50 protein-coding genes (2 of these 50 only partly in view) are annotated in these 56,893 nt (G+C 65.5%); 21 read left to right on the top strand and 29 right to left on the bottom strand.

The annotated features are described in order from the left end of the window. Both QX108_RS10245 and QX108_RS10235 read left to right on the top strand, forming a co-directional pair. On the top strand, positions 1-561 hold the 3' portion of the coding sequence (locus tag QX108_RS10245) for an enoyl-CoA hydratase/isomerase family protein (protein WP_315721222.1). It extends 219 nt beyond the left edge of the window; the window shows 561 of its 780 coding nt (coding positions 220-780); the start codon falls outside the window, past its left edge; its stop codon occupies positions 559-561. Between the two features lie 418 nt (positions 562-979). Continuing rightward, positions 980-1,852 (top strand): GNAT family N-acetyltransferase, encoded by an 873-nt coding sequence (locus QX108_RS10235; RefSeq protein ID WP_315781643.1) that lies wholly within the window; start codon positions 980-982, stop codon positions 1,850-1,852. A gap of 1 nt (position 1,853) precedes the next feature. Here the strand turns inward: QX108_RS10235 and QX108_RS10230 are convergent, their stop codons facing one another. The 5 genes from QX108_RS10230 to QX108_RS10210 all read right to left on the bottom strand — a co-directional run bounded on the left by QX108_RS10230 (position 1,854) and on the right by QX108_RS10210 (position 7,844). Next, a complete protein-coding gene (locus tag QX108_RS10230; protein ID WP_315781641.1) occupies positions 1,854-2,216 on the bottom strand; it encodes a VOC family protein in 363 nt (120 codons plus the stop codon). Between the two features lie 75 nt (positions 2,217-2,291). Further along, positions 2,292-3,296, bottom strand: coding sequence for an SDR family oxidoreductase (locus QX108_RS10225; protein ID WP_315781638.1), 1,005 nt, complete (start codon positions 3,294-3,296; stop codon positions 2,292-2,294). 154 nt (positions 3,297-3,450) lie between these two features. Next, the gene (locus tag QX108_RS10220; RefSeq protein ID WP_315721219.1) at positions 3,451-3,879 is read right to left on the bottom strand and encodes a GlcG/HbpS family heme-binding protein; all 429 of its coding nucleotides are present in this window, start codon (positions 3,877-3,879) and stop codon (positions 3,451-3,453) included. A gap of 125 nt (positions 3,880-4,004) precedes the next feature. Continuing rightward, positions 4,005-6,959: an FAD-binding and (Fe-S)-binding domain-containing protein gene (locus QX108_RS10215; RefSeq protein WP_315781634.1), complete on the bottom strand. Its 2,955-nt coding sequence runs from the start codon at positions 6,957-6,959 to the stop codon at positions 4,005-4,007. 117 nt (positions 6,960-7,076) lie between these two features. Then, on the bottom strand, positions 7,077-7,844 hold the full coding sequence (locus QX108_RS10210) for a GntR family transcriptional regulator (RefSeq protein ID WP_315726298.1): 768 nt from the start codon (positions 7,842-7,844) through the stop codon (positions 7,077-7,079). 126 nt (positions 7,845-7,970) lie between these two features. On the opposite strand from QX108_RS10210, the gene QX108_RS10205 reads away from it, so the two are divergent. From QX108_RS10205 to QX108_RS10180, 6 genes are all read left to right on the top strand, one after another. After that, positions 7,971-9,176 carry an alanine--glyoxylate aminotransferase family protein gene (locus QX108_RS10205; protein ID WP_315721217.1) on the top strand — a complete coding sequence of 402 codons (1,206 nt, stop codon included), beginning with the start codon at positions 7,971-7,973 and terminating at the stop codon, positions 9,174-9,176. A gap of 208 nt (positions 9,177-9,384) precedes the next feature. Next, complete coding sequence (locus QX108_RS10200) at positions 9,385-10,578, top strand: pyridoxal-phosphate-dependent aminotransferase family protein (protein WP_315781631.1); 1,194 nt, start codon at positions 9,385-9,387, stop codon at positions 10,576-10,578. Further along, positions 10,578-11,375 (top strand): enoyl-CoA hydratase/isomerase family protein, encoded by a 798-nt coding sequence (locus QX108_RS10195; protein ID WP_315781628.1) that lies wholly within the window; start codon positions 10,578-10,580, stop codon positions 11,373-11,375. The genes QX108_RS10200 and QX108_RS10195 overlap by 1 nt, the downstream gene beginning before the upstream one ends. A gap of 132 nt (positions 11,376-11,507) precedes the next feature. Beyond that, on the top strand, positions 11,508-12,494 hold the full coding sequence (locus QX108_RS10190; RefSeq protein ID WP_315721214.1) for a tripartite tricarboxylate transporter substrate binding protein: 987 nt from the start codon (positions 11,508-11,510) through the stop codon (positions 12,492-12,494). A 32-nt stretch (positions 12,495-12,526) separates the two neighbouring features. Continuing rightward, on the top strand, positions 12,527-13,069 hold the full coding sequence (locus tag QX108_RS10185; RefSeq protein ID WP_315721213.1) for a tripartite tricarboxylate transporter TctB family protein: 543 nt from the start codon (positions 12,527-12,529) through the stop codon (positions 13,067-13,069). 135 nt (positions 13,070-13,204) lie between these two features. Continuing rightward, a complete protein-coding gene (locus QX108_RS10180) occupies positions 13,205-14,725 on the top strand; it encodes a tripartite tricarboxylate transporter permease (protein WP_315781624.1) in 1,521 nt (506 codons plus the stop codon). A 222-nt stretch (positions 14,726-14,947) separates the two neighbouring features. On the opposite strand, the gene QX108_RS10175 is transcribed toward QX108_RS10180, so the two are convergent. From QX108_RS10175 to QX108_RS10130, 10 genes are all read right to left on the bottom strand, one after another. After that, the gene (locus tag QX108_RS10175; RefSeq protein ID WP_315781621.1) at positions 14,948-18,913 is read right to left on the bottom strand and encodes an autotransporter domain-containing protein; all 3,966 of its coding nucleotides are present in this window, start codon (positions 18,911-18,913) and stop codon (positions 14,948-14,950) included. Positions 18,914-19,437: 524 nt separating this feature from the next. Further along, entirely contained in the window at positions 19,438-19,599 is a 162-nt protein-coding gene (locus QX108_RS10170; RefSeq protein WP_172112654.1) for a hypothetical protein, read from the bottom strand. Between the two features lie 168 nt (positions 19,600-19,767). After that, complete coding sequence (locus tag QX108_RS10165) at positions 19,768-20,958, bottom strand: CaiB/BaiF CoA-transferase family protein (protein ID WP_315781618.1); 1,191 nt, start codon at positions 20,956-20,958, stop codon at positions 19,768-19,770. Between the two features lie 129 nt (positions 20,959-21,087). Next, positions 21,088-22,311: a phenylacetate--CoA ligase family protein gene (locus QX108_RS10160; protein WP_315781615.1), complete on the bottom strand. Its 1,224-nt coding sequence runs from the start codon at positions 22,309-22,311 to the stop codon at positions 21,088-21,090. Positions 22,312-22,434: 123 nt separating this feature from the next. Beyond that, complete coding sequence (locus QX108_RS10155; protein ID WP_315721208.1) at positions 22,435-23,274, bottom strand: ABC transporter ATP-binding protein; 840 nt, start codon at positions 23,272-23,274, stop codon at positions 22,435-22,437. 164 nt (positions 23,275-23,438) lie between these two features. Continuing rightward, entirely contained in the window at positions 23,439-24,725 is a 1,287-nt protein-coding gene (locus QX108_RS10150) for an ABC transporter substrate-binding protein (protein ID WP_315721207.1), read from the bottom strand. Between the two features lie 59 nt (positions 24,726-24,784). Beyond that, on the bottom strand, positions 24,785-25,858 hold the full coding sequence (locus tag QX108_RS10145; RefSeq protein WP_315721206.1) for a branched-chain amino acid ABC transporter permease: 1,074 nt from the start codon (positions 25,856-25,858) through the stop codon (positions 24,785-24,787). A gap of 3 nt (positions 25,859-25,861) precedes the next feature. Then, a complete protein-coding gene (locus QX108_RS10140; RefSeq protein WP_315781610.1) occupies positions 25,862-26,755 on the bottom strand; it encodes a branched-chain amino acid ABC transporter permease in 894 nt (297 codons plus the stop codon). Between the two features lie 202 nt (positions 26,756-26,957). Then, positions 26,958-28,889, bottom strand: a complete 1,932-nt coding sequence (locus QX108_RS10135) for a long-chain fatty acid--CoA ligase (protein WP_315721204.1) — start codon at positions 28,887-28,889, stop codon at positions 26,958-26,960. Further along, positions 28,886-29,707 carry an ABC transporter ATP-binding protein gene (locus QX108_RS10130; RefSeq protein WP_172112661.1) on the bottom strand — a complete coding sequence of 274 codons (822 nt, stop codon included), beginning with the start codon at positions 29,705-29,707 and terminating at the stop codon, positions 28,886-28,888. Before QX108_RS10130 ends, QX108_RS10135 begins: the two co-directional genes overlap by 4 nt. Before the next feature lie 339 nt (positions 29,708-30,046). Between QX108_RS10130 and QX108_RS10125 the strand changes: the two genes are divergently transcribed. Further along, the gene (locus QX108_RS10125) at positions 30,047-30,721 is read left to right on the top strand and encodes a Crp/Fnr family transcriptional regulator (RefSeq protein WP_315721203.1); all 675 of its coding nucleotides are present in this window, start codon (positions 30,047-30,049) and stop codon (positions 30,719-30,721) included. A 24-nt stretch (positions 30,722-30,745) separates the two neighbouring features. Beyond that, on the top strand, positions 30,746-31,720 hold the full coding sequence (locus tag QX108_RS10120; protein WP_315781605.1) for a GDP-L-fucose synthase: 975 nt from the start codon (positions 30,746-30,748) through the stop codon (positions 31,718-31,720). Between the two features lie 39 nt (positions 31,721-31,759). Here QX108_RS10120 and QX108_RS10115 read toward each other — a convergent pair whose 3' ends face one another. Beyond that, the gene (locus QX108_RS10115; RefSeq protein WP_315721201.1) at positions 31,760-32,602 is read right to left on the bottom strand and encodes a uroporphyrinogen-III synthase; all 843 of its coding nucleotides are present in this window, start codon (positions 32,600-32,602) and stop codon (positions 31,760-31,762) included. A gap of 156 nt (positions 32,603-32,758) precedes the next feature. On the opposite strand from QX108_RS10115, the gene purU reads away from it, so the two are divergent. After that, positions 32,759-33,622, top strand: coding sequence for a formyltetrahydrofolate deformylase (purU, locus tag QX108_RS10110; protein WP_315721200.1), 864 nt, complete (start codon positions 32,759-32,761; stop codon positions 33,620-33,622). A gap of 12 nt (positions 33,623-33,634) precedes the next feature. On the opposite strand, the gene QX108_RS33495 is transcribed toward purU, so the two are convergent. Beyond that, the gene (locus QX108_RS33495; RefSeq protein WP_409998491.1) at positions 33,635-34,084 is read right to left on the bottom strand and encodes a hypothetical protein; all 450 of its coding nucleotides are present in this window, start codon (positions 34,082-34,084) and stop codon (positions 33,635-33,637) included. 117 nt (positions 34,085-34,201) lie between these two features. Here QX108_RS33495 and QX108_RS10100 point away from each other — a divergent pair, with 117 nt between their 5' ends. The 6 genes from QX108_RS10100 to QX108_RS10075 all read left to right on the top strand — a co-directional run bounded on the left by QX108_RS10100 (position 34,202) and on the right by QX108_RS10075 (position 40,597). After that, positions 34,202-35,383: an ABC transporter substrate-binding protein gene (locus QX108_RS10100; RefSeq protein WP_172182421.1), complete on the top strand. Its 1,182-nt coding sequence runs from the start codon at positions 34,202-34,204 to the stop codon at positions 35,381-35,383. 246 nt (positions 35,384-35,629) lie between these two features. Then, positions 35,630-36,499 carry a branched-chain amino acid ABC transporter permease gene (locus QX108_RS10095; protein WP_315721199.1) on the top strand — a complete coding sequence of 290 codons (870 nt, stop codon included), beginning with the start codon at positions 35,630-35,632 and terminating at the stop codon, positions 36,497-36,499. A 7-nt stretch (positions 36,500-36,506) separates the two neighbouring features. Next, positions 36,507-37,544, top strand: a complete 1,038-nt coding sequence (locus QX108_RS10090; RefSeq protein WP_315781599.1) for a branched-chain amino acid ABC transporter permease — start codon at positions 36,507-36,509, stop codon at positions 37,542-37,544. Then, positions 37,541-38,287, top strand: a complete 747-nt coding sequence (locus QX108_RS10085; protein WP_315781596.1) for an ABC transporter ATP-binding protein — start codon at positions 37,541-37,543, stop codon at positions 38,285-38,287. Before QX108_RS10090 ends, QX108_RS10085 begins: the two co-directional genes overlap by 4 nt. Continuing rightward, on the top strand, positions 38,287-39,003 hold the full coding sequence (locus QX108_RS10080; RefSeq protein WP_315781593.1) for an ABC transporter ATP-binding protein: 717 nt from the start codon (positions 38,287-38,289) through the stop codon (positions 39,001-39,003). Before QX108_RS10085 ends, QX108_RS10080 begins: the two co-directional genes overlap by 1 nt. Before the next feature lie 475 nt (positions 39,004-39,478). Next, on the top strand, positions 39,479-40,597 hold the full coding sequence (locus QX108_RS10075; RefSeq protein ID WP_315721195.1) for a cobalamin-independent methionine synthase II family protein: 1,119 nt from the start codon (positions 39,479-39,481) through the stop codon (positions 40,595-40,597). 51 nt (positions 40,598-40,648) lie between these two features. Here QX108_RS10075 and QX108_RS10070 read toward each other — a convergent pair whose 3' ends face one another. The 5 genes from QX108_RS10070 to QX108_RS10050 all read right to left on the bottom strand — a co-directional run bounded on the left by QX108_RS10070 (position 40,649) and on the right by QX108_RS10050 (position 46,095). Beyond that, positions 40,649-41,779 carry an acyltransferase gene (locus QX108_RS10070; RefSeq protein ID WP_315781590.1) on the bottom strand — a complete coding sequence of 377 codons (1,131 nt, stop codon included), beginning with the start codon at positions 41,777-41,779 and terminating at the stop codon, positions 40,649-40,651. Positions 41,780-41,885: 106 nt separating this feature from the next. Beyond that, on the bottom strand, positions 41,886-42,578 hold the full coding sequence (locus tag QX108_RS10065; RefSeq protein ID WP_315781587.1) for an SGNH/GDSL hydrolase family protein: 693 nt from the start codon (positions 42,576-42,578) through the stop codon (positions 41,886-41,888). A gap of 56 nt (positions 42,579-42,634) precedes the next feature. Beyond that, positions 42,635-43,012 (bottom strand): DUF2147 domain-containing protein, encoded by a 378-nt coding sequence (locus tag QX108_RS10060; RefSeq protein WP_172112673.1) that lies wholly within the window; start codon positions 43,010-43,012, stop codon positions 42,635-42,637. Between the two features lie 186 nt (positions 43,013-43,198). Further along, on the bottom strand, positions 43,199-44,857 hold the full coding sequence (locus QX108_RS10055) for a caspase family protein (protein WP_315781584.1): 1,659 nt from the start codon (positions 44,855-44,857) through the stop codon (positions 43,199-43,201). A gap of 137 nt (positions 44,858-44,994) precedes the next feature. Next, entirely contained in the window at positions 44,995-46,095 is a 1,101-nt protein-coding gene (locus tag QX108_RS10050) for an aspartyl protease family protein (RefSeq protein WP_315781580.1), read from the bottom strand. A 152-nt stretch (positions 46,096-46,247) separates the two neighbouring features. Here QX108_RS10050 and QX108_RS10045 point away from each other — a divergent pair, with 152 nt between their 5' ends. The 3 genes from QX108_RS10045 to ahcY all read left to right on the top strand — a co-directional run bounded on the left by QX108_RS10045 (position 46,248) and on the right by ahcY (position 50,486). Next, positions 46,248-47,597, top strand: coding sequence for a hypothetical protein (locus QX108_RS10045; RefSeq protein WP_315721190.1), 1,350 nt, complete (start codon positions 46,248-46,250; stop codon positions 47,595-47,597). 69 nt (positions 47,598-47,666) lie between these two features. Then, a complete protein-coding gene (metK, locus tag QX108_RS10040) occupies positions 47,667-48,863 on the top strand; it encodes a methionine adenosyltransferase (RefSeq protein WP_315721189.1) in 1,197 nt (398 codons plus the stop codon). A 201-nt stretch (positions 48,864-49,064) separates the two neighbouring features. Further along, positions 49,065-50,486: an adenosylhomocysteinase gene (gene ahcY / locus QX108_RS10035; RefSeq protein WP_315781576.1), complete on the top strand. Its 1,422-nt coding sequence runs from the start codon at positions 49,065-49,067 to the stop codon at positions 50,484-50,486. 73 nt (positions 50,487-50,559) lie between these two features. Here the strand turns inward: ahcY and QX108_RS10030 are convergent, their stop codons facing one another. The 5 genes from QX108_RS10030 to QX108_RS10010 form a co-directional block, all read right to left on the bottom strand. Next, positions 50,560-51,432 (bottom strand): urea carboxylase-associated family protein, encoded by an 873-nt coding sequence (locus QX108_RS10030; protein ID WP_315721187.1) that lies wholly within the window; start codon positions 51,430-51,432, stop codon positions 50,560-50,562. 102 nt (positions 51,433-51,534) lie between these two features. After that, entirely contained in the window at positions 51,535-52,575 is a 1,041-nt protein-coding gene (locus tag QX108_RS10025) for a hypothetical protein (protein WP_315781571.1), read from the bottom strand. A gap of 145 nt (positions 52,576-52,720) precedes the next feature. Continuing rightward, positions 52,721-53,350: a cytochrome b/b6 domain-containing protein gene (locus tag QX108_RS10020; RefSeq protein ID WP_315781569.1), complete on the bottom strand. Its 630-nt coding sequence runs from the start codon at positions 53,348-53,350 to the stop codon at positions 52,721-52,723. A gap of 44 nt (positions 53,351-53,394) precedes the next feature. Further along, a complete protein-coding gene (locus QX108_RS10015) occupies positions 53,395-53,673 on the bottom strand; it encodes a PepSY domain-containing protein (protein ID WP_315781567.1) in 279 nt (92 codons plus the stop codon). 185 nt (positions 53,674-53,858) lie between these two features. Beyond that, positions 53,859-54,560, bottom strand: coding sequence for a DUF6881 domain-containing protein (locus QX108_RS10010; RefSeq protein WP_315799402.1), 702 nt, complete (start codon positions 54,558-54,560; stop codon positions 53,859-53,861). Positions 54,561-54,874: 314 nt separating this feature from the next. On the opposite strand from QX108_RS10010, the gene QX108_RS10005 reads away from it, so the two are divergent. Continuing rightward, entirely contained in the window at positions 54,875-55,366 is a 492-nt protein-coding gene (locus QX108_RS10005; RefSeq protein WP_315781561.1) for an ATP-binding protein, read from the top strand. 52 nt (positions 55,367-55,418) lie between these two features. Here QX108_RS10005 and QX108_RS10000 read toward each other — a convergent pair whose 3' ends face one another. Beyond that, entirely contained in the window at positions 55,419-56,150 is a 732-nt protein-coding gene (locus QX108_RS10000; RefSeq protein ID WP_315781558.1) for an alanyl-tRNA editing protein, read from the bottom strand. A 158-nt stretch (positions 56,151-56,308) separates the two neighbouring features. Then, a protein-coding gene (locus QX108_RS09995; protein WP_315721181.1) for a hypothetical protein crosses the window boundary here: on the bottom strand, positions 56,309-56,893 show its 3' portion. It continues 141 nt past the right edge of the window; the window shows 585 of its 726 coding nt (coding positions 142-726); the start codon falls outside the window, past its right edge; its stop codon occupies positions 56,309-56,311.

Raw genomic sequence — 56,893 nt, 5'->3', positions numbered from 1 at the left:
GCCTTCGCGATGGATTTCTCGCGCCCCAATGTCGACTATGCCGATCTGCTGAGGTTATCGCAGAATGCCACCAAGCCCGCCATCGCGCGTGTTGGCGGCGTCTGCATGGCCGGCGGCATGGGGCTGCTGTGCATGACCGACATGGCGGTTGCCGCCGATCATGTCGTCTTCGGGCTGCCCGAGGTGAAGGTCGGCGTGTTCCCGATGCAGGTGCTGAGCCTGCTGCAGAACATCGCGCCGCCGCGGCTCGTCAACGAATGGGCGCTGACGGGCGAGCCGTTCGATGCCAGGGCCGCGCAGGCCGCGGGCCTGCTCAACCATGTCGTGCCGGCGGCTGAACTCGACGCCAAGGTCGACTGGCTGATCGGCCGCATCGTCGACAAGTCGCCGACGGCGATCCGGCGCGGCAAATATGCCATGCGCGCGATTTCCTCGATGTCGTTCGACGAAGCCATCGCCTATCTCGAAAGCCAGATCGCCCTGCTGGCGATGACCGAGGATGCCAAGGAAGGCCTGAAGGCGTTTGCCGAGAAACGCAAGCCGGTGTGGCCGGGGAAGTAGGGAGCTGATTGCGGGCAGTCGCTGGAGACCACGCCACTCCAATGACAGCCTTCGGGGCAAGCCCGGCTCTCGCAACCTCCGACCGCGATGATATCCGTATCGGCGGGGTGTGTGCCAAACATCGGGCTGCGCCACAGCATTCGAACCGGGCCAAAGCAAAAATGCGCCAGCAACCACCGGCGCGTGATGGCCGGCAGACTGTAGACGATGAGGCCAAGCGCGAGCGAGACACTGAGGCCGCCAAACAGGCCGAAGCTACAACTGTAGAACACGAGCTGAAGATCACGTCTCGGCGGGTACGAACTTTTATTGCAGCCGCGAGAACCGGCGCGAAGTGGAAATGTGAAGCAGTGGAGATTCCGTCAATCAAGGTTTCGTTGTTGATGCGCGACCGCGCTCGAGATTCTAGAATAGTGACATGACGCCGCCAGGCACCCATGCAACCGATGGTCTCATCATCCGGACGCTGCGTCGGGACGAGATTGCGCTGGCCGTGGACTGGGCGGCGTCCGAGGGGTGGAATCCCGGCCTGTCCGACGCCGCGTGTTTTGCCGTGGTCGATCCCCACGGCTTCCTCGTGGCCGAGCGTGATGGCGTACCAGTGGCCACGGTGTCCTGCGTGAACTACGACGACCGCTTCGCCTTTCTCGGCTTCTACATCGTGCGGCCTGACATGCGCGGACAGGGGTACGGCCTCCGGCTCTGGCAGGCGGCTATGGGACATGCGGGATCGCGCGTCATCGGGCTCGACGGCGTGGTTGCGCAGCGGGACAACTACCGCAGATCCGGCTTTAGCTACGCCTACGCCAATGTCCGTTACGGCGGGATGCCTGCGGGGGCGCTGCCGGCGCCGGCGGGCGGCGATATCGTCCCCCTGGTCGACGTGCCGCTGGGCGACATCGAAGCGTCCGACGCGGCAGTTTTTCCTGCCGCGCGCCCGGCATTCTTGCAGGCCTGGATCGCCAGCCCGGGACATGTCGGCCGCGCGCTCATCCGCGACGGCGCGCTGGCTGCCTGGGGAGTGATCCGCCCATGCCGCACGGGCTACAAGATCGGCCCGTTGATTGCGGATCTGCGTCGTGACGCCGAGGCCGTGCTCTCGGCCCTCCTGACCGTTTCCGGCGCAGCCGAGGTTTTCATCGACGCCCCCGCGATTAATCCGGATGCGGTGGGTCTAGCCGAAAGCCTCGGCTTGAAGCCCGTGTTCGAGACCGCGCGCATGTACACCGGGCCGGTCGCCCCACTGCGGATCGAGCGGGTGTTCGGCGTTACGACCTTCGAGCTCGGCTAGCTTAGCGCCGAAGCGGTCGGGCGAAGCTCAGCTCGTGGCCGTCGGGATCGGTGAGATGGAAATAGCGTTCGCCCCATTCGGCGTCGCGCGGCGTGGTCGAGGGCGAGAATCCCGCGGCGAGCGCCTTGGCGTAAACGGCGTCGACATCGCCGACATGGAAGATGATGCGACCCCACCAACTCCATTGCTTGTCTGTAGGGGTGGCGATCAGGTTGAGAAAGCCAGTGCCGACGCGGAAGGTCGTGAACGGCGACTCCGCGCCGCCGTAGGGAATATCGTCGAAGCCGAGCGCGCGATAGAAGGCGACCGCGCGGGCCATGTCGTGGGTGGCGATGGTGATCGCGCTGATGCTCTCGATCGTCATGGAAGCGCTCCGGACCGCAATAAATGCCGCGGAACAGAGAAGCGCAGCTCGACGGTGTCGCGCAAGGCCCGCGCGCTAGCGCCGGCGTCGCCGGCTCATCGTCGCTCCCAGCGCAAAGAAGATCGCCGCTCCGATCGCGACGGTCGCGGCGCGGGCGACATCGCCGGGCAGCAGCACAGCCTGTTGCGCTGCGCCTTGGCTGAAGGAGCCGCGCGTGCGGTGCAGGCGGGTGATCGGATGGTCGAGATTGTCGGTACGGTCGGGCACCAGCGGAACATCCGTCTGCTGGCCGGCGAAGGCCTTGGCGGCGAGATAGCGGTCGAGCACCGTCGGCGCGACGGCGTTGCCGAGGATGGTGAGCAGCGTCGGCCAGCCGATCCAATATTCCCGGAAGCCGCCGGCGGCGACGCGATAGACCGCGTCGGCGATCACCTCGGGCTGGACCGGCCGGCCCATCGGGCGGGGCGTGTGCGCCAGGTGGGCACGTGCCCAGTCGAATTGCGGCGTGTTCACGGCCGGAAGGTCGACCATGCAAAGCGTGATGCGCGAGCGCTCGTGCATCAGCTCGGCGCGCAGCGAGTCGGTGAAGCCGCGAATGGCGTGCTTGGCGCCGCAATAGGCTGCCTGCAAGGGAATGCCGCGATAGGCGAGCGCCGAGCCGATCTGGATGATCCTGCCTTCGTTGCGCCGACGCATCGAGCGCAGCGCCGCCATCGTGCCGTGGACGAAGCCGAGATAGGTGACCTCGGTGACCCGGCGGAATTCGTCGGCGGTGATGTCGGCGACGGTCGAGAACACCGTCTCCATGGCATCGTTGATCCAGATGTCGACCGGGCCCAGCCGCTGCTCGAGCCGCTCGGCGGCATCGGACAGGGCCTGCGCATCGGCGACATCGACCGCCTCGTATTCGGCATGGGCAAATCGCGCCTGCAACTCGCGCTGTACTTCGCGCAGCGCCTCCCCGTCGCGCGCGATCAGGCCGACGCGATCGCCGGCTTCGGCAAAGCGTTTGGCGATGGCGCGACCGACGCCGGCCGAGGCGCCGGTGATGATGATGGTGCGGGCTGGTCTGCGAGGCATGTCCGGGTTCTCCACGCGCCCCGAGGGACAAACGTGCAGCGCCCGGCAATGTTTCGGGCGCGGAGAGCCGCACCGATGAAACCTTGGTAAGCTCCCGGGGAGATCTCACCAAGGAAGCCGCCGAGTGTCGAAAGCTCCCTCAGGTCCGGGCGGCTCAGCCCGGATTTGCCTTGAGGCCGGCGGCCTCGATGCCGGCGACGGCGCAGATCTCGTCGTTGTCGGACGTGTCGCCGGAGACGCCGACGGCGCCGAGCAGCGTGGCGCCGTCCATGATCAGCACGCCGCCGGGCACCGGCACCATTCGGCCTTGCGCCAGCGTATTCACAGCGTCGATGAAATAGGCCTGTTCCTGGGCACGCTGGAACAGTGCGCGCGAGCCGAGGCCGAGCGCTAGCGCACCATAGGCCTTGCCATGCGCAACCTCGGCCCGCATCAGGCTGGTGCCGTCCTGTGCGACAGCTGCCTTCAGGCAGCCGCGGGCGTCGAGCACCATGACGGCGAGCGGCTTGAGCTTCTTTTCGACGCCCTTGGCGAGCGTGGCGTCGAGGATCTTGCGGGCAGTGTCGAGCGTGAGATCGGCCATGTCGATGAGTTCCCTATGTCGTTAAGTCAAGCGAGCTGCGTCTGGTAGGCAAAGCGAAGCGTGCACGCCATCTAGCGAAGAAGGAGGTCTGCGGCGGGCATGCTTCGCTTTGCTCACCCGATGAACTATGTCGATGCGCGCCCTCGCTCGAGGCTCATCGCCAGAAGCTGCGCGGCGTGGACGGCGCCGCGGGCGGCGCCGTCCTGGATCTGGTGGCGGCAAGAGGTGCCGTCGGCGACGATGAACGTCGAAGCGTCGGCCTTACGGACTGCAGGTAACAGTGATGCCTCAGCCATCTGCAAGGAGACATCGTAGGTCTCGGCGCCATAGCCGAACGCGCCGGCCATGCCGCAGCACGAGGACTCGATGGTCTCGATCGTGAGCTCTGGAATGAGGCGCAGGACCTGCTCAACGGGCTTGAACGCGGCGAAGGATTTTTGGTGGCAATGGCCGTGCAGCAGCGCCTTGCCGGGCAGAGGGCCTAGCGGCAGCGCCAGTCGGCCGCTTTCGGCTTCGCGGGCCAGAAACTCCTCCAGCAGCAGCGCGTGGGCGCTGATTGTCCTCGCAACGGTGTCGTTGCGCAGCGACAGCAGCTCGTCGCGCAGCGTCAGCAGGCAGCTTGGTTCGATGCCGATGATCGGCACGCCGCGCGAGGCGAACGGTGCGTAAGTCTCGACCAGGCGCTGCAGCTCGGACTTTGCTTCGTCGACGAGGCCGGCGGAGAGAAAGGTCCGGCCGCAGCAGAGCGCGCGGCCGCCATCGGCCGGCCTGGGCACGTAGACGCGATAGCCGCCGGCGATCAGCACGCGCAGCGCGGCGTCGAGATTCTCACGTTCATAGATGCGGTTGAAGGTATCGCCGAACAGCACAACCTCGCGGCCATCAGTCGGACCGAATGCGTCGGCATCGACGCGGAAGGTGTCGGTGCGGAACGCCGGCAGCTCGCGTCTGGCGCTGATGCCGGTGACACGCTCCATCAGCGCGCGCAACGGCGCAACATGATTGCGCAGGTTCATGAACGGCGCAAAGCGGGCGGCCATATCGGCGTAGCGCGGCAGATAGGCCACGAGCCGGTCACGCAGCGTGAGGCCATGCGTGGTCGCGCGCGCCGCCAGCACCTCGATCTTCATCTTGGCCATGTCGACGCCGGTCGGGCATTCGCGCCGGCAGGCCTTGCAGGACACGCAGAGCTTCAGCGTCTCCATCATCTCGTCAGAAGACAGCGCGCCCGGACCGAGTTGGCCTGAGATCGCGAGCCGCAGCGTGTTGGCGCGCCCGCGCGTGACATCCTTCTCGTCCCGGGTGGCGCGGTAGGATGGGCACATTACTCCGCCGTCGAGCTTGCGGCAGGCGCCGTTGTTGTTGCACATCTCGACCGCGCCCTGGAAACCGCCGGCTGCGCCGGGATAGGCCGACCAGTCGAGCACGGGCTTGATGTCGTCGATGCGATAGTCCGGCGGATAGCGGAAGAGCGAGCGGTCGTCCATTTTCGGCGGATCGACGATGCGGCCGGGATTGAGCACGTTGCCGGGGTCGAAGCGCTGCTTGACCTCCTTGAAGTCCGCGACAATGCGGCTGCCGAACATCTGCTCGTGAAACTCCGAGCGGACGATGCCATCGCCATGCTCGCCGGAATGCGAGCCCTTGTATTCGCGCACCATCGCGAACGCTTCTTCGGCGATGGCGCGCATCGCCTTGACGTCCTTCTCCAGCTTCAGGTTCAGCACCGGGCGCACATGCAGGCAGCCTTCCGAGGCGTGCGCATACATCGTGCCGCGGGTGCCGTGCTTGGCGAAGACGTCGTTGAGCCTCGCCGTGTAGTCGGCGAGATGCGGCAGCGGCACGGCACAGTCCTCGACGAAGGACACCGGCTTGCCGGCCTCCTTCATCGACATCATCACGTTGAGCCCGGCGGCGCGGAAATCGGCGACGGCGGTCTGCAGCGCGGGCTCGGTGATCTCGACAACGCCGCCCCATTTGCGAGGCTCGTTCGTCCAGGCAAAGCCGAGGTCGCCCATCAGTTCGCCGAGCTGCTTCAGCTTAGCGAGGTTTTCGTCTGTCGTCTCCTCGGCGAACTCCACCACGAGGATGGCGTCGGGATCGCCGCGGACGGCCGCCGCGATCACCGGCTGGAACATCGCGATATCCCGGCCGAGTCCGATCATGGTGCGGTCGACCAGCTCGACGGCGATCGGCTTCAGTTTGACCAGATGCTGGGCCGCATCCATCGCCTCGTAGAAGCTGCCGAAATGGCAGACGCCGAGCACCTTGGTGCGGATCAACGGCCACAGCTTCAGCTCTATGCGGGTCGAGAAGGCCAGCGTGCCTTCGGAGCCGACCAGGAGGTGCGCGAGATTATTGGTGGAGTTGCGCGGAGTCAGCGCATCGAGATTATAGCCGCCGACGCGGCGCTGCACTTTGGGAAACTTGTCGGCGACCTCCGCAGCCTCGCGCTCGCCGAGCGCCAGCATGTCGCGGAACAGCGCGCGGGCCTCGTCGGGCGCGTTGACGTCTTTGAGGTCGCGCGGCACCTCTCCGAAGCGGGCCAGCGTGCCGTCGGCCAGCGCGGCGTCGATCGCAATGGTATTGTCGCGCATCGTGCCGTAGCGCAGCGAGCGGCCGCCGCAGGAATTGTTGCCCGCCATGCCGCCGATCGTGGCGCGCGAGGCGGTGGAGACGTCGACCGGAAACCACAACCCGTGCTTCTTGAGCTGGCGGTTGAGGTCATCGAGCACGATGCCCGGCTCGACCACACACGTCCGCCCCTCGACGTCGAGCGAGACGATCCGGCTCAAATGCTTGGAGAAGTCGACCACGAGGCCTTCGTTGACGGTCTGACCGCATTGCGAGGTGCCGCCGCCGCGCGGGGTGACGATGTGGCCGTCGTCGCGGGCGACGGCGAGCGCCCGCAGCGCCTCGTCCATGGTGCGCGGCACGACCACGCCGGCCGGGATGACCTGGTAGAACGAGGCATCGGTGGCGTAGCGGCCCCGGTTGAACCGATCGAAGAAGACATCGCCCGTGATCTCGGCACGGAGCTTCTGTTCGAGCCTGGACGGACCGGCTTTGGCGTTCGGCATGATGATCCCTGGTCGGGCCTGGTGGCGTCGCAGTTCCACGGGCCTCGGCCCGGTGTCAATCATTTATGAGACAGCGTCAACCAGATTGCATGCAATTTTGAGGGAGCGATCTCGACCTTAGTCTACTCTGGCCGGCTTTCCCTCGGTCGCCGGTGCGGCGGTCGTCTGCTCCTCGCCGAAATAGGCGATCGCCGCGGCGCCCTTGTTGCGCAGGTGTTGGAATAGGATGTCCGACAGCTCGCTGCCGGCGCGCCGGCGCAGCGCGTCGAGGATCAATTCGTGCTCGCGCATGGCCTCGCTCCAACGCTCGCGCTTGCGGGCGAAGTTCGCCGAGAAGCGGACCCGCCGGATACGGCCTGCGAGGCTCTCATACGTCGCGTGAAGCGTGGCATTGGCGGCGGCATCGACGATCGCACGGTGGATGAGCTGGTTCATGCGGAAATAGCCCTGCATGTCCTGTCGCATGTAAAAACCGTACATATCGTGATGATACTGCGCGATTTTTTCGACGCCTTCATCCGAGATCTTCTCGCAGGCGAGGCGGCCGGCGAGGCCCTCCAGGCCGCCCATCAGATCGAACAATTCCTGAATGTCGGCAGCGCTCAAGGGGCGCACCCGGGCGCCGCGATTGGGCAGCAGCTCCACCAGCCCTTCAGCCGCGAGGACCTTGAGAGCTTCACGCAAGGGCGTGCGCGAGACGCCCAGCATCTCGCACAATTGCCGCTCAGACAGCCGGCCGCCATCTGCGACATGACCCTCGACAATGTAGTCGCGCAGCCGCGCCAGGATCTCCTCGTGCAGCGAGGTCTCGTCGCGCGCAGGGGAAGGGCGGCCTGTCGGCTCGGCCAAAGGGACGGTTTCGATATGTGGAATCGTGGAACTCATCGGTGCGATTGTAGCGGGTGTTACAGATATGGTCGACCGCAGAAATGCATGCGTATGACACTTGTAAAGCAAAAAATTGCATGCAATCATGGGTGTCAGAATGCCGCTATTCTCTGGAGTTGCGCTGTGACCCGTCACCAAGGCCGCCATTTCCTGCACATTCCGGGCCCGAGTCCGGTGCCCGAGCGGGTGTTGCGAGCCATGGATATGCCGGTGATCGATCACCGCAGTGCCGAGTTCGCCGAACTCGGCAAGGCCGTTCTCGACGGCTCACAGAAGATCTTCAAGACCACGAGCCCCGTCGTCATCTATCCGTCCTCCGGTACCGGAGCCTGGGAGGCCGCAATCGTCAACACGCTGTCGTCTGGCGACAAGGTGCTGATGGTTGAGACCGGCCACTTCGCGACGTTGTGGCGGCAGATGGCGGCGCGCTGGGGCATTGAGGTCGATTTCATTCCCGGCGATTGGCGCCGGGGCGTCGATCCCTCGGTCATCGAGGAGAAGCTGACGGCCGATACCGCGCATCAGCTGAAGGCGGTCATGGTCGTGCACAACGAGACCTCGACCGGCGCGACCAGCCGGATCGCCGAGGTGCGCGCGGCGATGGATCGCGCCAAGCATCCGGCGCTGCTGATGGTCGACACCATTTCCGGTCTCGCCTCGGCCGACTTCCGCTTTGACGAGTGGAAGGTCGACGTCGCCGTGTCCTGCTCCCAGAAGGGCTTCATGCTGCCGCCGGGGCTCGGCTTCAACGCCGTCTCGGACAAGGCGCGCGCGGTGGCCAAGACCAACAAGATGCCGCGCTCGTTCTGGGACTGGGAGGACATGCTGAAGCTGAATGCGAACGGCTTCTTCCCCTATACGCCGGCGACGAATCTGCTTTACGGCCTGCGTGAAGCGATCGCGATGCTGCTCGAGGAGGGGCTCGATCAGGTGTTCGCGCGTCACCAGCGCCTCGCGGCAGCGACCCGGGCGGCAGTGGAGCATTGGGGTCTTGAAGTGCTGTGCCAGGAGTCGAAGGACTACTCTCCGGTACTGACCGCGGTGCTGATGCCGCCGGGCCATAATGCCGACGAGTTCCGCCAGGTCGTGCTGGACAATTTCAACATGTCGCTCGGCTCGGGCTTGTCCAAGGTCGCCGGCAAGGTGTTCCGCATCGGCCATCTCGGTGAGTGCAACGAGCTGACCCTGATGGCGGCGCTGAGCGGTGTCGAGATGGGGATGCGTGTCGCCGGTGTGCCGCATCGTGGCGGTGGCGTCGATGCGGCCATGGCGCTCCTGGAGCAGCCGCTGCCCGGCAATGCGCCGCGGCATCTCGCGGTTGTGAAATGAGGCGAAATCGCGTGCGGCTCCGGGGCACAACGGCTCGTGCCGCACTGCACAGAAAAAGGGGAATCGTGTGCATCTGAGGGATGTCAGCCCGAAGCGCTCGGTGCTCGCGTCTTCTTTATTGACGCCAGCGGTCTGGCGGGAGAAAAGCGCGGCGAACGCGTGGGATGCCACGTCCGCGCGCCAACCAAATGACCGGGGATGGACGCCAATGACTGTGCACACAGGACGGCATTTTCTTCAGATTCCGGGGCCGACCAACGTGCCCGACCGCGTGCTCCGCGCGATGGATATGCCGACGCTCGACCATCGCGGTCCGGAGTTCGCTGAACTCGGTTTCGCGGTGCTGGCCGCCTCGCAACGGATCTTCCGAACCAAGCAGCCGGTGATCATCTATCCGTCGTCCGGCACCGGCGCATGGGAAGCCGCAATCGTCAACACGCTCGCGCCCGGCGACAAGGTGCTGATGGCCGAGACCGGCCAGTTCGCGGTGCTGTGGCGGGGCATCGCCGACAAGTTCAAGCTCGACGTCGATTTCATCCCCGGCGATTGGCGTCACGGCGCCGATATCGCGGCGATCGAGCAGCGCCTCGTCGACGACAAGGCGCACAAGATCAAGGCCGTCTGCGTCGTTCACAACGAGACCTCAACGGGCTGCCTGACACCGCCGCTCGAGGTGCGCAAGGCGCTCGATCGCGCCGGCCATCCGGCGCTGTTGATGGTCGACACCATCTCGGGCCTCGGCTCGATGGAGTATGAGCACGACGCCTGGGGCATCGACGTCTCCGTCGCCGGCTCGCAGAAGGGGCTGATGCTGCCGCCGGGCCTCGGCTTCAACGCCGTCTCCGAGAAGGCGCTTGCCGTCGCCAAGGCCAATCCCGGCATGCGCTCCTATTGGGACTGGCAGGAGATCATCACCTTCAACAAGCTCGGCACCTTCCCCTATACGCCTGCATGCAATCTCTTGATGGGCCTCAACGAGGCGCTGAAGATGCTGGAGGAGGAAGGCCACGAGAACGTGTTCGCACGCCACCGCCGCCACAGCCTCGCGACGCGCGCGGCGGTGAAGGCCTGGGGCCTCGACACGCAATGCGCCGATCCGCAGGCGCATTCGCCGGCGCTGACCGGCGTCGTCATGCCCGAGGGCCACGACGCCGATGCGTTCCGCAAGACCGTGCTCGAGAACTTCGACATGTCGCTCGGCACCGGCCTGAACAAGATCAAGGGCAAGGTGTTCCGCATCGGCCATATCGGCCACTTCAACGACCTGATGCTGATGGGCACGCTGTCTGGCGTCGAGATGGGCCTCGCGCTCGCCAATGTCCCGCATCGCGCCGGTGGCGTGCTCGCCGCAATGGACGTCCTGAAGGCGCGCGAGGCTGCGCCGATTCCGAAGGTGGCCTGATGAGCGCTCCTGCGACCGGCTCCGACGATCTCATCTATGCCGTCGACGACGGCATCGCCAAGATCACCTTCAACCGGCCGCAGGCGCGCAACGCGATGACGTTCGCGATGTACGACCGGATGGCCTCGATCTGCGAGGCCATCAACGCCGACCGCTCGATCAAGGCGCTGATCCTGACCGGGGCGGGCGACAAGGCCTTCGCCTCCGGCACCGACATCTCCCAATTCCGCGCCTTCAAGATCGCGCAGGACGCGCTCGACTATGAGGCGCGTATCGACCGCGTGCTCGGAACTCTCGAACTTTGCCGCGTGCCGGTCATCGCGGCGATCGCGGGCGCCTGCACAGGCGGTGGCGCGGGCATCGCCGCCTGCTGCGACATCCGCATCGGCACCGAGAGCACGCGCATCGGTTTTCCGATCGCGCGCACGCTCGGCAATTGTCTGTCGATGTCGAATATTTCGCGCGTGGTCTCGCTGATCGGACCGGCGCGGACCAAGGACCTGATCTTCAAGGCGCGCCTTGTCGAGGCGCCGGAGGCGCTCGCGCTCGGCCTGCTCAGCGAGATCGTGCCCGACGTCGACACCCTGCAGGCGCGAGCGTTGGAGACGGCAAGACTGGTTGCCTCGCATGCACCGATCACGCTCGAAGTCACGAAAGAGGCCGTGCGCCGCATCCGCCGCACGCTGTCCCGCGACGAGGGCGAAGACCTGATCCTGCGCGCCTATATGAGCGAGGATTTCCGCGAGGGCATGGACGCGTTCCTGAACAAGCGGACGCCGAACTGGAAGGGCAAGTAGTCCGATGCTGATCGTGCGACCTTATGCTGATGTCATGAGGCCGCATCTCGCTTGTGTTCTTGAAGTGACCACAATAAGCCGGCAGTATCCTGGTAGGACACAAGCTGGTGCTTTGAACGGGGGATGAAACACGTGCGTAATCTGATCACGATCGCAGCCGCTGCGGCTGCCATTTTCGCAAGCGCGCCGGCCTCTGCCGGTTGGGAGCCGACCAAGCCGGTCGAGATCGTCGTCGCCGCCGGCGCCGGCGGTGCTTCCGATCAGATGGCGCGGATGATGCAGGCCGCGATCCAGAAGAACAATCTTCTGAAGCAGCCGGTGGTCGTGTCGCTGAAGGGCGGCGCATCCGGGGCCGAAGCGCTGATGTACATGAAATCCAGCGACGGCGATCCGAACAAGGTCCTGATCGCCTATTCGCTGATCTACATGCTGCCGCTGTCGGCCAAGCTGCCGTTCGACTGGCGTGAGCTGTCGCCCATTGCCGTGATCGCGCTCGACCAGTTCGTGCTGTGGGACAATGTCAACGGCCCGAAGACGGTGAAGGAGTTCATCGACGCCGCCAAGGCATCGAGCTCGCCGTTCAAGATGGGCGGCACCGGATCCAAGCGCGAGGACCATGTGCTGACCGTTTTCATGGAGAAGAAGACCGGCGCGAAGTTCTCCTATCTGCCCTACAAGTCGGGCGGTGAGGCTGCGACCCAACTGGTCGGCGGGCACACCGAGGCCAACGTGAACAATCCTTCCGAGAACCTTGAAGTCTGGCGCGCCGGCCAGGTGCGTCCGCTCTGCGTGTTCGACAAGGAGCGCATCTCCTACACCACCAAGGTCACGGAAACGCAGTCCTGGAACGATATTCCGACCTGCAAGGAGCAGGGGCTGGACGTGCAGTACCTGATGCTGCGTGGCATGTTCCTGCCGGGCAAGGTGACGCAGGAGCAGCAGGAGTTCTATGTCGACCTGTTCAGCAAGCTGGTTCAGACGCCGGAATACAAGGATTATATGGAGAAGCAGGCGCTCAAGCCGATCTTCCTCACCGGCAAAGACATGCTGCAGTTCCTCGAAGAGGACGGCTCGCTCAACAAGCAACTGATGACGGAAGCCGGCTTCGTAGCCAAGTAAGGCCGGCGAAGCCGAGGGGATGAGGAAGATCGATGTCCAACGCTGAGCTCGAGATCGCGGTCGACGATCCGACGGCGCCGGAGGAGAATTCTCCGGCCGTCACCTCCAACCGGACCGTCGACGTCGGAGTGTCGCTGCTGCTGCTCGGGCTCGCTGTCCTGCTCGCCTGGGACAATTGGCGGACCGGCGCGTCCTGGGACTCGACCGGTCCCGAGCCCGGCTACTTCCCGTTCTATCTGTCGGTGATCCTCGGCGGCGCCAGCCTCTACGGAATCGGCGCCGCCTTCCTGTCGAGCAAGGAAGCGCGCGAGACCTTCGTGACGCGGGCGCAGCTGCGACGCGTGATGGCGGTATTCGTGCCGACGCTGCTCTTCTGCATCGCCATGCAGTTTCTCGGCATCTACGTGGCGAGCTTTCTCCTGATCGCCGGCTTCATGCGGATCGTCGGCAAGATCGCGATCTGGAAATCGCTGCTCACGGCGTTCCTGTTCAGCGCCGTGATGTTCGTGACCTTCGATGTCGTGTTCGACGTGATCATGCCCAAGGGACCGCTCGAAGCGGCGTTCGGGTACTAACCAATTCTCTCACCAGTCGTCATTGCGAGCGAAGCGAAGCAATCCAGACTCGAGCCTGACAACTCCTGGATCGCGTCGTCGCTTCGCTCCTCGCGATGACGGAGGAAGTGGAACTGCACCAATGGAAGCCAAGTAATGGAAGCTCTGGGTCTGCTGCTGCACGGGTTCGCGGTCCTCCTGACCTGGAAGACGCTGCTCTTGATGATGGTCGGGCTGGTGCTCGGCGTGTTCGTCGGTGTGCTGCCGGGGCTCGGCGGTCCCAACGGCGTCGCCATCCTGTTGCCGCTCACCTTCTCGATGGACCCGACCTCGGCCATCGTGATGCTGTCCTGCATCTACTGGGGCGCGCTGTTCGGCGGCGCCATCACCTCGATCCTGTTCAATATTCCCGGAGAGGCCTGGTCCGTCGCGACCACCTTCGACGGTTATCCGATGGCACAGCAGGGCAAGGCGGCGGAGGCGCTGACCGCGGCCTTCACCTCGTCCTTCATCGGCTCGCTGGTCGCGGTGCTGCTGATCACCTTCCTGGCACCATGGATATCGTCCTTCGCGCTGAAGTTCGGGCCGCCGGAGTTCTTCGCCGTCTATCTGCTGACCTTCTGCTCCTTCGTCGGCTTGGGACGTGAGGACAAGCACAAGACCGTTATCGCGATGGCGATCGGCCTGCTGCTCGCCGGCGTCGGCATGGACACCGTCTCCGGCCAGCTGCGCATGACCTTCGGCTCGACCGACCTCTTGCGTGGCATCAACTTCCTGGTCGCCGTGATCGGCCTGTTCGGCATCAGCGAGATCCTGCTGACGATGGAAGAGCGTCTGGCGCTGCGCGGCCACGCCGCATCGATCTCGCTGCGCACGGTGCTCGCCGTCTGGAAGGACCTGCCGAAGTACTGGATGACGCTTTTCCGCTCCTCGGTGATCGGCTGCTGGCTCGGCATCACGCCGGGCGGCGCCATCGCGGCCTCCTTCATGGGCTATAACCTCGCCAAGCGCTTCTCCAAGGACCAGGACAGTTTTGGCAAGGGCCGCATCGAGGGCGTGTTCGCGCCTGAGACCGCGGCGCACGCCTCGGGCACCGCGGCGCTGCTGCCGATGCTCGCGCTCGGCATTCCCGGCTCGGGCACCGCGGCGATCCTGCTCGGCGGTCTGATGGTGTGGGGCCTCAATCCCGGCCCGCTGCTGTTCGTGGAGCACAAGGATTTCGTCTGGGGCCTGATCGCCTCGATGTATCTCGGCAACGTGGTCGGCCTGGTGCTGGTGCTCTCGACCGTGCCGATCTTCGCCTCGATCCTGCGCGTGCCGTTCGCGGCGGTGGCGCCGATGATCGTGGTGTCCTGCGCGATCGGCGCCTATGCGATCCAGAACGCGATGTTCGACGTCTGGCTGATGCTCGGCTTCGGCGTCGTCGGCTACGTCTTCAAGAAGATCAAGATCCCGCTGGCGCCGTTCACGCTGGCGCTGGTGCTCGGCAGCCGCGCCGAGGACGCCTTCCGGCAGTCGATGATCATCTCCGGCGGCAACATGAAGGTGTTCTGGGCGAACGGCCTGGTCGGCACCATCACGACGCTGGCGATCGTGCTGCTGTTCTGGCCGCTGATCGACCGGCTGGTGGCGAGCGTCAGCAAGTCGACCCCGCCAGCAGCGAAGGCTGAGGCGTAGGCGCGGTCTTCCACCCACGGTCATTCCGGGGCAAGGCCGCAGGCCTTGAACCCGGAATCTCGAGATTGGGTGGCGTTCTTTTCGACAGCTCGGGATTCCGGGTTCAATCGCCAACGCGTAGCCGCTGCGCGGCTTCGCGCTGTCGATTGCCCCGGAATGACGTTGGAGGCGCGATGGGCCACGCGCCTATCAACTCGGCGGTGTCAATCGCCACACCGGCTCTCACCACGCGTAGCGCACTGTCCCCTTGCCGGCATACGACCGCGTCACGTTCGAGATTTCGCTCTCGAACGTCGCCATCGCGCTCCAGCCGTTCAGCCAGTTCATCTCGATTGAGGTCGTGGTCAATGCAGAGTCGCGCGCCTGCGCTGCGCCGTTGACGACGAAGCTCGCGCCGGGCAGCGTCTGGAACGTCGCGGCTACGGAGCGATCGGGATTGAAGTCGTGAGCCCAGGCGAGGCGGCCGCGCAAGGTGAGATTGCCGTCTGCCAGTGCATAGGATTTGTCGGAGCGCAGGCCGAGCTCGGTGCGCGTGTCGGTGACGGTCTTCCCGGCGTAGGTCAGGGCGAAGGTCGCGGCGCCGGCTGTGGCCTGTTCGATATAAGTGGGCAGGCGCAAGCTGGTCACCTGCGCTGCCGCATAGGGTGTGACTCCGACGCCGCCAAGCGGCGCGACGAAACGCGTGCCGCCCTCGATGCGGCCGGTCCACGCATTGGCCTGATAGCTCGCGCGTAAGCGATCGGTGCCGGAGATGGTGACGGTGCGGTCGGTGGTGACGTCCTGCCAACCGTAAGCCAGCGCGGCCCTCAGATAGCTCGGACCAATGTGATGATGCAGATAGGCGCCGGCCTGGAACAGGTCGGAGCGGCCGGAGCCGAGACCGTTGACACTGAAGCTGGTGCCGCCTCCGGCGAGGGCAAAGCCTGCGATGGTGCGCGGCGCGATCCGATAGTCGGCGCCGACGGCGGTGCCGGCAAGGTGGCTGGTGGTGTCGTTGGAGCCGACGCTAGCATTGCCGCTTGTCGATTGCGAGCCGCCGAAGCCGGCCGCCCACACGTTCCAGCGCTGCGCAAAATCCGCAGGCCGTTCGTCGGGCAGCATTGCAAAGGCATCGGTGCGTTTGCGCGCCGCGTCGGCGTAGCTGCTCGCACCACCGCTGCCCTGGCGTTGGGCGAACGGATCGGTGAGCAGGCCGGCGAACTGGCTCATCGCATTGAAGGTGGTCTGCTGCACGCCCGTGGCGCTCTCGCCAGAGGCCTGCGTCAACCCCGCCTGCTTCAGCTTGCCGAACACGAGCGGAATGTCGCCGGTGCGATCGAAGTAGGCCGACAACGTGTCGCCTACCGCCTTCTGATTGCCGTTGAGGCCGCCGGGCAGGGCAAACGCGAGGATCAGGTCGAGATAGACGTTGTTGGCGTCGTAGCTCAGTCTGGTCTTGAAGCCGGAAGGCAGGTTGGTCTTCACGACCGATCCGAAGCTGCCGGAGATGCCGCCGCTGGTCGTCAGGATGGTGTAGCGCTTGTCGACATAGCCGCCGGTGCCGAACACGGCGTTGACAGTCGCACCGCCGAGGGAGGCAGATCCACTCACGCTGGCGAACGAAGCCGTCGTCGGATCGAGCTGCACCAGATAGTACGCGCCCGACTGGAAGGCGAGATTGCCGATGATGGTCATCGACGAGCCGGCGGTGCCGTTGCCTGGCGCTAGCGTGCCGCCATTGTTGATGCTCACCGTCATCGGCGGATCGACGAGACCCGCGCCCATCAGCGTGCCGCCGGCATTGACCGTCACGCCCGAGGTGTTGGTGATGGCGCCGGCGACGTCGAGCACGCCGCCATTGATGATCGTGGCGCCGGTGTAGTTGCTCGTGCCGGTGAGCGTCATCCGGCCGGTGCCGGTCTTGGTGAAGCCGCCGCTGCCGGAGATCGCGCCGGAGAAGCTGGTATTGCCGTTGTTGCCGCCCGCCGTCAGCATTGCCGCGCCGAGCAGGACATTGCCGCTGCCCGCGAGCGAGCCGATGGCCTGATCGAAGCCGTTGAGATCGAGCGTTGCGCCTGACGCGATCATGAACGCGCTGGCCGAGGCGAGCACGCCCGAGGCGCCGGCCTGCAGGGTACCAGCACTGATCGTCGTCGCGCCGGTATAGGTGGTCGCTCCGTCGAACCGCATCGTGCCGGCGCCGACCTTGGTGAAGCCGCCGCTGCCCGAGATCGTGCCGAGAAAGCTCGTGCTGGTATTGTCGCCGCCCGACGTCAGCGTTCCCGCGCCGAGCAGCACGGCGCCCCCGCCGGTGAGCGAGGCGATGGTCTGGTTGAAGCCGTTGAGATCGAGCGTTGTGCCGCTATCGACCTCAAAAGAGCTCAAAGGTGCGAATGCGCCGGCCGCGCCCGCGCGCAGCGTGCCGCCATCGACGATGGTCAGGCCGGCGTAGGTGTTGGTGCCGCTGAGGGTGAGCACGCCGGGACCGCTCTTGACGAACGTGCCGTTGCCCGAGATCGTGCCCGAGAACACCGCGGCTCCGCCATTGTCGCCGATCGCCAGTGTTCCATTGCTCCCGAGCAGCACGTTGCCGCTGCCGCTCAATCCTCCGATGGTCTGACCGGTGCCATCGATATCGAGCGTCGCACCTGTCGCGATCATGTAGCTGCTGGCGACCGAGAGAACGCCGGACGCGCCGGTCCGCAGCGTGCCGCCGCTGACGAGGGTGTCGCCGGCGTAGCTGGTGACCCCGCTCAGCGTCAGGACTCCGGTGCCGAGCTTGGTCAGGCCGCCGCTGCCGGAGATCGTGCCGCTGAGCGTCAAGTTGTTGTCATTGGTGTCGAAGCTGCCGCCGCCGGCATTGAGGGTGATGTTGCGGCTGGAGCTGAAGTCCGCGAGAACTTGCAGCGTGCCGCCGCCGAACGACAGCCCGCCGGAGGCCGCGCCGAGATTGGCGTCGGAGGAGACCGCAAGCGTGCCCTGGTTGATCGCCCAGGGCGTGACGGCGGCCGTGGTGCCGGTCAACGTCCACGTGCTCGTGCCGGTCTTCACGAAACTCGAGAAGCCCTGATACTGCGCCGAGCCGCCGATGCTGGAGACGTCGAATGTGCCGTTCGCCGTGCCACCCAGCCGGAACGTGTCGCTGCCGTTGCCGACCACGTTGCCGTTGATGATCGAGCTCGCCCAGATCTCCAGCACGTTGCTGCCGCCGGTGAAGGCGATGGCGTTGGCGTCGAACAAGGGATCGCCGCTCAAATTGGATCCCGCCGAGATCGCGCCGCTGTTGATGATGGTGAGATTGGCCCCGCGCACGCCGTCGCCCGCTGACCCGAACACGCCATTAGACGAACTGCCGCCGATGCCGCGGATGCCTGTCGCGCCGCCCGTGATGCTGCCGGAATTGATCAGCGTGCCGCCGGTCGCGAAGACGACGCCCGCGCCACCATTGCCTCCGTCCCCGCCCGCGTTGGGCTGGCTGCTGTTGAGAGCATTGCCGCCGTCGCCGCCATTGCCGCCGGTGATGCTGCCGGAATTGGTGAGAACGCCCGTGCCGGTCAGATAGACGCCGTAGCCGCCATCGCCGCCGGCGCCGCCGTGCCCATTGTTGTTGGCCGTGCCGCCCGGACCGCCGATGCCACCGGCGATCGCGCCGGTGTTGGTGTAGTTGAGGCCAGTGCCGTCGATGACGAGCCCATAGCCGGCTGCGCCGCCGCCGCCGCCGCCCCAGCTCAGGCTGGCGGAGCCGCCGCGTCCGCCATAGCCGCCGGTAATGGTCGCGGTATTGCTGCCGTCCGTCGTGACCACCGCACCATGAGCGCCGCCACCGCCGCCGCCGCCGCTCGACGTGCCGCCGCCGCCCTGGCCAGCATGCCCCGATTCACCCGGCGCTCTGCCGCCTTGGCCGCCGCTGAACGCGCCGGAATAATCGCCACCACCGTCGCCGCCGACCGCGCCTGCGCCGCCGCCACCGCCCCCTTGCGTGAGGTTGCCTCCCGCAACACCATTCGCTCCGGAGCCGGTTGCCGAACTGGCGCCGCCGTTGCTGGTGCCGTTGACGTTGCCGCCGGAGCCGCCGCTGGTCGCCTGGGCGAGTGCTGGGCTTGCCAGCGCGAGCGATAGCAGCGCCGTGGTCGCCGTGAGCCAATGCAGGCGGGGCCGTCGGAGAGAACCGGCCGCACGCTCGGTGTTCGATGTTTCTGGAATCAGCACGCCAGCCCTTTGCGCAACTTGAAGTCGGGGCCAGTGCCGATCGACGGCAGAGGCCGTCATCCAAAGCACGCAAAATTGCGGAGACGGGAACTGTGACTTTTTGGGTGAATAGCGCGGCAGAGCCGTTCTCAGCCGGACTGTGGCACCGCCGCCACGTTCACGAGCAGCTGGACTGACTGCGCCGGACCGTTGTTCGATTCGCTCCGGCGCTTCTCCAGAGGTTGTGTCTTTGCGATGACAGCATTTTAGGCAGAGCGGTGGTAGGCTTCATTCATGGGCAGATTTCGTCCTGCTCAGCGTGGTGACGCCGCATGGATGGTCATCGCGCCCTGATGTTTCCTCCCGAGACGATCTCTTGCCCGGCGCTTGCGTCGGGCTTTTTTTTGCGCACGGTTCGATCGCTGAATTCAGCGTGTTTCAGCTCATTTGGGAGCAGAAAAGCAAAAGCCCTCGTCCGACTGATCGAACGAAGGCTTCATCGGGAAACATTGCCAGGACGCGATTGAACCCGCGTCAGCTTGGTCTCAGTTGACGGTTTCCTCGACCGGCATGTGGTACCAGTCGGACTCGTTGTCGAGCATCGTCTCGTCAAACGGAAGAGCACTGCCGTGGTTCAGGGCAGCTGCGTTGACGTCGCGAACCATGTCCATCGCCGTCAGAAACTCGTTCAACTCGGATGCGCTCATGACCCCGTTACTCCTCACGCCCGCGGGCCACTTCAGGTCCGCGTCAACTGATGAGAAGAGATTAACGCGGTCTTGCCTTGGCCTCAATCCGGTCAAGGTCGAAGTTCCAACGTGGTGACATCTGGGCCACAGCGGCGGAATGCCACGGCCCAGTCATATTGCACCTGCTCACACCACCCGATGCACCCGGAGATCGGCGATTTCGCCGTCAGTGAAGCCGAACTCGGCGAGGATCTCCTCGGTCTGCTCGCCGAACTCCGGCGGCCGCGCCGCCATACGGCTCGGCGTGCGCGACAACGTGAAGGGCTGCGCCACCAGCGTGATGTCGCGTCCGTCGTCGCTCGGCACGGGCTTGGCCATGCCGAGATGCTTCACCTGCGGATCGTCGAACATCTGATCGATCGCGTAGATCGGCCCGCAGGGCACGCCGGCGGCGTTGAGCTCGGCGACCCATTGCTCGCTGGTCTTGGCCAGCGTGCGCGCGTTGATTTCGGCGTTCAGCGCGTCACGGTTCTTCGATCGCGCCGGCGCCGTGGCGTAGTCCGGATTGTCGATCCATTCGGGCGCGCCGAGCGTCTGGCACAGCCGCTCCCAGATCCGCCCGCCGGTGGCGGCGATGTTGATGTAGCCGTCGGAGGTCTTGAAGACACCGGTCGGGATGCTGGTCGGATGGTTGTTGCCGGCCTGCGGCGCGACGTCCTTCTCCATCAGCCAGCGCGCAGCCTGGAAGTCGAGCATGAAGATCTGCGCCTGCAGCAGCGAGGTCTGCACCCACTGGCCCTCGCCGGAGACCTCGCGCTCCAAGAGCGCGGTGAGGATGCCCATCGCACAGGACAGGCCGGCGGAGAGGTCGGCAATCGGAATGCCCGCGCGCATGGGGCCCTCGCCGGGCGCGCCGGTGATCGACATCAGCCCGCCCATTCCTTGCGCGATCTGGTCGAAGCCCGGCCGCTTGGAATAAGGGCCGTCCTGGCCGAAGCCGGAGATGCTGCCATAGACGATGCGCGGATTGACCTTGCGCACGGCCTCGTAGTCGATGCCGAGCTTGGTCTTCACGTCGGGGCGATAGTTCTCGATCACGACATCGGCCTGCTTCGCCAGCCGCATGAATACGTCGACCCCCTTAGGGTCCTTCAGGTTGAGCGTCATCGCGCGCTTGTTGCGATGCAGGTTCTGGAAGTCGGAACCGCGGCGCGGGCCGCCGAGCGCCTCGCCGCCGTTCTCCATCATCGCGTCGATCTTGATGACATTGGCGCCCCAATCGGCGAACTGCCGGGCGCAGGTCGGGCCGGCGCGCACCCGTGTCAGATCGAGCACGGTGAAGCGGGACAGGGCTTTGGACGCGCGCGGGAAGGCCATGCGGACGAACTCCAGGGAACGTGACATGGCTGTATAGGAGAGCGCGCGTGAGGCGACAATTGCGCATGGGACGTGCGCACGGCCGCGCTCATGACGGTGATGCAGGGCTTGGCCGCGCTGGAACAAGTCTCAGCGTTGGTCGGCGATCACCTTGCCGTCGTTCGGCAGCGTGCCCGGCGCGACGATCTCCGCGTTTCCGCCGAGCTTGGTGACGCTGCGCAGGCTGGCGGTCACGGCCTCGGAGAGGCTGTCTGCCGGCGATGCGCATTCGGCCTTCAACGTCATCGCATCGGTCTCGCCGGCGCGGGTGACGACCAGGCGGAGGCGGCCGAGCTCGGGATGGCGCTTGCCGATCTCGGCGACCTGCTCGGGCCGCACGAACATGCCCTTGACCTTGGTGGTCTGATCGGCGCGGCCCATCCAGCCCTTGATGCGCATGTTGGTACGGCCGCAGGCGCTGAGGCCGGGCAGGGCGGCGGTGAGGTCGCCGAGCGCGAGGCGGATCCACGGGTGATGCGGATCGAGCGAGGTGACCACGATCTCGCCGACATCGCCCTCCGCGACGGGATCGCCGGTGCCGGGGCGGACGATCTCGAAGATCAGGTCCTCATTGACCACCATGCCCTCGCGCGCCGAGGTCTCATAGGCGATGATGCCGAGATCGGCGGTGCCGAACGCCTGGTAGGCGTCGACGCCGCGCGCCTTGATCTCGGCCTGCAGCGACGGCGGGAACGCTGCGCCCGACACCAGTGCGCGCTTGAGCGAGGAGACGTCGCGGCCGGCACTGGCGGCGGCGTCGAGCAGGATCTTCAGGAAATCGGGCGTGCCGCTGTAGCCGATCGGGCGATAGGCCTCGATCAACTCGAATTGCGCCTCGGTATTGCCTGGACCGGCCGGGATCACCGCGCAGCCGAGCGCGCGCGCCGAGGCGTCGAAGATGAAGCCGCCGGGCGTGAGGTGATAGCTGAAGGTGTTGAGCACGACGTCACTGCTGCGAAAGCCGGCCGCGAACAGCGCGCGGGCGCCGCGCCAGGGATCAGCGTGCGCGGCCTCCGGCTCGAAGATCGGCCCGGGAGAGGTGAACAGGCGCGAGAATGCCCCGGGCGGTTGCGCGACGAAGCCGCCGAATGGCGGCGCCGCCTTGTGCAGGGCAGGGAGCTCGGACTTGCGCAGCACCGGCAGTTGCGCCAGCGCCGCACGGCTCGTGATGTCCTGCGGATCGATGCCCTGCAGCAGCGCCGCATAGGCTGGCGCCTGCATCGCCGCGCGCAGCACGTCGGGCAGGCGGCTGAAGAGGTCCTGCTCACGCTCAGTGGGATCACGGGATTCGAGGGCGTCGTAGTGGGTGGTCATGCCCGGTCCTTCAGTCTTGCACCGTCATGCCCGGGCTTGTCCCGGGCATCCACGTCGTTCGTCGTTGCGGCTCGCGCGTGGATGGCCGGGTCAAGCCCGGCCATGACGAGGAGAGAAGCTCGGCTACAGCCACCGCTTCCGCCGCTTGAAGCTCTTCAGGTTCTTGAAGCTCTTGCGCTGGTCGCCGGCGCCGCCGAGGTAGAACTCCTTGACGTCCTCGTTGTCGCGCAAGCTGTCCGCGGTGCCGTCGAGCACCACCTTGCCTTGCTCCATGATGTAGCCGTGGCTGGCGACCGACAGCGCCGCACGCGCGTTCTGCTCGACAAGGAGAATGGTGACGCCGAGATCCCTATTGATCTCCTTGATGATAGCGAACACCTCCTTCACGAGCAGCGGCGACAAGCCCATCGACGGCTCGTCCATCAGGATCATCTTCGGTCGCGCCATCAGCGCGCGGCCGATCGCCAGCATCTGCTGCTCGCCGCCTGAGAGATATCCGGCAAGGCCGGTGCGCTCCTTCAGCCGCGGGAAATAGTTGAACACCATCTCGATGTCGCGGTTGACATCGCGATCGGATCGCGTGAACGCGCCGAGCTTGAGGTTCTCCAGCGAGGTCATGTCCGAGACGATGCGGCGGCCCTCCATGACCTGGAAGATGCCACGGCGGACGATCTTCTCCGGATCGATGCCGTCGATGCGCGCGCCGTCGAACATGATCTCGCCGCGCGTGACCTCGCCATCTTCGGTCTTGAGCAGGCCGGAGATCGCCTTGAGGGTCGTCGACTTGCCGGCTCCGTTGGCGCCGAGCAGCGCGACGATCGCTCCTTTGGGCACATCGAGGCTGAGCCCGCGCAGGACGAGGATGACGTCGTCATAGACGACCTCGATGTTGCGCACGGAGAGTAGCGGGGCTGCGCTCGCGCTGGCGGCGCTGGTTCGCGGAGTGTCGAGTGTCTCGGTCATTGTGGTTGTCCACCGCTGTCGTCCCCCGCGAAGGCGGGGGACCCAGTATTCCAGAGACGCCGTGGCTTCACCGAGAAGCCGCGGCGTACTGGATCCCCGCTTTAGCGGGGATGACGATCGTGTGTGGAGTTGCTGCCGAGCTCATTCGGCAGCAGCTCATCAGCTTACCAACCCGCCCATTCGGCCTTGCGCGGCAGCTCGATGGTCTTGACCTTCTCGAGCTTGATGACGCCCTTGGCCATGAGGTCGTTGAGGTCGCCCTCGGTCGGTCCGGTCACCTTGGCGCGATAGAGGTCGACCTTCATGGTGCCGCGGTGGTCCTTCTCGGTCCAGGTCGACGGGCTGCAGACGCCTTCCATGCCCGCGGGCACCCAGTCCTTCTTCTGGTGGAAGCCCTTGGCGACGTTCTCGCCGGTGGCGCCGCCATTCTTCGCTGCCCACTCGATCGCCTCCTTCATGTAGAGCGAGGAGCAGACCGCGGCGACGTAGTGCACCGGGCGATAGACCTTGCCGGTGGGGTCGGACATCTTGGAGATCTCCTGCACCGTCTTCATGCCCGGCGCATCGCCGCCCCACGCCACTGAGGTGCGCAGTGGGAAGATCACGCCGTCGGCGGCATCCCCTGCGGTCTTGGCGGCGTTCTCGTCCATGCCCCAGACGTTGGACAGGAACTGGACGTCGACGCCGGCATTCTTGCAGGCCTTCATCACCGAGATGTTCGAGGCCGCGGTGTTGCCGAGATAGGCGTAGTTGGCACCGGAGCTCTTCAGGCTCAGGCACTGCGCGCTGTAGTCGCCCGGTGCGAGCGCGAACACCAGCGGCGGCAGCACTTCGAAGCCGAGCTCGGTGGCGAGCGCCTCGCCCGCCGCCTTCGGCGCGTTCGGATAGGGGTGGTTGGCGCCCATGTGGACGAATTTCGGCTTGCCCGGCTTGCCCTTCGCCTTCCAGTCTTCGGCCGCCCAGGTCAGCTCGGCGCGCAGCGCGTCCGAGTAGCTCGGGCCGTAGAAGAAGTTGTACGGCGCAGGCTTGGCCTTACCGCTGGTGCCTTCGGGATCGGTCAAAGCGGCGGCGTAGGAGCCGGACATGTCCGGGATCTTGTCGTTGGCGAGGAAGCCGGTCAGCGCCTCGGTGTCGGCCGTGCCCCAGCCCATGATGGCGGCGACCTTGTTGTCCGGCGCCGACCACTTCTTGTACAGCGCGATCGCGCGCGGCACCTGGTAGCCATAGTCGTTGCTGTCGACAGCGAGCTGCTTGCCGCCGATGCCGCCGTTCTTGTTGACCCAGGCAAAGGTGTCGACCACGGCCTGGCCGTAGGGCGTACCGACGTCGGACGTGCCGCCCGACAGATCCTGCAGATGGCCGATGGCGATCTGCTGCGCATTTGCCGTCGAGGCGAAGGTGCCTGCGAGCAGCGCCAGGGCAGCCGAGCCCAGCCATGATGTCATCGTCATAGTGCTTCCTCCTGTGGTGCGTTTCGGGCCGGATTGTCGCCGGTCCCTTTTGGTTGGAATCAATGTGAGAACGGGTAGAGCTTCCAGTATGTCTTGATCTGGCGCCAGCGATGCGCGAGCCCGTCGGGCTCGAACATCAGGAAGGCGATGATGATCAGGCCGATGGCGATCTCGCGCAGGAAGGTGATGTTGTTGTTGAGCGCGAGCGCCTTGTCGATGGCGCCGCCCTTGAGGAAGTGACTGAGCCATTCCATGGCTTCGGGCAGAAGCACGACGAAGGCGGTCCCCATCAGGGTGCCCATGATCGAGCCGGTGCCGCCGATGATGATCATGGCCAGGAACAGGATGGAGCGCTCGATGCCGAAGCCTTCCTGCGAGATTACCAGCTGATAGTGCGCATAGAGCGCGCCGGCGATGCCGGCGAAGAAGGCGGCGAGGCCAAACGACAATGTGCGATATTTGGTCAGGTTGATGCCCATGATCTCGGCCGAGAGATAGTGGTCGCGGATCGCGATCAGCGCACGGCCGTCGCGGGTGCGCATCAGGTTGGTGACCAGGAGGTAGCAGACCAGCACATAGGCCAGCACGACGTAGAAATATTGCCGGTCGCCGCGCAGGGTGTAGCCGAAAATCGAGAACGGATTGGCCGACGCCGGTACCGAGCCGCCGGAGAACCATTCGGCGCGCGAGAAGAAGTCGAGCAGGATGTATTGCGCGGCAAGCGTCGCAATGACGAGATAGAGCCCCTTCAGCCGCGCCGCCGGCAGGCCGAAGACGAGCCCCACGAGCGCCGTGATCACGCCGGCGAGCGGGATCGCGAAGAAAACCGGGATCGCATAGGTGTTGTTGATGTAGGCCGAGGTGAAGGCGCCGAGCAGGAAGAAGCCGGCTTGGCCGATCGATATCTGCCCGGTAAAGCCGACCAGGATGTTGAGGCCGAGGGCGGCGATGGCGAAGATGCCGATCTGGATCGCGACCGACAGCCAGTATTCGGAGAACACCTGCGGCGCGAAGCACAGCAGGATCACGCCGGCGATCGCGAAATTGCGGCTCGTTCTGGTCGGGAAGATCGTGGTGTCCGCCGCGTAGGAGGTGCGGAAATCGCCGGCGGGTATCGTGGAACGCGCAACCATGGTTCAGATCCGCTCGATGTCTTTGGTGCCGAACAGGCCGTAGGGCTTGATCATCAGGATGATGATCAGGACGTAGAACGGCGCGATCTCGTAGAGATTGCCCCAATGCAGGTACTGGCTGTCGACATACTGCGCGACGTTCTCCAGCAGCCCGATGATGATGCCGCCGAGCACCGCGCCGCCGACTGAATCGAGTCCGCCGAGGATTGCCGCCGGGAATACCTTGATGCCGTAGGCCGACAAGCCTGATGAGACGCCGTTGACCACGGCCACGACCACACCTGCCACGGCCGAGACCGTGGCTGAGATCGCCCAGGCCATCGCGAAGACGTTCTTCACGGAGATGCCGAGCGACTGCGCCACCTGCTGATTGAAGGCAGTGGCCCGCATCGCGAGGCCGTATTTGGAGACCTTGAAGAACCAGGCCATGCCCAGCATCATCAGCACGGACACCACGAGGCTCATGACGTAGACGGTTTGAATCTGCAGCCCGAACAGATCGACGGCCTTGCTGGCGAACACCGGCGGGAACGGCTGCGGATTGACGCCGAACATCCATTTCAGCGCGGCCTGGAACACGGTCGAGAGACCGATCGTCACCATGATCACGGAAATGATCGGCTCGCCGATCATCGGCCGCAGGATCACGACCTGAACCGCGATGCCGAACGCGAACATGAAGACGAGCGTCAGCGGCATGCCGACCCAGAACGGCACCTGGTATTTGGTGAGCAGCAGCCAACATACCCAGGCGCCGATCAGCAGCAGCTCACCTTGCGCGAAGTTGACGACCTGGGTCGCCTTGTAGATCAGCACGAACGACATCGCGACCACGCCATAGAGCGTGCCGACGACGAGGCCGTTGACCAGGAGCTGGAAGAGGAAGGCGGTGTTCATGATGCGGGCACGCTGTAACCCTCTCCCCTTGTGGGAGAGGGTGGCTGCGCGCAGCGCAGCCGGGTGAGGGGTTCTCTCCGCGGGCGAGCGAGAGGAGAGGGACCCCTCACCCGACCGCGCTTGCGTCGACCGGCGGAGATGCCCTCTCCCACAAGGGGAGAGGGCGCAGTCATGCGCAGGGTCGCTCGCTGAGGCTCGCGCATCATTCCGCCGCCTCCGCCATCGGTCCACGCCCACCCAAATCCACGACCTTCAGTGTCGTTCGGATCCGCTGCGTCGTGCCGTCCTGGAAGCGGATGATGGTATCGACGGGGATCTCCGGCTTGCCGCCGTAGATGCCGTCGATGATGTCGGCATACTTCTCGTTGATCACGCTGCGGCGGACTTTTCGGGTGCGGGTCAGTTCGCCGTCGTCGGCGTCGAGCTCCTTGTAGAGCAGCAGGAAGCGGGCGATGCGCTGGGCCGGCGGCAGATGCGCGTTGACGGTCTCGACCTCCTTCTGCAGCAGCTTATAGACCTCGTTCCGCGAAGCGAGGTCGGAGTAGGTCGTGAATGCGATGCGGTTCTTCTCGGCCCATTTCGAGATGATCGAGTAGCGGATGCAGATCATCGCGGCGAGATGCTCGCGGCCGGCGCCGAGCACGACGGCTTCTGCGATGTAGGGCGAGAACTTCAGCTTGTTCTCGATATATTGCGGCGAGAAGCGCTCGCCGCGCGCGGTCTCCGCGAGGTCCTTGATGCGGTCGATGACGACGAGCTGTTTCGCGTCGTTGAAGTAGCCGGCGTCGCCCGAATGCATCCAGCCGTCCTTGATATCGGCCGCCGAGGCCTCCGGGGCCTTGTAGTAGCCCAAGAACATGTTGGGATGGCGCACCAGGATCTCGCCGATGCCCTGGCTGTCGGGCTGGTCGATCTTGATCTCGATGTCCTCGGCCATCGGCACGCCGGTCGTATCGGGATCGACCTTGTTCTCGGGATGCAGCGTGTAGGCGCCGAGCAGCTCGGTCTGGCCGTACAGGGTGCGCAGCGGCACGCCCATGGCGCGGAAGAACTTGAACGTATCGGGCCCGAGCGCCGCGCCGCCGGTCGCCGCGGAGCGCAGGCGCGTGAAGCCGAGCCGGTCACGCAGGGCGCGGAAGAGAAGCATGTCGGCCAGGCCAGAATGCTCGCCCTTCTCCAGCGCCGCCAGGCCTGTCGTCATGCCCAGATGATAGAGTCGCTGCTTCAGCGGCGAGGCATCCATGACGGCGGCGCGGACGTCGGCCGCGATCTGCTCCCATACTCTCGGTGCGAACAGCACGAAGGTTGGCGCGATCTCGCGAAAGTCGTTCATCATGGTGTCCGGCTCTTCGACGAAGTTGACCTTCATCCGGCAGAGCAGACCTTTGCCGAGCACATAGACCTGTTCCATGATCCAGGGCAGCGGCAGCACCGAGACGTATTCGTCGTGCGGTCCCTTGGGATCGAAGGCGAGATAGGTGGCGCAATGCTTCAGCACGCGCGCCGCCGACAGCATCGCGAGCTTGGGATGCGACGTCGTACCCGAGGTGGTGCAGAGGATCGCAACATCCTCGCCCTCGGTCGCGTCGACCATGCGATCGTAGAGATCGGGCTCGCGCGCGGCACGGGCGCGGCCGAGTTCGGCGAGCTTGTCGGCCGGCAGAAGCCGAGGATCATCATACTTCCGCATGCCGCGCGGATCGGAATAGATGATGTGCTTGAGCACCGGCACGCGGTCGGCGAGGTTCAGGAGCTTGTCGACCTGCTCCTCGTCCTCGGCGAACACCAGCCGGGCCTCGCCATAGTTCAAGAGATAGGCCGCCTCGTCGTCGAGGACGTCGCGATAGAGACCGAGACTGTGGCCCCGGATCGCATGGGTTGCGATCTCCGCAGCGACCCAGTCGGGCCGGTTGTCGCCGATGATGCCGATCACGTCGTCCTTGCCGAGCCCGAGCTCGGTCATGCCCAGCGTGAAATCGCGCACGCGCGTCTGGTAGTCTGCCCAGGTGAAGGTGCGCCACAGCCCGAGGTCCTTCTCGCGCAGCGCGATCTCCTTGCCGTGCTCCTTTGCATTCAACCGCAAGAGCTTCGGATAGGTGTCGGCCTGCTTGACGCGGCCCGCGTAGTCCATCATGCCGCGTCCTCCGCAATGGACGGCGCATCGTCGGGATCGACCAGCAGTTCGTCCTCCTCGCCGAGGTAAGCACGCTTGACGTGGGGGTCGGCGAGCACCGCCGCGGGATCGCCCTCGGCGATCTTGCGGCCGAAATCGAGCACCATGACGCGATGGGAGATGTCCATGACGACGCCCATGTCGTGCTCGATCATCACGACGGTCATGCCGTATTCCTCGTTGAGGTCGACGATGTAGCGGGCCATGTCCTCCTTCTCCTCGAAGTTCATCCCCGCCATCGGCTCGTCGAGGAGGATCAGATGCGGCTCCAACGCCATCGCGCGGGCGAGCTCGACGCGCTTGCGCAAGCCGTAGGAGAGGGTGCCGGCCGGCGCCTTGCGCACAGACTGCAGGTCGAGGAAGTCGATGATCTGCTCGACCTTCTCGCGATGCTTCAACTCCTCCCGCCGTGCGCCGGTGAGCCAGTACAGCGAACCGGTGAGGAAGTTGTTCTTCAAGAGGTGATGGCGCCCGACCATGATGTTGTCGAGCACGCTCATGTGGTGGAATAGCGCGAGGTTCTGGAAGGTGCGGCCGATGCCGATATTGGCGCGCGCGTTCGGCGGCAGGCCGGTGATGTCGCGGCCGCGATGGAACAGGCGGCCCTCGGTCGGCTTGTAGCGGCCGGAGATGCAGTTGACGATCGAGGTCTTGCCGGCGCCGTTCGGGCCGATGATCGAGAACAGCTCGCCCTCGCGCACGCCGAAGCTGACGTCGGTCAGGGCCTTCACCCCGCCGAAACGCAGCGAGACTCCGCGCGCTTCCAACGTATAGTCCAAGTCGTCCTCCCGAAAGTCCTTGTCGGCGCTTGTCGCGCTCTTCAAGCATCGTGTCGCGACGTATCCTTCGTCGCTGTCGTCGCAATCCTAGCCCGCTCACCGGTTCCGCGCCATCCGACGAATGACGGGCCAGCGGGATGCGGTGCACTTTGCCGCATCCGAGGGCCGACCGGCATCCTCCACGCACCAGGGAGGCACCGAGTCGAATGCGGTGGTCCTCGATAGGGGAAAGCGCTATCAGGAACTGTCTTGCGCCTGACAATTCCCAGGCAAAATTCATGACGTGATTGTTGCGATGCAATATGGTTGCCGCGAGATTCGACGAGACGAGATGACGGCTTGATCGCCCCCGACACCCTGCTGCGCATCGCGCCCTGGTCGCGCCATCTCAAGCCCGAGGAGGTCGAGGTCGCCTCGGCCGGCGTCGTCGAGCGTTCCGTCGCAGCCAACGAGCACATCTTTCTGCGCGGCGACCAGTTCGACTACTGGACCGGCATCGTGACGGGCCTGGCACGCATGAGTACGGTCTCGCGTGGCGGCAAGGCCACGACCTTTGCCGGCATGTCGGCGGGCGCCTGGTTCGGCGAGGGCAGCGTGCTGAAGAACGAGCCGCGCCGCTACGACGTGGTGGCGCTGCGCGACACGCGCGCCGCGCTGATGGAGCGGCCGACCTTCATGTGGCTGTTCGAGAACAGCGTCGGCTTCAACCGTTTCCTGGTCACCCAGCTCAACGAGCGGCTGGGCCAGTTCATCGGCCTCGTCGAGGTCGGCCGTACGCTGGATGCAACGGCGCGGCTCGCCCGCAGCATCGCCTCGCTGTTCAACCCGATCCTCTACCCGAACACGACGCGCCACCTGGAGATCACCCAGGAGGAGATCGGCGCGCTCTCGGGCCTGTCGCGGCAGAACGCCAATCAATGCCTGAAGACGCTGGAGCGCGAGGGCCTGCTGCGGGTGGAATATGGCGGGGTGACGGTCCTCGACCTCGATCGCCTGCGCTGCTACGGGGATTAGAGCCGTGATGCGGCATGATTGACGATGCAACTGAGGAGATGGCCCGTGGCGTCCCGCTTTGACCTCGCCGGAAAACGCGTCTTTGTCGCCGGCCATCGCGGCATGGTCGGCGGCGCCCTGGTGCGACGTCTGGCGCAAGAGGACGTCGCGCTCACGACGGTGTCGCGCAGCGAGATCGATCTGCGTGATCAAGCTGCCGTGTTCTCGTGGTTCGCGAAGTCCCGGCCCCAGGTCGTGTTCCTTGCAGCCGCCAAGGTCGGCGGCATCGTCGCCAACAACACGCTGCGAGCCGAGTTCATCTACGACAACATCGCCATCGCTACCAATGTCATCCATGCCGCCCATGTGAACGGCGCCGAGAAGCTGATGTTTCTCGGCTCGTCCTGCATCTATCCCAAGCTCGCAGCCCAGCCCCTGCGCGAGGATTCGATGCTGACGGGGCCGCTCGAGCCGACCAACGAGCCCTATGCCATTGCCAAGATCGCGGGCATCAAGATGGTCGAGGCCTATCGCAGCCAGTATGGCGCGGACTTCATCAATGTCATGCCGACCAATCTCTATGGCCCCGGTGACAATTATCATCCGGAGTACAGCCACGTCGTGGCGGCGCTGATCCGGCGCTTCCACGAGGCCAAGCTTGCCGGGGCTGCTGAAGTCGTGGTGTGGGGCACCGGCACGCCGCGGCGCGAGTTTCTCTATGTTGACGATATGGCGGATGCCTGCGTGCACCTGATGAAGACCTATTCGGATCACGAACTGGTCAATATCGGCACCGGCGAGGACATCACCATCGCCGATTTCGCCCGCGTGGTCGCGGCCGCCGTCGGCTATCACGGCCGCATCGGCTTCGATCCCTCCCGGCCCGACGGCACACCGCGCAAGCTGCTCGATGTGTCGCGACTTGCCAGGCTCGGCTGGCGTGCGACCACCTCGCTCGAGGACGGCATCGCGCGCGCGTACCAGGCGTTCCTGCAGGAGACGGGGCAGGCGGCTACTTAGCACTCGGCTGTCGTCCCGGCGCAAGGCGGGACAACACCGTCAGTTGGGCGCGGTTCGTTGTGCCTTCACGCCCAGCGTGCTGGCCATGGCCGAGATCAGCGGCTTCATGAAGTAGGCCTCGCCCGCCGGCGTGATCGAGGGTGACAGCCCGTGCGCAGCCAGCTCCTCCGTCACCACCGGCCCGACCGAGGCGATGGGCGTCCGCGCCAAACCCTGCCGCAGCCGCTCTTCGACACCGTGCGCCTTGGCGACATCGAACAAGCGTCGCGGCTGCCCCGAGCTCGTCAGCGCGATCGCATCGACCTTGCCGGCGGTCATCTCGTCGATCGCGGTGAGAATGTTCGCATCCGCCGCCTTGGCGTCGTAGACATAGGGCAGCACGGGATCGACCTCGGCGCCGCCGGCCTTGATGGCGCCGATCAGCGCCGAATGGTCCTTGTCCGGGTAGAGCTGCAGGCCCAGCCTATGTCCCTTCAGGTCGTAGCGGGCCAGCAGCTCGGCGACACCCTCCGACGTCGGCTTCTCGGTCGTGACCTGCGATTCCAGCCCAAGCTCGCGCAGCGCGCGCCCCGGTTTCGGACCACGGGTGAATTTGCGCGCCTTTTCGAGTGCGGCGATGAACTCGGGTTCGACGCCGATTCGGCGCGCCACGGTCATCAGTCGGCGCAGGCCCTCCCCGGTCATCAGCACCAGATCGTCCAACGGCCGCTCGATGCAGCGGCGGATCCATGCCTCGACCGGGGCCGGGTCCGGTGCATCCTGGATCGTGAACATCGGACATTGCAGCACGTCGGCGCCTTGCTCGGCGAGCAGTCGCGAGAACTGCGCCTCCTCGCGCGTTTCCAGGATCAGGATGCGATTGCCGGTCAGCCGGTCAGCCATGGCCATGCTCCACCATGAGAGGTGATGTTTTGTTCATCCTGCCCTCGCGTCGAGCGTTGGCGCAAGGGCGCGGAGGGTGATAGAGCAGGGCCCGAACGGGGGCCAAGCCTGCCGCATCATTCTTCCCCACATCATCCGCCCGGTGACGTCATCGCCATGTCCGACCACCAATATGTCCTGACTTTGTCCTGCCCGGATCGCCCCGGGATCGTTTCGGCCGTCTCCACTTTTCTCGCCCATAACGGCCAGAACATTCTCGACGCCCAGCAGTTCGGCGACTTCGAGACGGGTCACTTCTTCATGCGCGTGGTGTTCACGGCCGCCGATCTCGCCGTCAATCTGCCGGCGCTGCAGACCGGCTTCGCCGCGATCGCCGAGCGCTTCTCCATGGACTGGCAGATGCGCGACCGTGCCGGTCAGCGCCGGGTGATGCTGCTGGTGTCGAAGTTCGACCACTGCCTGGTCGACATCCTCTATCGCTGGCGCACCCGCGACCTCTCGATGATCCCGACCGCGATCGTCTCCAACCATCCGCGTGAGACCTATGCCGGGCTCGATTTCGGCGACATTCCCTTCCACCACATGCCAGTCACCAAGGACACCAAGCGCGACCAGGAGCAGGCGATCCTGAAGCTGGTGGAGGAGACCCGGACCGATCTCGTCGTGCTCGCGCGCTACATGCAGATCCTGTCGGATGAGATGTCGGCCAGCCTGTCCGGCCGCTGCATCAACATTCATCATTCGTTCCTGCCCGGCTTCAAGGGCGCCAAGCCCTATCACCAGGCCTATGAGCGTGGCGTCAAGCTGATCGGCGCCACCGCCCATTACGTGACCCGCGACCTCGACGAAGGTCCGATCATCGACCAGGACGTCGAACGCATCAGCCATCGCGACACGCCCGAGGATCTCGTGCGCAAGGGGCGCGACATCGAGCGGCGGGTGCTGGCGCGGGCGATCCGCTACCACCTCGAGGACCGCGTCATTCTCAACGGCCGCAAGACGGTCGTCTTCATGGATTGACGGTGCCGGGCGTCAGCGGCCGGAGACGGTCGCCTGCGCGTTGGTGCTCGACTGCGTCTCCTTGTCGCGTTCGGCTGCCGGCAACTGCCGCTGTCGTTCGCGCTCCTGCATGAAACGGTCGTACTCGACGGTGCCCGGCCGGGGCGGAGCGCCGGCCGGCAGGCCGCCGGCCCATTGCGGCATCAGGTCGCCCATGCCCGCACCCACCTTCTCGTTGATCGACGAGCAGCCGGCCAGGACCGGCGCAGCCAAGGCCAGCACGGTCATCGCGGCAAGCGATCGCGCGAAAAATGCAGTCCGGGCCGGCATGGAGAGGGACCTTTCATCGTCGCTGCGCGACCCTAGCGGTTTGCCATCAATTCGCAAAAACTTGGCGGTTCGAAGTCGGTGTATTATTATACCAATTGCCGGCATGGTCTGTTCCGGAAACCGACCGTCCACCAACGCTCCCATGAACGCCATTGACAATATCGTGCCGAGTCCGCAGCGATGCGCGCGCGACATCGTGAACGATAGCGCACGGTTAAGACAACAATGGCCGGGGGCTGCGGTCCTGATCCGACCAGGGAGGTAGTTTCAATGTTCGTGCGAAACAAGACACTGACGCTCGCCGCCAGTGCGGCGCTCGCCGCGGCTGCACTCGCGTCCGGTGCGGCGCGCGCCGAAGACGTGTTCAAGATCGGCCTGATCGTGCCGATGACCGGCGGCCAGGCGTCGACCGGCAAGCAGATCGACAACGCAATCAAGCTCTACATGCAGCAGAACGGCGACACCGTCGCCGGCAAGAAGATCCAGGTCATCCTCAAGGACGACGCCGCGCTGCCCGACAACACCAAGCGGCTGGCGCAGGAGCTGATCGTCAACGACAAGGTCAACGTCATCGCCGGCTTCGGCGTGACCCCCGCCGCCTTCGCGGCTGCGCCGCTCGCCACCCAGGGCAAGATCCCGGAGGTCGTCATGGCCGCCGGCACGTCCATCATCACCGAGAAGTCGCCCTATATCGTTCGCACCAGCTTCACGCTGCCGCAGTCCTCGACCATCATCGGTGACTGGGCGGTCAAGAACGGCATCAAGAAGGTCGCGACCCTCACCTCGGACTACGCGCCGGGCAATGACGCGCTGGCTTCCTTCAAGGAGCGCTTCACTGCCGGTGGCGGCGAGATCGTCGAGGAAGTGAAGGTTCCGCTCCAGAACCCGGACTTCGCGCCGTTCCTGCAGCGCATGAAGGACTCCAAGCCGGATGCGATGTTCGTGTTCGTGCCGGCCGGCCAGGGCGGCAACTTCATGAAGCAATATGCCGAGCGCGGTCTCGACAAGAGCGGCATCAAGGTGATCGGGCCGGGCGACGTCACCGACGACGACCTCCTCAACGACATGGGCGATGCCGTGCTCGGTGCAGTCACGGCCCACATGTATTCGGCTGCGCATCCGTCGGCCAAGAACAAGGAGTTCGTCGCCGCCTACAAGAAGGCCTTCAACAGCCGCCCGGGCTTCATGGCCGTCGGCGGTTATGACGGCATCCATCTGATCTACGAGGCGCTCAAGAAGAGCGGCGGCAAGACCGATGGCGACTCGCTGCTTGCGGCGATGAAGGGCATGGCCTGGGAGAGCCCGCGCGGCCCGATCTCGATCGATCCGGAAACCCGCGATATCGTGCAGAACATCTACATCCGCAAGGTGGAGAAGGTCGACGGCGAGCTCTACAACGTCGAGTTCCAGACCTTCGAAGCCGTCAAGGATCCGGGCAAGGCGAAGAAGTGAGCTAGCCTTGGTCTGGTGATCACGAGGCGCACCGCATAAGCGGTGCGCTCCCTCTCCCGCTTGCGGGGGAGGGCCGGGGTGGGGGCGCCCCACGGCACACTGCTCGTGTGGAGAGAGTTTCCCCCACCCGGATCGCATCGTTCGATGCGATCCGACCTCCCCCGCGCGCGGGGGAGGCGCGACCGAGCAAGCGTTGTAGGCGTGCCCTTCTGACGAGGGGATGAGACGGGGACCGATCAGACTTCCATGACCTCCATCCTCACCAACCTGTTCGACGGCGTCGCCTACGGCATGCTGCTGTTCGTGCTGGCCTGCGGGCTCGCCGTCACGCTCGGCCTGATGAACTTCGTCAATCTCGCCCACGGTGCCTTCGCCATGGCCGGCGGCTATGTCTGCGCCGTGCTCGTCAACCGGATCGGCTGGCCGTTCTTCGCGGCGCTGCCGATGGCCTTCGTGGCGAGCGCACTGATCGGCGCGCTCCTGGAGCGGACGCTCTACCAGCATCTCTACGCGCGCAGCCATCTCGACCAGGTGCTGTTCTCGATCGGTCTGGTGTTCATGACGGTCGCGACCGTCGACTACATCATGGGTTCGTCGCGCATCTTCATCAAGCTGCCTGACGTACTGCAGGGCCAGTTCGACATCTTCGGCGTCGGCATCGGACGCTATCGCCTGATGATCATCGTGATCTGCGGGCTGCTCACGCTCGGCTTGCAGCTGGTGCTCTCCAAGACGCGGTTCGGCAGCCGGCTGCGCGCCGCCGTGGATGATCCGCGCGCGGCCAGCGGTCTCGGCATCAACGTGCCCCAGGTGTTCGCCTTCACCTTCGCGTTCGGCTGCGGCCTCGCCGGCCTCGGCGGCGCGCTCAGCGCGGAGATCCTCGGCCTCGACCCGTATTTCCCGCTGAAGTTCATGATCTACTTCCTGATCGTCGTCACCGTCGGAGGCTCGTCCTCGATCACCGGACCGTTCCTGGCCTCGCTGCTGCTCGGCATCGGCGACGTTGCCGGCAAGTATTACGTGCCGAAGCTCGGACCCTTCGTCATCTACACCATCATGATCGTGATCCTGATCTGGCGCCCGAACGGCCTGTTCGGTCGCACGGCGACGCGGTGAGGATCGCATGACCACGAACGCACAAACCGAGGTCGGCTTCCACGCCCGGCAGCACGGCCGCTGGCACTGGAGCGAGTTCGCCTTTTGGATCGTCGTCCTGGCGGTCGGGCTGGCGTTTCCCTCGCGCTATCTGATCATGACCGAGATCCTGCGCCTGGCGCTGTTCGCGCTGTCGCTCGATCTGATCCTCGGCTATGCCGGCATCGTCTCGCTCGGCCACGCCGCCTTCTTCGGTGTCGGCGCCTATTGCGCCGGCCTGCTGTCGGTGCACGGGATCATCAACGAGCCGGTGCTGGCGCTGATCGCGGCCGGCCTTGCCGCCACGGTGCTCGGCTTCGCCACCAGCTTCCTCGTCATCCGCGGCGTCGACCTGACGCGGCTGATGGTGACGCTCGGTATCGCGCTCTTGATGGAAGCGCTCGCGGAGCGCTTCTCCAACATCACCGGCGGCACCGACGGTCTCCAAGGCATCGACATCCAGCCGATCTTCGGCGTGTTCGCCTTCGACATGTTCGGCAAGACCGGCTTCTTCTATTCGCTCGCGGTGCTGTTTCTGCTGTTCCTGCTGGCGCGGGTGATCGTGCACTCGCCGTTCGGCCTGTCGCTCCGCGCGATCAAGAACAATCCGCTGCGCGCCGCCGCGGTTGGCATTCCCGTCAACAAGCGCCTGATCGCGATCTACACGGTCGCGGCGTTCTACGCCGGTGTCGCCGGGGCGCTGTTCACGCAGACCACGGCGCTGGCCTCGCTCGACGTGTTCTCGTTCGAGCGTTCCGCCGACCTCGTGCTGCTGCTGGTCATCGGCGGCTCCGGCTATCTGTATGGCGGACTGATCGGCGCGGCCGTGTTCCGGATGCTGCAGGAGCTGTTCCAGTGGATCACGCCGCAATACTGGATGTTCTGGATCGGCCTCGTGCTCGTGATCATCGTTATGGTCGGCCGGCATCGTATCCACGCTTATGCGCTGTGGCTGCCCAATCTCGTCCTCCGGCAGATCGCCGGCCGCAAGGCCGCGGTGACCCTCACCGATAACGAGGCGCCATGACCTACGCATTGGAAACCCGTGGCCTCGACAAGCATTTCGGCGGCCTCCACGTCACGCGCGACCTGTCGCTCAAGATCGTGCCCGGCGCGCGGCACGCGCTGATCGGCCCGAACGGCGCCGGCAAGACCACAGTGATCAATCAGCTCACCGGCGTGCTCGAGCCGAGCGCGGGGCGCATCCTGCTCGAAGGCCAGGACATCACCGATCTGCCGGTGCACAAGCGCGTGCTGCGCGGCCTGTCGCGCACCTTCCAGATCAACCAGCTCTATCCGGATCTGACGCCGCTCGAGACCATCGGCCTTGCGGTCTCCGAGCGGCTCGGCGGCGGCGGCAATTGGTGGCGGCGCATGGGCACGCGCGACGACATCAACGCCGAGATTGCCGAGACCCTGGAGCGCTTCCGCCTGCTCGACGTCATGAACGACCGCACCGCGACCTTGCCCTATGGCAAGCAGCGCCTGCTGGAGATCGCGGTGGCGATCGCCGCCAAACCGCGGGTGCTGCTGCTCGACGAGCCCGCCGCAGGCGTCCCGGAGGGCGAGCGCAAGGATATTCTCGCCGCCGTCGCCGCGCTGCCGCGCGACGTGACGGTGCTCCTGATCGAGCACGACATGGACCTCGTCTTCTCCTTCGCCGACCGCATCTCCGTCCTGGTCTCCGGCGCGCTTCTGGTCGAGGGCACGCCCGACGAGGTCGCACGCGATCCGCAGGTCAAGGCCGTCTATCTCGGCGAGGCCGCGTGATGACCGATCTGCTCTCAATCGAGAACCTCCGCGCCGGCTATGGTCAGGCGGTCGTACTGCCGGACATGTCGCTGAAGCTGCCGGAGGGCCAAGTGCTGGCGCTGCTCGGCCGCAACGGCACCGGCAAGACCACGTTGATCAACTCCATCGTCGGCGTCACTCGCCGCTTCCAGGGCAAGCTCGCTCTGGCGGGGACCGACATCACCGGACTGCGCGCCGACCAGCGCGCCCGCGCCGGCATCGGCTGGGTGCCGCAGGAGCGCAACATCTTCCGCTCGCTCACGGTGGAGGAGAACATGACCGCGGTGGCTCAGCCCGGGCCGTGGACGGTCGAGCGCGTCTACCAGATGTTTCCGCGGCTCAAGGAGCGCCGCAACAATTTCGGCAACCAGCTCTCCGGCGGCGAGCAGCAGATGCTGGCGATAGGCCGCGCGCTGACGCTCAATCCGAAGGTGTTGTTGTTGGACGAGCCGACCGAAGGTCTGGCGCCGATCATCGTCGAGGAGCTCCTGGCCGCGATCGGCACCATCAGCCGCGCCGGCGGGCTGTGCTCTATTGTCGTCGAGCAGCACGCGCAGAAGCTGCTCGCGCTGGCCGACCGCGTCGTGATCCTGGAGCGTGGCACCATCGTGCACGACGCGCCGTCCAGCGCGCTGAAGGCCGATCCGGCCCCGCTCGAGCGGCATCTCGGCGTTGCGAGCGCTGCGGCGCATTGACCTGATCGGCGGGCTTGAGCGGCCGCACGCGAGCCGTCATCCTCGGTTGCGGGAGCGCCTGCCTTCGCGCGTTCAGCAAGCCGTTCATTTACATGAATAAGACGCCTAATTCATCTCTATTAACTCGCGATCGAAGGTGTGGCGATACGGTCCGGTCGTCGCCCATCGGTATGCAGGATGCTGCTCCGCGGGGGCTTTGCCATCTAGCCGGCTGCGCGTCCTGGAGATGGATTTGATGAGGTCACCTCAGGATTGTTCGGCAAACGAGCCTAAAGCGGCCCAGAAGATCCATGCTGTGCCGCAATCGCGCCACGCCTCCGCACGATCTCTCGCCGACGGAATTGTATACCGATCGGATACGGGGTAGGGGATGGACCCAGTCCGCGACGGTTTGCCGGGGTGACCCAGCCAGGACATCTCGCGCCCGGTCCAACAAGCATACTCAACGAATCGACGTCTTCCAAGGAGTGAGCCCATGCAACGCACCAAGCCCCCCTTCCGTGCCGACGAAGTCGGCAGCCTCCTGCGGCCGCAGAAGATCAAGGACGCCCGCGCCAAGCTCGAGAAGGGCGAGATCTCGGCCGACGATCTCAAGAAGATCGAGGACATGGAGATCGAGAAGGTCGTCCATCGCCAGGCCTCGACCGGGCTGAAGCTCGCGACCGACGGTGAGTTCCGCCGCTCCTGGTGGCATTTCGATTTCCTCGCCAAGCTGACCGGCTGTGAGCTGTTTCACCCGGACACCGGCATCCAGTTCACCGGCGTGCAGACCCGTCACGACGCGGTGCGTGTGATCGGCAAGCTGGACTTCCCGGATGATCATCCGATGCTCGATCACTTCCGCTTCCTCAAGAAGCACGCCGATACGGCGCATGTGACGGCGAAGATGACGATCCCGTCGCCGGCCGTGCTGCATTTCCGCGGCGGCCGCAAGTCGATCTCCAAGGAGGTCTATCCCGATCTCGACGCCTTCTACGAGGATCTCGGCAAGACCTACCGCAAGGCCGTGAAGGCGTTCTACGACGCCGGCTGCCGCTATCTGCAGTTCGACGACACGGTCTGGGCCTATCTGTGCTCGCAGGACGAGCTGAAGAAGGCCAGGGAGCGCGGCGACAATCCGGACGGTCTGCAGCAGATCTATTCGCGCATCATCAACTACGCGATCGCCGAGCGTCCCGCCGACATGACGATCACGACCCATGTCTGCCGCGGCAATTTCCGTTCGACCTGGATCTCCTCGGGCGGCTACGAGCCGGTGGCCGAGACCATGCTCGCCAATACCAACTATGACGGCTATTTCCTGGAGTACGACAGCGAGCGCGCCGGCGGCTTCGAGCCGCTGCGCTTCCTGCCCAAGGGCAACAAGGTCGTCGTCGTCGGCCTCGTGACCTCGAAGGTCGGCGAGCTCGAGAAGAAGGACGACATCAAGCGCCGCATGGAAGAGGCCTCGAAGTTCGCTCCTCTCGACCAGCTCGCGCTGTCGCCGCAATGCGGCTTCGCCTCGACCGAGGAAGGCAACATCCTGTCCGAAGAAGAGCAGTGGGCCAAGCTGCGCCTCTGCGTCGAGCTCGCCGAGGAGATCTGGGGGAAGTAGTCAGCTGCCCGAGATTGCGCGGCTGGCGATCAGGCGCGCTGATCGTGCCGATCAATGATGTGGAAGCGGGGCCGGAGCAATCCGCCCCGCTTCTTTTTTGCGCAGCAGGGCGCGGCGGATCAACCGCTGGGCGGGAGCCTCGAACCAGTCATAGGTGAGATATGCCGCGCTCAGCGTCAGCCCCATGAAGCCGATCCAGAACATATGGCTGTCATACGGGATCGGGTGCCGCCAGGATGCGAAGGCCAGCGCGATCGCCAGCTGGATCGGGAAGTGCAGCAGGTAGCACGAGTAGGTCATGTTGCCGGCAGTCTGCAACAGGTCTTCGACACGCCTGGGCAGTGTCAGCGGGGTTGTGCAGACGAACAACAGCACCGGCGTGTAGATGAGCAGCAACGCGGCCGCTCGCTCGGCCAGATCGGCGCCTGAAAGCCAGAGTAACAAGGGAATGCCGACGACGGCGCCCGCGGCGAGCGCCTCGAGCATTGGCCGATACCAGGCATCGGCAACGCTCTGCCGCGCCATCGAGGCGAGCCCGCCCGCATAGAAGAATACGAGACATTTGCCGACCAGCGTTCCGCTCGCGATCCCGGCCAGGATCATCGCCAGATTGAGTAGCGGCGACGTGGTGACGAAGCGCAAGCCCAGGAAGAACGCGGCATAGACCAGCACCTCGATCGAGACCGACCAGATCGGTCCGTTGAAGCTCACGCCGGTCGGCGGCAGCCAGTCGCTCGCCATGAACAGCTGCGCGACGAAATGGCCGAGATCGTTGCTCTGGTAGACGAAGGCGTAGCCGTGCTGTGCGACGTAGGCGGCTTGCAGCCCTGCAACCAGCAGCAGCGTCGCGAGATGCAGCGGGTAGAGCCGCGACAGCCGGTTGACGAAGAACCTCCAGCCGTCGACGGTGCCGTTCGGGATGAGGGCGCCATACTTCCAGAAGAAGATGAAGCCCGAGATGCACCAGAAGATCACGACGCCGTATTCGCCGAACTCGTAGAACGGAAACAGCACGCTGTAGAACGGCAGCGCGCTGCGGACGAGACCGACCGGCGCGTCGGCGACATAGCCGAAGTGCGGGTAGTGCCACAGCAGCACCGAGATCGTGGCGAGGAAGCGCAGCAGCTCCAGTCCGACGAGCTTGTGTGTCCCTGGCGACGTCGGTGTTTCGGGCAAGGCCATGCGTTGATTTGTTAACCGTGTCGAGGGAAGGCTCTGGCCGATCCTAGCCCGAAGGGAGTGAAGGATTGTTTTCGCCCGTGCTTGATGACGGCTCGACGAGACGGCTTTAGCGGCAGGCGAGCTCGGTGGCCTGCTGGATCGCTTGGTCCCAGGATCGGTAGCCCGCGGCATTGAGATGGATGCCCTCGAGCGTGAACGGCGACTCCATCGGCGGCAGAGCCAGGAAGGTCACACCCGTGCGCTTCGCCAGGTCCGGCAGTGCGGCGCGATAGCCGGTGATGCTCGCCGTCGCGGTCTTTTCCATCGTCGCCGTGAACGGCCCGCGCGCCTCGACGGCCGGAAACTCGAGGACGAAGAGGCGTGGCGTCAGCGTCGCGAGTTCGCGCAGCAGCGCCTCGTAGCGCCCGGCGAAGACCTGGCCGGAGTCCGGCTTTGCAACGAGCGCATCGTTGACGCCGAGCGAGACGATGATCGCGAACGGCTGCTTGGGCCCGAGCGCCGGCTTGAGCCAGCCGGCGAGGTCGCTGCGTGTTCCGGCACCGGCGAGGCCCGCATTGACGATCGGGTGTCCGCAGGCGCTGGCAGGCAATGTCGCGGCCTCGACGATGCTGTCACCGAGCACGACGATCGGGTCACCGGCGCGCGACAGCAGGTTGTAATGGACGACGAGCTGGCGAACCGTCCGATGATCGCTGGCGGAGGGCGTCGCAGAGCGGCGCACCAGCGCGAACGTCGCGGCTGCCGCGGCAATCACCGCAAACAGCACGAATCCCAGCCGCGCCTGCGTCTTCGCTGCCATGTTGACGATTGATGCTCCTCGATCCCCGACGCTATCGCGAATTCGCCAACGGATCTCTAATTCGCCCGCGTCCAGGTCGAGGAGCGGCAGACGATGCCGCCGAGTGCGCAGCCCGCGGTCGTCAGCGTGCCGCCGGAAAGCGTCATCTTGGCGTCATAGGTCTTGCCGTCGTCGGGGTTGCTATAGCTGCCGGCCCAGGCGTTGGGCCCGGTCGGCTTCATGCCGGAGAACAGCCGTTGGCCGACCTTGGCCGGGGTGTCGGTGCCGTCCTTGATCCAGACCAGCGTGCCGCAGATGGCGCCGCCGCACGGCGCGAACTTGACCTTGGACGCGCCGCTCTCGCGCAGCCAGACGCCGGTGACATCGTCGGCGAGCACCGGGCCCGCGGCCAGTGCGAGCGAAAAACCAAGTCCAAGGACAAAACGACCGATCATGCGAGCCTCCCCTGTATCGTTCGAGACGCAGATTGTTGCCCATGGATCGTGTCGGTGACGCGGCATGCCGACGGCCCTGGTCTTCGTCTCTGTTGGTCGGAAGATATCAGGATTCGGCGGTGCTGCACCCGTCGCGAAGGTGGCTGCGAGGGGGCAGGCTGTCGCAGCGTCTGCGCGCGCGCCGGTCTATTTCGCCGCCAGATAGACCTCGCCGAGCAGCGAGGAGTTCGACCATGGCACCTGCCTGTTTCTGGTGCCGGCGACGACCTCGGCGCGCACCCGCGTCAGCATCTGCTGCACCTCGAGACCGGGCGTGCCGATGTGCCGCGACAAGGCTGCCGAGAACGGGCTGTTGTCACCTTCTCCGTCGAGCGCGACCTTGCCGGGCGCGGTGGCGAACGCGATCAGCGTGCCCGCGCCGGAGGTCGCGCCGACGCCGAGCGTTGACGGCGCGGCAAGCCCGCTCGCGCTCAGGCTCCGGCTCGCCCCTGTGCCTGCGGCGTCCGGCGGCGCGAACGGATTGTTGCGGCAGGCATCGAGGATCAGGATGTTGGTGCGGACCTGGTCATCGAGTCCGGCCAGGATCTGGTCCATGTCGACCATCTCGGCAGTGACACTGCTCCCGGCTGCGAACGCGATGTCGGTGGGCACGAGATAGTTGCGGCCGTCGATCTGTACGCCATGCCCGGCATAGAACACGACAGCCACCTGGGCCCGCGCCGCCTCGCGCAGGAAGTCGCGCGTTTTGGCCTGCATCGTCGCGCGGTCGAGATCGATGCCTTCGACAACCGTGAAGCCGATGTCGCGCAGGCTCCTGGCAACGGCACGCGCGTCGCGCGGCGGATTGGGCAGCGGCTGGACATGGCCGTAAGCGCCGTTGCCAATGACCAGCGCCATGCGCTGGCCGGCCGGCGCCGCAGCGGAGCCGGCAGCCGGCTCTGCTCGCAGCTGCGGTCGCACGACCGGCTCCGACAGCAGCGACAGCCGCACCTTCGCGGTCGCCTGGTTGGCCTTGCTGCCGGCATCGGAGGCCGTGGGCTTCAGCGCCGCGGCATAGTCTGCCTTGGCGGCGTCGAGATCGCCCTTGGCCTCATAGGCCAGGGCACGGTGCACATGCGCAGAAATGATCACGCTGCCCGGCGGCGTCATCACGTTGACGGGCGGACTTTGCGCCAGCCTGATCGCTTCGGAGCCGTCGGCGATGGCGCGATCGAGATGCCCCTTGGCGCGCCAGATCACGCTGCGATTGATCAGCGGCGAGGCCAGCGCCGGGTCGAGCCGGATCGCCTCGTTGATGTCGGTCAGCGCGCCGTCGAGATCGCCGGTCGCCTCCTTGGAGATGCCGCGGTTCTGCCAGGACAGCGCGGATTTCGGCGTCAGCCTGATCGCCTGGTCATAATCGGTGATCGCCTTGGCGTAGTCGCCGCTGCCGCGATAGGCGTTGCCGCGGTTGTGGTAGATCGTGCCGCTCGGGGGGCCGCTCTTGAGTGCGTCGTTGAAGTCGGCAATCGCGATCTCGTACTCGCCCTTGTCGTAATAGGCTGAGCCGCGCAAATTGTAGATCGCCTGCGCCGGCTGCAGCCGCAGGGCTTCGGTGGCATCCGAGATCACACGGGCATAGTCGCCCTTCTTATTCCAGCCGACCGCCCGCCAGAAATAGATCGTCGCCAGCTGGCTGCCGGAGAATACCTGCAGCGCGATGATCTTGTTGCAGGCGGCGATCATCTGGTCCGCCGGCGTGGTCTCGGTGGTGCAGAGCGGGCCGAGTTGCGAGCGGGATTGGGCGGAGGCCGGCGGCGCGAGCAGCGCGAGAAGCAAGCAGAGCAGCGGGAACGAACGGCGCATGCAGGACCATGGCGGCTGGTGGCTTTGGTCCTTTGTTGCCGCCGGGCATGGCGGGGTTCAAGTCGCGCCGACGTGTCCTCCTTGACTCAGCAGGACGCCAAGGAGGAGTAGGGCCGTCATTGCCGATGTGAACTGTGCTACGGCTTTCGCGCCTTATGGGGACGAACCTCGACGAAATCGGCGGCGATCTGGACGTCGAAGCGGGAGAGGAAGCTCATGCCCAGCAGCCCGTCGATGCCGCTGCCATAGTCCTTCTGGTCGCCGGCCTGAACGGCGACCGGAATCCCGGTCGCCAGGAGTGAGTTGAGCTTGACCTTGTCCGCCCGGGACAGCCGCGCTTTCGTCTCTCCGTTCGCGCTGATCAGCGTGATGTCGCTGCCGGCGCTCAGCGGCAGCTTGGCTCGCTCGGCAAAGGCCGAACGCACGGACACGTAGCTCGCGCCGGTGTCCAGGATGAACGATCCCTTGACGCCGTTGATCTCTGCCTTGACCACCACGACGTTCTTTTGCCTGCCCAAGGGAAATCGCTCGTTGCGGGCCTCCGTCGGGGCGACGCAGTTGCCCTGCCGTTCATAGTCCGCGATGATTCGCTGGGTCTGGCTGGTATCGCGGGCCACCGGGTCGAACGACACCCACAGGCTGATCGGCGCGACTGCCTCACAATAGCGCTTCATCGCCGCATAGGCCTCGGCCATCTGCGTGAAGACGCGGCTGGCGACTTTGGCCTTGTCCGGCGAGAGTTCGATCGTGTCGGAGTAGTCGGTCAGGGCGCGCGGATGATCGCCGGCACCGGCCAGCGCCGTGGCGCGCAGATAATGCGCATCCCGATTGGACGGCGCCCGGCGGACATATTCGTCGGCGACCTCGACCGCCCGGGGATAGTCGGTCAGCTTCATGTAGGTGTCGGCGGCGCGGTGCAGGGCCATGAGCGGGGCGCCGCACTCCTTCACGAAGCGGAATTGAGTCTCGGCCGCCTGACGGCGATAGCCGAGCTTGTCGAGCATCAGCGCGAGGTCGCCGATGCTCTTCTGGTCGCAGGGCTCGCGCTTCAGCTCCTGCAGCCGCAGCCAGACGAACGGGTCGCGGGCGGCCTGCAGCGGCAGCGCGCCCAGCCGTTCGTAGACACCCGCGAAGACCTCGTCCGGGTTCTCATCGAGGTAGCCCGCGGCCGCCTGTCCCAGCGTCGCGACAAACAGCAGCGCGGCCACGGACAGCGTGGACCCCAAATACCTCGACATGCGCATCCCAGCGTTGATCCCGCGGGAACTGTATCGCTTCTAAGCGTCGCGGAACAAGGTACCGACCGGCGGCTTTGCATGGTGGGCAGAAGGTGCTACAGCGTTGGGCTAGCGGGCATCTGCCCACCCACGCTTCCCACCCCCTCCGGCCGATGAAGAACGACCAGTTGCTCGCCCAGATCACGGAGTTCTGCCGCCACTCGGACATGGCGGAATCGACGTTCGGCCGGCGCGCCGTCAACGACGGCAAGCTCGTGCAGCGGCTGCGCGAGGGCAAGCGCATCACCATCGACACGCTGGATCGCATCCAGGCCTATATCGCGGCCTCCACCGGCACCCTGCCGCCGCCGCGGCTCGACGTCGTGCCGGAGAAGCGCGATCCCAAGAGCAATTTCCGCTTCTTCGAGAACCGGCAGAAATACCTGCTGTTCGTGCACACCTGCAGCGAGAAGCGGGTGGTGGCCGAGCGCGTCGGCCTCGAGCTCGCCAGCATCCATCCGCGCCCCCCGGCGCTGCGGCTGTTCGACGCCGGCGTTGGCGACGGCACCGTGCTGTCGAAGGTGCTGCGCACGATGCACGGCCGTTTTCCACACATTCCTTTCTACGTCGCCGGCAAGGAACTGAGCCTCGAGGACGTCCGGCTGACCTTGGAAAAGGTGCCGGACCGCCTGTTCGAGCATCCGGCCAGCGTGTTCGTGTTCACCAACATGAACTATGCCGAGGCGCCGTGGCTGACGCCGGCCTCGCCGTCGGTGGCGGCGTCGATGATCTGGCACGAGGTCGTGCTGCAGGGCGATTCCTCGGGAGATTTCGAGGCCCAGATCACGGCGCTGAAGCCGTTCCTGGAGCAGAACTGGCGGGCCAACGTCTCCCAGCGCACCGGCATGCCGGTGTATGAGCGGCCGATCGCGCTGGTGTTGTACCGCGAGGATCACCGCTTCCTGCTCGACAACATCATTCCCAGGGCAGGGCGGGTCGAGGCCAATTTCGACCTGATCATCGCCTCGCAGCCCTACCGGGCCCGATCCTCGGTGAATTTCCGCGCCAAGCGCATCATCGCACCGCTCGCGCGGGCGCTGAAGCCCGGCGGCCGGCTGATCGGAATCCACTCCCACGGCCAGGATCCGGGCCTGGACATCATCCAGGCGGTGTGGCCCGGAGAAAATCCTTTCTCGGTCAGCCGGCATGAGCTATTGCGCGCCGTCAAGTACGAGTTGGGCTCCAGTGGGCGAGACTTAAATTTTAACGCCTATGCGGACAATCGCTCGATTTTCAGGTATGAGATGGAGGCTCTGCCCAACGAGGTCACCGGTGCGATCGGAACCTCGACGGCCTTTGCAGCCTGGAACGCGGCGGTGTATGTCGCGCAGATCGAGGAGGACCGCCTGACCGAGGTGGCCCACTCGTCCCGCGCGCTCGACGCCGCCAGAGAGGTCCTGCGAAAGCACAACGGGCTGTGGTTCTACGACGAGTCCTACGTCATCTCGCGGCGTCGCGATTGACATCCTGGGATCAGGAAACTTGGGATCAATACAAACGACCGCCGTGGGCGGCGAAGAAGGGGTTGCTTGATGCGCGCGTCATATCTGTTCACCTCGGAGTCGGTGTCCGAAGGCCACCCGGACAAGGTCTGCGACCGAATTTCCGACGAGATCGTCGACCTGTTCTACCGTGAAGGACCGAAGGCCGGCATCGACCCCTGGCACATCCGCGCCGCCTGCGAGACGCTCGCCACCACCAACAAGGTCGTGATCGCCGGTGAGACCCGGGGGCCCGCCTCGGTCACCAACGAGCACATCGAGCACGTTGTCCGCGAAGCGATCAAGGACATCGGCTACGAGCAGGCAGGCTTCCACTGGAAGACCTGCGACATCGAGATCCTCTTGCATCCGCAGTCCGCCGACATCGCGCAGGGCGTCGACGCCCTGCAGCCCGGCGAGGTCAAGGAAGAGGGCGCGGGCGACCAGGGCATCATGTTCGGCTACGCGACCAACGAGACGCCCGACCTGATGCCGGCGCCGATCTTCTACGCGCACAAGATCCTGCGCCTGATCTCGGAAGCCCGCCACTCCGGCGTCGAAAAGGTGCTGGGACCGGACTCCAAGAGCCAGGTGACCGTGCAGTACGAGAACGGCAAGCCGGTCGGCGTTCGCGAGATCGTGGTGTCGCATCAGCATCTGGTCGAGGACATGACTTCGGCACAGGTCCGTGAGCGCGTCGAGCCCTATGTCCGCAAGGCGCTGCCGGAAGGCTGGATCACCCCCAAGACGATCTGGCACATCAATCCGACCGGCAAGTTCTTCATCGGCGGTCCCGACGGCGACGCTGGTCTCACCGGGCGCAAGATCATCGTCGACACCTATGGTGGAGCGGCCCCGCATGGCGGCGGCGCCTTCTCGGGCAAGGATCCGACCAAGGTCGACCGTTCCGCCGCCTATGCCGCGCGCTACGTCGCCAAGAACATCGTGGCTGCCGGCCTCGCCGACCGCTGCACCCTGCAGCTCGCCTACGCGATCGGCGTGGCGCGGCCGCTGTCAATCTACATCGATACCCACGGCACGGGTAAGGTGTCGGAGGACGTGCTGGAGAAGGCCGTCGCCCAGGCGATGGACCTGACGCCGCGCGGCATCCGCACCCATCTCGACCTCAACCGTCCGATCTACGCGCGTACCTCGTCTTACGGCCATTTCGGCCGCACGCCGGATAATGAGGGCGGCTTCTCCTGGGAGAAGACCAACCTCGTCGAGGCGTTGAAGCGCGCTGTGTAATCCATACGTCCATCTCTCTCCGCGCGCGGAGAGAGATGACAGCCGATGCTCCGCATCGGTGTCGTTAGATTGAAGACGGCGGCAGAAGGCCGCCGTTGCCTCTCCCCGTGAGGAACGGGGAGAGTGATCTGGACTGCGCCTCGACGCGTCTCTCTTCGTTCGTCACGACCAGTTTCGAATTCATCCGACCAGGAACCCCACATGACCGCCAAGCCAGGTTTCACCGACTACATCGTCAAGGACATGTCGCTCGCCGAGTTCGGCCGCAAGGAGATCTCGCTCGCTGAGACCGAGATGCCCGGCCTGATGGCGACGCGCGAGGAGTATGGCCCGAAGCAGCCGCTGAAGGGCGCGCGAATCGCAGGCTCCCTGCACATGACCATCCAGACTGCCGTGCTGATCGAGACGCTCGCCGCCCTCGGTGCCGACATCCGCTGGGTCTCCTGCAACATCTACTCGACCCAGGATCACGCCGCTGCCGCGATCGCCGCCGCCGGCATTCCGGTGTTCGCCGTCAAGGGCGAGACCCTGGTCGATTATTGGGACTACACCGCCAAGCTGTTCGACTGGCATGGCGGCGGCCATCCCAACATGATCCTCGATGACGGCGGCGACGCCACCATGTACGTGCATCTCGGCCTGCGCGCCGAGAACGGCGACACGGCGTTTCTCGACAAGCCGGCCTCCGAGGAAGAGGAAGTGTTCTTCGCGCTGCTGAAGAAGCAGCTCAAGGAGAAGCCGAAGGGCTACTTCGCCGCCATCGCGCAGTCGATCAAGGGCGTCTCCGAGGAGACCACCACGGGCGTGCATCGCCTGTACGACATGCAGAAGGCGGGCACCTTGCTGTGGCCGGCGATCAACGTCAACGACAGCGTCACCAAGTCGAAGTTCGACAACCTCTATGGCTGCCGCGAGTCGCTGGTCGACGGCATCCGCCGCGGCACCGACGTGATGATGTCGGGCAAGGTCGCGATGGTCGCGGGCTTCGGCGACGTCGGCAAGGGCTCGGCCGCCTCGCTGCGCCAGGCCGGCTGCCGCGTCATGGTCTCCGAGATCGATCCGATCTGCGCGCTGCAGGCGGCGATGGAGGGCTATGAGGTGGTGACGATGGAGGACGCAGCCCCGCGCGCCGACATCTTCGTGACCGCCACCGGCAATAAGGACATCATCACCATCGAGCACATGCGCGCGATGAAGGATCGCGCCATCGTCTGCAACATCGGCCACTTCGACAACGAGATCCAGGTCGCGTCGCTGAAGAACCTGAAGTGGACCAACATCAAGCCGCAGGTCGACGAGATCACCTTCCCCGACGGCAAGCGCATGATCCTCTTGTCCGAAGGCCGCCTCGTGAACCTCGGCAATGCGATGGGCCACCCGTCCTTCGTGATGTCGGCGTCCTTCACCAACCAGACCCTGGCGCAGATCGAGCTTTACGCCAACAACAAGGACGGCAAGTACAAGAAGGAAGTCTACGTGCTGCCGAAGTCGCTCGACGAGAAGGTGGCGATGCTGCACCTCGCCAAGATCGGCGTCAACCTCACCAAGCTGCGTCCCGACCAGGCGTCCTATATCGGCGTCAAGCAGGAAGGCCCGTTCAAGTCGGACCACTACCGCTACTGATCGCAGCGCTCACGCGCGGCGGAGACGACGAAGGCCGGGGCATCGCCCCGGCCTTTTGTTTGTCCAGCTCCGTTCAGCCGCCCGCGCGCATCGCGCCGTGGCCGCGGTGATAGTTGCTGGACGACGGCCAGGGCCAGTCGGCCAGCCGCGTCCGGTCGGGCTCGTAGATCTCGACGCGCAGCGGATGGCAGGCCGCGGCATCGCTCGAATGCGTCGCGCCGCAGTCGCCGCCCGGGCAGGCCGAGAGCGCGCCGAGCAGGTCGATCTCGGCCAGGAATTCGATGTAGTCGCCGGGACGCACCGGGCTCGCCTTCATGAAGTACTGGTGCGTGTCGCGGCTGAAGCCGGTGCACATGAACACGTTGAGCACGTCGTGGACGTGATGCTCGACCGCTCGCGGATCCGCGTTCAGCTCGGCGGCCAGCGCACGCGACAGATTCGAGTGGCAGCAGAAGTCGTAGCTGCCGCCGCTGAGCAGGCGATTGGTGTAGGGATCGCAGCGGGTGCCGATCACGTCATGGATGCCGGCGCCGTCGGCGTCGAAGCCGTACCAGCCGAGCGTGTCGTGGCTGATCGTCGCCATCGGCCGCAGGTTCGGCATGGTGCTCCACAGCCGATCGCCGGTCGAGACGTGCGTGGCATGCAGCGCGCGCGTCTTGCCGCTGAAGAAGCGCTCGGACAGGTCGTCGGCATTCCACAGATTGAGGTCGCCGACCTGCGGGCCCTCGAGGCTGACGATCCGGAAGAACTGCCCACGGGCGACTCGAAAGCTGCGCGCATCGCGCGGCGGCACGATCACCTCGTCGATCTTGCTCATCGTCTGCCGCGCTGCATCGAGCATCGTCATGTCCGGTCGCGGCAGAGAGTCGGCGGGATAGACGATGGCAGGACGGACTGCGCGCCTTGCGGCGGCATCAGCGGGCTCGGGCGGACGACGAGATGGCATGCTGTTCTCACGCGACGGACGGGACAGCCGTCAGCATAGCGCCTCTTGGCCGCTTCTGTCCCGGATAGGAAGCCGCGGGTCGATCACGCCGGGGGAGCGACGTCAGCCGGTCCGTCGCGAGCCCAGCGCCGAGGCGCGCACCGCCTTCGCACGCTTGGCGGCATGATGCTCCGACCGCGCTGCGATCCGCTTATGCTTCTTCGTCTCCGCCGCCGCGAGCTTCACGGCCGGCGTGCGATGCTTGGTGTATTCCTCGCCGTCGACAGGGCCGACATGCGGCGGGTCGCGGTCGAGATAGGGGCGTCCGACGCCGAAGCTCTTGCCGTTGGCGTCGACCCATTTCCACAGCTGCTCGGTCGCAACCCAGCGCTGCGCGCGCGTCGCGCCGTTGACGCTGACGATGTCGGCGGCGAGGCCGTGGCCGTAGCCGCCGCGCAGGCTGCCGCCATGATAGGAACGGTTGCTGGCCGCCTTCAGCCCGCTGGCGATCTCCTGGCGATAGTCGTCGCGGAAGCCGCTGGTGATGCCGGGCGCGAGGCCTGCGGCCTCGGCGGCGTGCAGCGTGTGAAACAGCTTCAGCTTGAAGCCGCGGTCCATGCCGCCGATGACGTATTCCGCCATGCTGCGGCCGACACGCTCGGCGGCCTTGGGATCCTTCCAGGTGAAATCATTGTCCACGAGCCTGGTGAAGCTTCGCGTCACCTTCACCATGCGACCCTTGCGCTTGACCGTGACGACGCGCCGCTCGGTCTCCCTGATCTTGTCGAGCTTCGGCGCGCGCTCATACAGCGCAAACAGATAGCGATCGACGCAGGCGTCGATGTCGGGGCACTCGTCGAGGATCTCGGTGCGATCGGCGCTTGCTACCGTAGACCTGGGCGTTTCGCCTGACGCCGTCGGCAATGCCGTCTCTTCCGCAGGTAGCACGGCCGATGGTGCAATCGATGCCGTCGTCAGCGCCGTCTCTGACGAGAGCGGCGGGGTGGTCATCGGCTCGGCGGTCGTTGAGGCCGTGACCTCCGCGATGACCGGCGTCGTCGTTGCCTCCGGTTCGGCGGCGCCAGCTGGCCAGGCGATGACGCAGCCTGCGAGAACAACCGATCGGCACAATGCACGCGTGGTGAACTGCTGCGAGCTCATCATCCGGCCTCCCCAAGATCCGTGCTCCTGCAGGCAAGAGCGGTCAGGCATCCGTGACCTGCGATTGTTCGGCGCTTGGGCGCGAGGTGCAATAACACAGCGGGCGTCGTCGGCAGCTTTTGCGGGAACTGTGGCCCGCGCGCAACGATCAGAGATTGTGAGTTCCTTGTGTCTCCGATGAGTCCGTTTGGCGTTGGACACCGCGCTGCGTCGTTCGGCGCAGCAGCTTGCGCCCCGTCAGCATGGCGCGGGCGAGGTTCTCGCGCTGCAGACGGCTCACCAGCACGACGCCCGCGACATGCAGCACGACCAGGGGGATCAGGAGATACGATGTCACCTCGTGGGTGTCCTCGACCCACCAGAGCCCGAAGAAACGCACCGTGACCTGCATCGCGCCGGACACGGCGGAGACGATCAGCAGCAGCAGCAGCGCCAGCTGCATGGCCGTGCCCGCGGGGTTGAGCCCGAGATAGCGCCCGGTCTTGCCGCGCCGCAGATTCCACAGATAGATCGGCGTGGCGCGCAGCCGGGCGCGGAGACTGCGAAAGCGCGAATGGCGCGTGCCGATGATGCCCCAGATCAGGCGGAAGGCGAGCAGCCCGAGGATTGCGTAGCCCGCCACCCTATGCAGCCCGTCATGGACGTTCGGCGTGACCCAGGCGATCAGCACCAGCACGGCCAGCATCCAGTGCCACAGGCGCAACGGAAGATCCCAGACCAGCACGGTCTCGGCCTGGTCTGGGTTCTTCGCGCTGGCTCTGGGAGCTGTGCCGTGCATGGCCGTCAGATCGCAGCGTGCAGCGAAGCCGCACGCAGTCCCGATTACTTGGCGACCGTGTGCTTCAGGCTCAGATCTTCCGGGCTGTAGAACAGCTCGTAGAGCTTGCCTTCCTTGACGCCATAGACCTCGTAGCAGGAGCCTTCGATCTTGGAGCGGCGCACCTCGTAACCCAGCGCCTTGGCTTTCGCCTCGGCCTCGGCCGCCGGCTTCCACTGGGCCTTGTCGAGCTTGGTGCAGTCCTTGTAGCCGTCGGCCATGGCCGGCGAGATGGCGAAGCCGGCGAGTGCGGCGCCGAGCAGGGCGGCGGTGGTCAGTCTCATCAATCCCTCCAATGAAGCAAAATCAAACACGATGCATCGTGGGATCAGGGAAGACGGCAATGGCGCGAATGTGTCAACGGAGCGGCAGCTGGAATCGCTCTTAGAGGACTTCCAAATTCGTCCCGAAGCTGCAAAACAAGGGACGCCGCGCTTGCCACCGCATCCGCGACGTTACGTCTCGCTCATCACTTGAAGCCCAGTGCCTTCCGCCACACCGCCTCGAAGTCGGACGCCGAGATCTCTCGCGCGGAAAATCCGCTGATGGCATTGATCTCGGAAAGCGACGGAATCGCGCCTTCCGGCATGACGTCGCGCCAATTCGCCTGAGCGAAACTGCAGGTCTCGAGCCGTCCGTCGGGATACATCCTGATCCACCGGATCGGACAACGATCGCGGTCGAGCTCGCCATAGCACTCGATTTCGGTATCGCCGTCCGGGGGATTGATCGTGTGCATGTAGCTGTGCGGCGGTCCGACCGACGGCGGCGGCGGCCGGGAGCGAAGATGGTTGATCAAGTCCAGCGCGGCTTGTTGGCTTTCGGGCGGCGCGATCCAGCTCGTCTCCTGCTCGCTCAATCCCAGCGTCGCAAGGAGCTCGGTGACCAGGAGCGCGACGCCATGTGTGGCGAGTTCGGCGCCATCGATGAAGGCGGTCGGCCCCGTCGCGCCGAAATGCTCGACCTCGTGGCGCAGCTCCATCAGCAGAACAATGCGCCCGGACCTCAGTCGGAGGAGCACGCCGGACGCGTCGCCGAGCCCGCCCTCCTGCCATGTCTCGATCGTCCAGCCGTGGCTTGCCGCGAGCTCCGTCAGCCGTCGGCTTACCGTCACGATGGCCATGTCGACGGTTGGAAAGCGATAGTCGAAGATCTGTTCGACGGGCGTCATGGAAGGGCTCGTCATCGAATAGGCCGGAGGTGCCGATGCTGCGCACATCGAACGCAAGGGGAGAATGGTGATCGGCGCAGCACGCCATTGTAACGGGATGGGCACGCGGATCGTCAACGCCGGCAAGGTGCTCCCTGGACGACGCCTCCGATCTCTGACAAGATCACCGGCATGATCTCACACGTTCACCTCGCAGGCGCGGCCCTAGGGCGCCGAATTACCGACCCGGCCTGATCGGTCGGGCCGGGCGATGCTGCCTGCGAACTATCTGTGAACGTGTCGAGCGCCCGAGCTGGCGCCGGAGGTCTTTCATCATGTCCCCGAACCCACCCACGCTGCACCTGGTGTGCGGCAAGATCGCTGCCGGCAAGTCGACGCTCGTGGCGGAGCTCGGCCGGCGTCCGGCCACCGTTGTCCTAGCCGAGGACGACTGGCTGGCGCAGCTCTATCCGGGCGAGCAGACCAGCCTTGCCGACTATGTCCGGAATTCGTCGCGGCTGCGGGCCGTCATGGGGCCGCATGTCGTGGCTCTGCTGCGTGCTGGCGTCTCGGTCGTGCTCGATTTTCCGGCCAATACGCTGGCGAGCCGTGCCTGGATGCGCGGCCTGTTCGAGGCGGCCCGCGTGCCGCATCAGCTGCATCATCTCGACGTCCCCGACGAGATCTGCAAGGCGCGGCTGCGGGCGCGCAATGACGAGGGGCGGCACGCGTTCAATGTGACGGACGAGGAGTTCGATCTGTTTACGTCCTACTTCGTGGCGCCGACGGCCGAGGAAGGGTTCGACGTGATCCTGCATCGGCCGTAGTTATCAGCCCGCGTAGCCGGATGAGCGGCTTGTCCGGGCTACGCGGCCGTTGCTAATCGCTCCATAGCCCGATCCTGAACCTCCGGTTCTGCCGGCCCTTGTTGTCGACCTTCAGAATCCGGATGCGCCGCGCCCGCGCCGTCGAGACCAGATGCGTGCCGCCGCAGGCTTGTCGGTCGAGGCCGTCGATGTCGACGATGCGGATCAGGCCGTCGGCCTGGCGCGGCGGGGCGACGGATTTGGCGCGGAAGAGTCCGGCGGTGGCTTGCGCGGCATCGTAGTCCATGTCGAAGGTGGTCACCGGGCGGTCGTCGGCGATCGCGGTGTTGACGGCGTGCTCCACGGCGCGCAGTTGCTCCGGTGCCACCTTGGGCAGGTCGAAGTCGACGCTGAATTCGTCGCTGTCGGTCATGCGGACGCCGGTCAGCAGCGCGCCGTCGAACAGCGTGTAGACCGCACTGTTGACGAGGTGGGCGACCGTATGCTGCTCGCACATCCGCTGGCGAAAGGCGGCATCGACGCGCAGCTCGATCGTCCCGTCGGGAATGGCATCGTCCCCGATCAGGTGCCAGATGCCGTCAGCGGTCGGCTCGAAGCCCACGACGTCGCGCACGATCCCGTTCCACGCGATGGTGCCGCGGTCCGGCAATTGGCCACCGCCGCCCGGATAGAACGGCGAGTGCGCCAGCAGCACCGCTCCAGGACGCGCGTCCAGCGCGGTGACGTCCAGCGTCCGAATCTCGGGATGATCGACGGCGAAGGGGCGCGGAAGAAGTTCGGTCATGCGAACCGGTCGCTGTCTTTGCCCGGATGAGCGCGGCGACATCCGGGTTCACCGAGATAGCGCGTGAGATCCCGCATGTCGCTGCGCTCATGCGGGCTACGATCGTGTCCAGACATACGCAGGATCGCGGCTCCGCGCAACTTGCGTCGCGCCGCGCTTCACCGGCACGCTGCGGCCGTGAACCACGCCATGCGAAATGCACCGTCGCGCAGGCGCAGGCAGACGGTGTCGCCGGGCTGCAGTCGTTCGTACAAGGCCTGCGCCACATGGGCGTCGGTCGCCGTCGCAAACGGTCCCCAGGCCTCCAGCGTGACGCGATAGGTTGCGAGCCGGCTGTGGCCGACATGCTTGCCGAGAACGCGGCTGCGCAGCAGCGCCGGCGCCGAGCGGTCGAGCGCGGCGTTGAACTGGCCGAGCGTCCCGAAGGCATAGGCGCCGACGAACAGTGCCGCGACGAGCAGCCGCCAGCCGCGGCGGCGTAGCTGGGTCTCGAAGCGGGCGGCGACGATGAGGAAGACGAGGGCGACCGCGATCGCGAACGCCGTCAGCGGCAGCCAGCTGACGAGGTTGAGGTCCGACAGCGTGCGCGCGGCGAGTGTGCCGGCTGCCACGATGCAGCCGGTGCCGAGATTGGCGCCGTAGCCGGAGCCGAGGCCGATGCGGAACCGGTCCGGAAAGCGCAGGGTGAGGACCAGCGCCAGCAGCGGGATGATCGTGACGACCGCAATCAGCTGGCCGGCCGG

This window comes from Bradyrhizobium sp. SZCCHNR1002 (assembly GCF_032381435.1).
GTDB classification, from domain to species: Bacteria; Pseudomonadota; Alphaproteobacteria; order Rhizobiales; family Xanthobacteraceae; genus Bradyrhizobium; species Bradyrhizobium aeschynomenes.
Note: the sequence above shows the minus strand (reverse complement) of the source record. Positions and strands in the feature narration are given on the sequence as shown.

Excerpts from the sequence above, each read along its gene's own strand:
- purU (WP_315721200.1), top strand. The coding sequence starts at position 32,759 with ATGTCCGACCACCAATATGTCCTGACTTTGTCCTGCCCGGATCGCCCC.
- QX108_RS10015 (WP_315781567.1), bottom strand. The coding sequence starts at position 53,673 with ATGAGACTGACCACCGCCGCCCTGCTCGGCGCCGCACTCGCCGGCTTC.
- QX108_RS10210 (WP_315726298.1), bottom strand. The coding sequence starts at position 7,844 with ATGAGTTCCACGATTCCACATATCGAAACCGTCCCTTTGGCCGAGCCG.
- QX108_RS10060 (WP_172112673.1), bottom strand. The coding sequence starts at position 43,012 with ATGATCGGTCGTTTTGTCCTTGGACTTGGTTTTTCGCTCGCACTGGCC.
- QX108_RS10225 (WP_315781638.1), bottom strand. The coding sequence starts at position 3,296 with ATGCCTCGCAGACCAGCCCGCACCATCATCATCACCGGCGCCTCGGCC.
- QX108_RS10050 (WP_315781580.1), bottom strand. The coding sequence starts at position 46,095 with ATGTCGAGGTATTTGGGGTCCACGCTGTCCGTGGCCGCGCTGCTGTTT.
- QX108_RS10150 (WP_315721207.1), bottom strand. The coding sequence starts at position 24,725 with ATGACGATGACATCATGGCTGGGCTCGGCTGCCCTGGCGCTGCTCGCA.
- QX108_RS10095 (WP_315721199.1), top strand. The coding sequence starts at position 35,630 with ATGACCTCCATCCTCACCAACCTGTTCGACGGCGTCGCCTACGGCATG.
- QX108_RS10230 (WP_315781641.1), bottom strand. The coding sequence starts at position 2,216 with ATGACGATCGAGAGCATCAGCGCGATCACCATCGCCACCCACGACATG.
- QX108_RS10215 (WP_315781634.1), bottom strand. The coding sequence starts at position 6,959 with ATGCCGAACGCCAAAGCCGGTCCGTCCAGGCTCGAACAGAAGCTCCGT.
- QX108_RS10165 (WP_315781618.1), bottom strand. The coding sequence starts at position 20,958 with ATGGCCTTCCCGCGCGCGTCCAAAGCCCTGTCCCGCTTCACCGTGCTC.
- QX108_RS10135 (WP_315721204.1), bottom strand. The coding sequence starts at position 28,889 with ATGATGGACTACGCGGGCCGCGTCAAGCAGGCCGACACCTATCCGAAG.
- QX108_RS10185 (WP_315721213.1), top strand. The coding sequence starts at position 12,527 with ATGTCCAACGCTGAGCTCGAGATCGCGGTCGACGATCCGACGGCGCCG.
- QX108_RS10090 (WP_315781599.1), top strand. The coding sequence starts at position 36,507 with ATGACCACGAACGCACAAACCGAGGTCGGCTTCCACGCCCGGCAGCAC.
- QX108_RS10140 (WP_315781610.1), bottom strand. The coding sequence starts at position 26,755 with ATGAACACCGCCTTCCTCTTCCAGCTCCTGGTCAACGGCCTCGTCGTC.
- ahcY (WP_315781576.1), top strand. The coding sequence starts at position 49,065 with ATGACCGCCAAGCCAGGTTTCACCGACTACATCGTCAAGGACATGTCG.
- QX108_RS10195 (WP_315781628.1), top strand. The coding sequence starts at position 10,578 with ATGAGCGCTCCTGCGACCGGCTCCGACGATCTCATCTATGCCGTCGAC.
- QX108_RS10085 (WP_315781596.1), top strand. The coding sequence starts at position 37,541 with ATGACCTACGCATTGGAAACCCGTGGCCTCGACAAGCATTTCGGCGGC.
- QX108_RS10030 (WP_315721187.1), bottom strand. The coding sequence starts at position 51,432 with ATGCCATCTCGTCGTCCGCCCGAGCCCGCTGATGCCGCCGCAAGGCGC.
- QX108_RS10045 (WP_315721190.1), top strand. The coding sequence starts at position 46,248 with ATGAAGAACGACCAGTTGCTCGCCCAGATCACGGAGTTCTGCCGCCAC.
- QX108_RS10075 (WP_315721195.1), top strand. The coding sequence starts at position 39,479 with ATGCAACGCACCAAGCCCCCCTTCCGTGCCGACGAAGTCGGCAGCCTC.
- QX108_RS10000 (WP_315781558.1), bottom strand. The coding sequence starts at position 56,150 with ATGACCGAACTTCTTCCGCGCCCCTTCGCCGTCGATCATCCCGAGATT.
- QX108_RS10180 (WP_315781624.1), top strand. The coding sequence starts at position 13,205 with ATGGAAGCTCTGGGTCTGCTGCTGCACGGGTTCGCGGTCCTCCTGACC.
- QX108_RS10145 (WP_315721206.1), bottom strand. The coding sequence starts at position 25,858 with ATGGTTGCGCGTTCCACGATACCCGCCGGCGATTTCCGCACCTCCTAC.
- QX108_RS10235 (WP_315781643.1), top strand. The coding sequence starts at position 980 with ATGACGCCGCCAGGCACCCATGCAACCGATGGTCTCATCATCCGGACG.
- QX108_RS10055 (WP_315781584.1), bottom strand. The coding sequence starts at position 44,857 with ATGCGCCGTTCGTTCCCGCTGCTCTGCTTGCTTCTCGCGCTGCTCGCG.
- QX108_RS10010 (WP_315799402.1), bottom strand. The coding sequence starts at position 54,560 with ATGACGCCCGTCGAACAGATCTTCGACTATCGCTTTCCAACCGTCGAC.
- QX108_RS10160 (WP_315781615.1), bottom strand. The coding sequence starts at position 22,311 with ATGACCACCCACTACGACGCCCTCGAATCCCGTGATCCCACTGAGCGT.
- QX108_RS10080 (WP_315781593.1), top strand. The coding sequence starts at position 38,287 with ATGACCGATCTGCTCTCAATCGAGAACCTCCGCGCCGGCTATGGTCAG.
- QX108_RS10020 (WP_315781569.1), bottom strand. The coding sequence starts at position 53,350 with ATGCACGGCACAGCTCCCAGAGCCAGCGCGAAGAACCCAGACCAGGCC.
- QX108_RS10200 (WP_315781631.1), top strand. The coding sequence starts at position 9,385 with ATGACTGTGCACACAGGACGGCATTTTCTTCAGATTCCGGGGCCGACC.
- QX108_RS10170 (WP_172112654.1), bottom strand. The coding sequence starts at position 19,599 with ATGAGCGCATCCGAGTTGAACGAGTTTCTGACGGCGATGGACATGGTT.
- QX108_RS10115 (WP_315721201.1), bottom strand. The coding sequence starts at position 32,602 with ATGGCTGACCGGCTGACCGGCAATCGCATCCTGATCCTGGAAACGCGC.
- QX108_RS10155 (WP_315721208.1), bottom strand. The coding sequence starts at position 23,274 with ATGACCGAGACACTCGACACTCCGCGAACCAGCGCCGCCAGCGCGAGC.
- QX108_RS10220 (WP_315721219.1), bottom strand. The coding sequence starts at position 3,879 with ATGGCCGATCTCACGCTCGACACTGCCCGCAAGATCCTCGACGCCACG.
- QX108_RS10070 (WP_315781590.1), bottom strand. The coding sequence starts at position 41,779 with ATGGCCTTGCCCGAAACACCGACGTCGCCAGGGACACACAAGCTCGTC.
- QX108_RS33495 (WP_409998491.1), bottom strand. The coding sequence starts at position 34,084 with ATGGCGTTCATGGGAGCGTTGGTGGACGGTCGGTTTCCGGAACAGACC.
- QX108_RS10005 (WP_315781561.1), top strand. The coding sequence starts at position 54,875 with ATGTCCCCGAACCCACCCACGCTGCACCTGGTGTGCGGCAAGATCGCT.
- QX108_RS10065 (WP_315781587.1), bottom strand. The coding sequence starts at position 42,578 with ATGGCAGCGAAGACGCAGGCGCGGCTGGGATTCGTGCTGTTTGCGGTG.
- QX108_RS10120 (WP_315781605.1), top strand. The coding sequence starts at position 30,746 with ATGCAACTGAGGAGATGGCCCGTGGCGTCCCGCTTTGACCTCGCCGGA.
- metK (WP_315721189.1), top strand. The coding sequence starts at position 47,667 with ATGCGCGCGTCATATCTGTTCACCTCGGAGTCGGTGTCCGAAGGCCAC.
- QX108_RS10025 (WP_315781571.1), bottom strand. The coding sequence starts at position 52,575 with ATGATGAGCTCGCAGCAGTTCACCACGCGTGCATTGTGCCGATCGGTT.
- QX108_RS10100 (WP_172182421.1), top strand. The coding sequence starts at position 34,202 with ATGTTCGTGCGAAACAAGACACTGACGCTCGCCGCCAGTGCGGCGCTC.